The sequence below is a fragment of the Gloeothece verrucosa PCC 7822 genome, assembly GCF_000147335.1.
Classification (GTDB): Bacteria; Cyanobacteriota; Cyanobacteriia; order Cyanobacteriales; family Microcystaceae; genus Gloeothece; species Gloeothece verrucosa.
The window spans coordinates 1,498,922-1,556,592 of the sequence record NC_014501.1 but is presented as its reverse complement, the minus strand read 5'-3'; the positions used below and the strand labels follow the sequence as shown (position 1 = coordinate 1,556,592).

At 41.0% G+C, this 57,671-nt stretch carries 39 protein-coding genes and 1 pseudogene (2 of these 40 running past the window's edge); 16 read left to right on the top strand and 24 right to left on the bottom strand.

What is annotated here, in order from left to right:
• The 3 genes from CYAN7822_RS06935 to CYAN7822_RS06925 all read left to right on the top strand — a co-directional run.
• Positions 1–426: the 3' portion of a carbonic anhydrase gene (locus CYAN7822_RS06935; protein WP_013321527.1), read on the top strand. The gene continues 294 nt to the left of window position 1, outside the view; the window shows 426 of its 720 coding nt (coding positions 295–720); its start codon lies beyond the left edge, outside the window; the stop codon is at positions 424–426.
• Between the two features lie 91 nt (positions 427–517).
• Positions 518–2,011: an NADH-quinone oxidoreductase subunit M gene (locus CYAN7822_RS06930; protein ID WP_013321526.1), complete on the top strand. Its 1,494-nt coding sequence runs from the start codon at positions 518–520 to the stop codon at positions 2,009–2,011.
• 66 nt (positions 2,012–2,077) lie between these two features.
• Positions 2,078–3,391: a CO2 hydration protein gene (locus CYAN7822_RS06925; protein WP_013321525.1), complete on the top strand. Its 1,314-nt coding sequence runs from the start codon at positions 2,078–2,080 to the stop codon at positions 3,389–3,391.
• Between the two features lie 69 nt (positions 3,392–3,460).
• On the opposite strand, the gene CYAN7822_RS06920 is transcribed toward CYAN7822_RS06925, so the two are convergent.
• Positions 3,461–3,871, bottom strand: coding sequence for a fasciclin domain-containing protein (locus CYAN7822_RS06920; RefSeq protein WP_013321524.1), 411 nt, complete (start codon positions 3,869–3,871; stop codon positions 3,461–3,463).
• 358 nt (positions 3,872–4,229) lie between these two features.
• Here CYAN7822_RS06920 and CYAN7822_RS40145 point away from each other — a divergent pair, with 358 nt between their 5' ends.
• Both CYAN7822_RS40145 and CYAN7822_RS06910 read left to right on the top strand, forming a co-directional pair.
• Entirely contained in the window at positions 4,230–6,674 is a 2,445-nt protein-coding gene (locus CYAN7822_RS40145; protein ID WP_013321523.1) for a calcium-binding protein, read from the top strand.
• Between the two features lie 76 nt (positions 6,675–6,750).
• Complete coding sequence (locus CYAN7822_RS06910; RefSeq protein ID WP_013321522.1) at positions 6,751–7,455, top strand: Uma2 family endonuclease; 705 nt, start codon at positions 6,751–6,753, stop codon at positions 7,453–7,455.
• Between the two features lie 18 nt (positions 7,456–7,473).
• Here CYAN7822_RS06910 and CYAN7822_RS06905 read toward each other — a convergent pair whose 3' ends face one another.
• From CYAN7822_RS06905 to CYAN7822_RS06860, 10 genes are all read right to left on the bottom strand, one after another.
• On the bottom strand, positions 7,474–8,658 hold the full coding sequence (locus tag CYAN7822_RS06905) for an acyl-CoA dehydrogenase family protein (protein WP_013321521.1): 1,185 nt from the start codon (positions 8,656–8,658) through the stop codon (positions 7,474–7,476).
• 60 nt (positions 8,659–8,718) lie between these two features.
• The gene (locus CYAN7822_RS06900) at positions 8,719–9,480 is read right to left on the bottom strand and encodes an ABC transporter ATP-binding protein (protein ID WP_013321520.1); all 762 of its coding nucleotides are present in this window, start codon (positions 9,478–9,480) and stop codon (positions 8,719–8,721) included.
• Positions 9,481–9,491: 11 nt separating this feature from the next.
• Positions 9,492–10,289 carry an ABC transporter permease gene (locus CYAN7822_RS06895; RefSeq protein WP_013321519.1) on the bottom strand — a complete coding sequence of 266 codons (798 nt, stop codon included), beginning with the start codon at positions 10,287–10,289 and terminating at the stop codon, positions 9,492–9,494.
• 20 nt (positions 10,290–10,309) lie between these two features.
• Positions 10,310–11,350: an aliphatic sulfonate ABC transporter substrate-binding protein gene (locus CYAN7822_RS06890; RefSeq protein WP_013321518.1), complete on the bottom strand. Its 1,041-nt coding sequence runs from the start codon at positions 11,348–11,350 to the stop codon at positions 10,310–10,312.
• Between the two features lie 12 nt (positions 11,351–11,362).
• Positions 11,363–11,698, bottom strand: a complete 336-nt coding sequence (gene cutA, locus CYAN7822_RS06885) for a divalent-cation tolerance protein CutA (protein WP_013321517.1) — start codon at positions 11,696–11,698, stop codon at positions 11,363–11,365.
• 6 nt (positions 11,699–11,704) lie between these two features.
• The gene (locus CYAN7822_RS06880) at positions 11,705–11,926 is read right to left on the bottom strand and encodes a hypothetical protein (RefSeq protein ID WP_013321516.1); all 222 of its coding nucleotides are present in this window, start codon (positions 11,924–11,926) and stop codon (positions 11,705–11,707) included.
• 26 nt (positions 11,927–11,952) lie between these two features.
• Complete coding sequence (locus CYAN7822_RS06875; protein WP_013321515.1) at positions 11,953–12,723, bottom strand: DUF2182 domain-containing protein; 771 nt, start codon at positions 12,721–12,723, stop codon at positions 11,953–11,955.
• Positions 12,724–12,726: 3 nt separating this feature from the next.
• Positions 12,727–13,344 (bottom strand): DUF1326 domain-containing protein, encoded by a 618-nt coding sequence (locus CYAN7822_RS06870; protein ID WP_013321514.1) that lies wholly within the window; start codon positions 13,342–13,344, stop codon positions 12,727–12,729.
• Between the two features lie 373 nt (positions 13,345–13,717).
• A complete protein-coding gene (gene isiD, locus CYAN7822_RS06865; RefSeq protein WP_013321513.1) occupies positions 13,718–13,930 on the bottom strand; it encodes a protein IsiD in 213 nt (70 codons plus the stop codon).
• Between the two features lie 115 nt (positions 13,931–14,045).
• Complete coding sequence (locus tag CYAN7822_RS06860) at positions 14,046–14,657, bottom strand: alpha/beta hydrolase (protein WP_245602749.1); 612 nt, start codon at positions 14,655–14,657, stop codon at positions 14,046–14,048.
• Positions 14,658–14,854: 197 nt separating this feature from the next.
• Between CYAN7822_RS06860 and CYAN7822_RS06855 the strand changes: the two genes are divergently transcribed.
• Positions 14,855–15,520, top strand: coding sequence for a hypothetical protein (locus CYAN7822_RS06855; RefSeq protein ID WP_013321511.1), 666 nt, complete (start codon positions 14,855–14,857; stop codon positions 15,518–15,520).
• A gap of 9 nt (positions 15,521–15,529) precedes the next feature.
• Here CYAN7822_RS06855 and CYAN7822_RS06850 read toward each other — a convergent pair whose 3' ends face one another.
• From CYAN7822_RS06850 to CYAN7822_RS06835, 4 genes are all read right to left on the bottom strand, one after another.
• Entirely contained in the window at positions 15,530–15,778 is a 249-nt protein-coding gene (locus tag CYAN7822_RS06850; RefSeq protein ID WP_013321510.1) for a hypothetical protein, read from the bottom strand.
• 143 nt (positions 15,779–15,921) lie between these two features.
• A complete protein-coding gene (mutY, locus tag CYAN7822_RS06845; protein WP_013321509.1) occupies positions 15,922–17,028 on the bottom strand; it encodes an A/G-specific adenine glycosylase in 1,107 nt (368 codons plus the stop codon).
• A 1-nt stretch (position 17,029) separates the two neighbouring features.
• A complete protein-coding gene (locus CYAN7822_RS06840; protein ID WP_013321508.1) occupies positions 17,030–17,374 on the bottom strand; it encodes a DUF760 domain-containing protein in 345 nt (114 codons plus the stop codon).
• Between the two features lie 166 nt (positions 17,375–17,540).
• Entirely contained in the window at positions 17,541–18,497 is a 957-nt protein-coding gene (locus CYAN7822_RS06835) for an RNA polymerase sigma factor, RpoD/SigA family (RefSeq protein WP_013321507.1), read from the bottom strand.
• 759 nt (positions 18,498–19,256) lie between these two features.
• On the opposite strand from CYAN7822_RS06835, the gene CYAN7822_RS06830 reads away from it, so the two are divergent.
• Positions 19,257–20,594, top strand: coding sequence for a serine/threonine protein kinase (locus tag CYAN7822_RS06830; protein ID WP_013321506.1), 1,338 nt, complete (start codon positions 19,257–19,259; stop codon positions 20,592–20,594).
• Positions 20,595–20,645: 51 nt separating this feature from the next.
• Here the strand turns inward: CYAN7822_RS06830 and CYAN7822_RS06825 are convergent, their stop codons facing one another.
• The gene (locus CYAN7822_RS06825; protein ID WP_013321505.1) at positions 20,646–22,073 is read right to left on the bottom strand and encodes an NADP-dependent isocitrate dehydrogenase; all 1,428 of its coding nucleotides are present in this window, start codon (positions 22,071–22,073) and stop codon (positions 20,646–20,648) included.
• Between the two features lie 308 nt (positions 22,074–22,381).
• On the opposite strand from CYAN7822_RS06825, the gene CYAN7822_RS06820 reads away from it, so the two are divergent.
• From CYAN7822_RS06820 to CYAN7822_RS06800, 5 genes are all read left to right on the top strand, one after another.
• Positions 22,382–22,642, top strand: coding sequence for a pentapeptide repeat-containing protein (locus tag CYAN7822_RS06820; protein ID WP_013321504.1), 261 nt, complete (start codon positions 22,382–22,384; stop codon positions 22,640–22,642).
• Positions 22,643–22,881: 239 nt separating this feature from the next.
• The gene (gene nadA / locus CYAN7822_RS06815) at positions 22,882–23,853 is read left to right on the top strand and encodes a quinolinate synthase NadA (RefSeq protein ID WP_013321503.1); all 972 of its coding nucleotides are present in this window, start codon (positions 22,882–22,884) and stop codon (positions 23,851–23,853) included.
• A gap of 581 nt (positions 23,854–24,434) precedes the next feature.
• A complete protein-coding gene (locus CYAN7822_RS06810) occupies positions 24,435–25,364 on the top strand; it encodes a glycosyltransferase family 2 protein (RefSeq protein ID WP_013321502.1) in 930 nt (309 codons plus the stop codon).
• A gap of 112 nt (positions 25,365–25,476) precedes the next feature.
• Positions 25,477–26,439 (top strand): GDP-mannose 4,6-dehydratase, encoded by a 963-nt coding sequence (locus tag CYAN7822_RS06805; RefSeq protein ID WP_013321501.1) that lies wholly within the window; start codon positions 25,477–25,479, stop codon positions 26,437–26,439.
• Between the two features lie 51 nt (positions 26,440–26,490).
• Positions 26,491–27,702: a glycosyltransferase family 4 protein gene (locus tag CYAN7822_RS06800; protein WP_013321500.1), complete on the top strand. Its 1,212-nt coding sequence runs from the start codon at positions 26,491–26,493 to the stop codon at positions 27,700–27,702.
• A gap of 17 nt (positions 27,703–27,719) precedes the next feature.
• On the opposite strand, the pseudogene CYAN7822_RS06795 reads toward CYAN7822_RS06800, so the two are convergent.
• The 4 genes and pseudogenes from CYAN7822_RS06795 to CYAN7822_RS06780 all read right to left on the bottom strand — a co-directional run bounded on the left by CYAN7822_RS06795 (position 27,720) and on the right by CYAN7822_RS06780 (position 31,990).
• Positions 27,720–28,608: pseudogene (locus CYAN7822_RS06795) on the bottom strand (AEC family transporter).
• Positions 28,609–28,626: 18 nt separating this feature from the next.
• Positions 28,627–29,505 carry a formylglycine-generating enzyme family protein gene (locus CYAN7822_RS06790; protein WP_013321499.1) on the bottom strand — a complete coding sequence of 293 codons (879 nt, stop codon included), beginning with the start codon at positions 29,503–29,505 and terminating at the stop codon, positions 28,627–28,629.
• 157 nt (positions 29,506–29,662) lie between these two features.
• On the bottom strand, positions 29,663–31,138 hold the full coding sequence (locus CYAN7822_RS06785; RefSeq protein WP_013321498.1) for a M23 family metallopeptidase: 1,476 nt from the start codon (positions 31,136–31,138) through the stop codon (positions 29,663–29,665).
• Between the two features lie 105 nt (positions 31,139–31,243).
• Positions 31,244–31,990, bottom strand: coding sequence for a biotin--[acetyl-CoA-carboxylase] ligase (locus tag CYAN7822_RS06780; RefSeq protein ID WP_013321497.1), 747 nt, complete (start codon positions 31,988–31,990; stop codon positions 31,244–31,246).
• 161 nt (positions 31,991–32,151) lie between these two features.
• Between CYAN7822_RS06780 and CYAN7822_RS06775 the strand changes: the two genes are divergently transcribed.
• Complete coding sequence (locus tag CYAN7822_RS06775; protein WP_013321496.1) at positions 32,152–35,184, top strand: plasmid replication protein, CyRepA1 family; 3,033 nt, start codon at positions 32,152–32,154, stop codon at positions 35,182–35,184.
• Here the strand turns inward: CYAN7822_RS06775 and CYAN7822_RS06770 are convergent.
• The 4 genes from CYAN7822_RS06770 to CYAN7822_RS06755 all read right to left on the bottom strand — a co-directional run bounded on the left by CYAN7822_RS06770 (position 35,181) and on the right by CYAN7822_RS06755 (position 44,192).
• A complete protein-coding gene (locus tag CYAN7822_RS06770) occupies positions 35,181–35,882 on the bottom strand; it encodes a Uma2 family endonuclease (protein ID WP_013321495.1) in 702 nt (233 codons plus the stop codon). The two genes, CYAN7822_RS06775 and CYAN7822_RS06770, sit on opposite strands and share 4 nt — an antisense overlap.
• A 290-nt stretch (positions 35,883–36,172) precedes the next feature.
• The gene (locus tag CYAN7822_RS06765) at positions 36,173–36,562 is read right to left on the bottom strand and encodes a response regulator (RefSeq protein ID WP_013321494.1); all 390 of its coding nucleotides are present in this window, start codon (positions 36,560–36,562) and stop codon (positions 36,173–36,175) included.
• A 13-nt stretch (positions 36,563–36,575) separates the two neighbouring features.
• Positions 36,576–41,735 carry a PAS domain S-box protein gene (locus tag CYAN7822_RS06760; protein WP_013321493.1) on the bottom strand — a complete coding sequence of 1,720 codons (5,160 nt, stop codon included), beginning with the start codon at positions 41,733–41,735 and terminating at the stop codon, positions 36,576–36,578.
• A gap of 51 nt (positions 41,736–41,786) precedes the next feature.
• On the bottom strand, positions 41,787–44,192 hold the full coding sequence (locus CYAN7822_RS06755; protein WP_013321492.1) for a response regulator: 2,406 nt from the start codon (positions 44,190–44,192) through the stop codon (positions 41,787–41,789).
• A 540-nt stretch (positions 44,193–44,732) separates the two neighbouring features.
• Between CYAN7822_RS06755 and CYAN7822_RS35265 the strand changes: the two genes are divergently transcribed.
• The 3 genes from CYAN7822_RS35265 to CYAN7822_RS06735 all read left to right on the top strand — a co-directional run.
• Complete coding sequence (locus CYAN7822_RS35265) at positions 44,733–50,168, top strand: PAS domain-containing protein (protein WP_013321490.1); 5,436 nt, start codon at positions 44,733–44,735, stop codon at positions 50,166–50,168.
• Between the two features lie 152 nt (positions 50,169–50,320).
• Complete coding sequence (locus CYAN7822_RS06740; RefSeq protein WP_013321489.1) at positions 50,321–56,572, top strand: AAA family ATPase; 6,252 nt, start codon at positions 50,321–50,323, stop codon at positions 56,570–56,572.
• Positions 56,573–56,764: 192 nt separating this feature from the next.
• Positions 56,765–57,671: the 5' portion of a sulfate ABC transporter substrate-binding protein gene (locus CYAN7822_RS06735; RefSeq protein WP_013321488.1), read on the top strand. 209 nt of this gene lie beyond the right edge of the window; only the first 907 of its 1,116 coding nucleotides appear in the window; the start codon lies at positions 56,765–56,767; its stop codon lies beyond the right edge, outside the window.

The window sequence follows — 57,671 nt, the reverse complement described above, 5'->3', positions numbered from 1 at the left end:
AGAGTGCCGGTTGAGATCATTTTTGATCAAGGATTTGGCGATATATTTGTGGTCAGAGATGCCGGAAATATTGCTACTGATGAAGAAATCGGCAGTCTTGAATTTGGCACTTTAGTTTTAGGAGCAAAAGTCTTACTGGTCATTGGCCATGAAGCTTGTGGGGCAGTTGTTTCTACTTTAAAAGGCGCTGAAGTGCCCGGGAGTATTAGCAGTATTATAGAAGCAATTGAACCAGCAGTCGCCACTTATAAAGGTCAACAAGATAACAAACAAGCCGTCAGACAAGCGGTGGAAGCTAATGTCAGATATCAAGTCAAAACTCTAGAAAAATCTCCTGTATTATCCAAATTAATTCAGGAAGGAAAATTAAAAATAGTTGGGGCTTATTACAGTCTCAGTACCAGAGAAATAACGCTTGTCAGTTAATTCAATTTTTTCCCTAAAGGCGTTCTGTCTTGCGCCTCTAGTCATAAGTTTAACAAAAATCCTTTCTTTATCCCAAATTTAAGCTAAACAGATGCTAAGTACATTACTTTGGTTACCGCTTGTCGGGGCGGCAATAGTTGGATTTATCCCAGGTAACTTAGAGGGCGCAAAACTTCGTCAAATCACCTCAATTTTCGCCCTAATAATTTTCGGTTGGTCAATCTGGTTATTAACTCAATTCGATCTGAGTGTAACGGGATTACAATTTCAAGAATACTTACCTTGGCTGCCTAAAATTGGTTTAAGTTACAGTTTAGGAATTGATGGGATATCTCTGCCCCTAATCGTTTTAAATACACTCTTAACCGGAATTGCCATTTACAGCATCGGAGAAAAGCTAGAACGTTCCCGCTTATATTACGCGCTCATTCTCATCATTAATGCGGGCATTAGTGGCGCGTTAATGGCCCAAAATCTCCTGCTGTTTATAATTTTTTATGAATTAGAATTGATTCCCTTTTACCTCATGATTGCCATCTGGGGAGGGGAAAAACGCGGCTACGCTTCGATTAAATTCCTCCTCTACACAGCTATTTCAGGGCTATTAGTTTTAGCCGCCTTTTTAGGGATCACTTTTTTAAGTGGCGGAACCAGCTTTGATTATGTTGCCGTTCATCCAGAAAATTTTGGTTTAAATACGCAATTAATCCTCTTAACCCTGATTCTTGTCGGTTTTGGCATTAAAATCCCCCTGGTACCTCTCCATACTTGGTTACCCGACGCTTATACAGAAGCCTCTCCCGCTACAGCGATCTTACTCGGAGGAATTCTGGCGAAATTAGGAACTTATGGATTAATTCGCTTTGGTTTGCAACTATTCCCAGAAACTTGGGCCATCATTAGCCCAGGTTTAGCCATCATCGGAACCATTAGCGTGATTTATGGGGCATTGAGTGCAATTGCCCAAAAAGATATTAAACGAATGGTTGCTTATAGTTCTATCGGGCACATGGGCTATATCCTCGTTGCGGCGGCGGCGGGAACAGATTTAAGCATCCTCGGAAGCGTCGCCCAAATGATTTCTCACGGGTTAATTCTCGCCCTTCTCTTCCATCTCGTCGGTATTGTAGAACGTAAAGTCGGCACCAGAGATTTAGATATTCTCAACGGGTTAATGAACCCTATCCGAGGCTTACCCCTCACCAGCGCCTTATTAATTACCGCCGGCATGGCAAGTGCAGGAATTCCGGGGTTAGTCGGGTTTGCGGCTGAATTCATGGTTTTTCAAGGCAGTTTTTCCTCCTTTCCCATTCCTACGCTACTTTGTATCATTGCCTCGGGTTTAACCGCCGTTTATTTTGTCATCCTACTGAACCGCACTTGTTTCGGAAAATTGGATAACAAACACGCTTACTACCCCAAAGCTTTACCCACAGAAACCATCCCGGCTTTAGTGCTAACCGCTATCATCCTCTTCTTAGGCATTCAACCTAACTGGTTAGTGCGTTGGATAGAACCCACTACAGACCTATTAGCGAGGAGTAATATTACCTCTCCCAAAATAGAACAAATCGCCATAAAATAACAACAACTCACTCCTATTTATCTGCGAACAAAATCATCAAAACCCTCACTATCCCCCGAAAAAAAAATGGTAGAAACACCTATCAAGCTGACTAACACAACCACTCCCATCATTCCCCCATCAAACCACGAATTCGCCGATATCATTCATCGTTTAGAAGCCGGCGGTTCAATGCTACCTGATACCCCAGAAAATTTAATGCAAATTATCGGCATATACAAAGCTTACGCCGTGCCGATGGATTTTTACTGGCGGGACTTATTATATATAGCTGAACGAGTCTTTTTAGAACCCCTGCCCTTTTTTAAATATTTTCTTCCTCAAGAATATTTAGACTTACATAATCATTATGCCGGGGATGATGCAGACTTAAGAATCTGGCGAGGAGTAGCCACTGCCCATCCTGAATTATTAGAATTCATGGAAAAGGGTAAAACCTTCAAAGCGCCCAAATTATTCCATCATCTTTGGCATGATAGAATTAACATGGAATTTGCTGAAGCTTGTATGCGGGCGATGCTTTGGCATGGTCGAGATATGGGATGGGGAAAATTTGATGCTTATCTCGACAGCGATGAATATAAAGCTAATGCAGACCGGGCTATTAAAGCCTATTTTAAAAACAATCCTTTGATGTTGGGATTATATAAACTCTTCCCGGATATGTTTTTAGAACAGGTCAGACAATTATCTTATTATTCTAACCTGGGTCTATTCTGGGAAGTGATGGCCCCTGTGTTTTTTGAGATGTCAGATATTTATGATGAAGGGGGTTTTAAAGGGGTTCCGGATGCGATGAATTTCATTGTTAATGGAATTTTCGCGATTGCTGGACGGCCGATTTATCATCATGTTTATATTGGGGATGAATGTTATGAGATTATCCCCAAATCTAAAGGCTTTACTTGGTTATATGAGGCGGCGTTGCCCTATGTAGAAGCAGTCTTTTATCGCACTGCACCTTTCCGAGGTACGAAGTCTTATAATGCCCAAGCTAAACAAGTGCCGGAAGATCAAAAAGACTTTCATTATGGCATTTTATACGCCGATGTTTTCCCAGTAGGAACGGCTGGTATTCCTCCTACATTATTAATGGATGATATGTATCATTTCCTGCCTGATTATTTGAAGGAATATTATGCTAAACACTGCCGGGGTGAGGATGATGTGTTAATTCAATTAGGGATTACTTTCCAACGCTCGATGTATAATGTAACTTCGGCAGTTATTCAGGCTTTACGGCAGGCTTTGCTGTATCCCTTAGATGATACAAACCCTAAACATTTAATGAAAAATCGCCAGTTTTTTGAGGCACAAATGGACCGCTTTAAGCGCCCTGAAGCCCGTTTAAGGGATGTTCAAAACCCAGATTATCGTTAAGCATTTGTAGGGGCAGTGCGGGATGTGCCTGCCCTTTATTCATATTCGGGCAACAGTAGGGGGTTTTCTCTACTTTTTACCCATTAAGATGACATTATCGATGACATGAATAACGCCATTATCGGCTTCAATATCTGCGAGAACCACTGAAGCATTTTTGACTTCAAAATCACCATTAGAACAATCTACAGAAATGAGTGAACCTTCAACAGAAGTCACTTCCGAAACTTTTTCTAAATCGGCTTTAAAGAGTTTTCCGGGCACAACATGATAACAAAGAATGCGGGTTAACTGAGGGATATTTTGTAAAAGAGTGGTAATGGTTCCTGGGGGGAGTTTAGCAAAAGCCGCATCAGTAGGAGCAAAAACCGTAAAAGGCCCTGGACTTTTTAAAGTATCAACTAAGTTAGCGGCACTGACGGCGGCTACTAGGGTTTGGAAATTTTCATTACTAACAGCAATATCAACAATATCCGGCATGGTTTTTAAAATTTGAATTTAGAAGTCACCTTTATATTTTATCGAATTGTTACCCTTTTTTCTAGAGTTAATAAATACTATATATAACAAAAATAACTGTTATTGTTTTATGGGTTTTTGATTTTATGGATAAAATAAATTTTACATAAATAGGTGGGCTTTCAGTAAAGTTTTTTCTATCCTCCCGATATCCTTACCTTTGTTTGCTAACCTGGTTTTGCTGAACTAAAAAGCCTGTCTCAGGAGGGAAAAAGGAGATTTTTTCTCAGCAAATGAGACTAAACTCGCCATAGCTATTTCTGCTTCCCTCCCGAAAAGGCTAATAAACATCATGCCCTAAGCAAGAGGAGAACCGCTTATGTCCACTATTATGGGAACCCCTTTCAATGACATCCTTATCGGCACTGGAGACCCTGACTTCCTCTATGGTCTTGCCGGAGATGACTCTATAGATGGGGATAGCGGCAACGACACCCTCAATGGCGGAGGGGGTAATGACTTCTTAGAAGGGGGGGCAGGCATTAACAGCGCAGACTATTCTGATGCGGCGGCGGCGGTGACAGTGGATTTAGATGCAGGTTCAGCCGCAGGTGGGGCAGGCCATGACACGCTCTCGAACATTCAAATCGTTATCGGTTCAGCCTTTAATGATAGCCTTTACGCTGACTTATCGGTGAATAACAACACCTTGGTAGGGGGTGCAGGGGATGACCGTTTAGATTTGGGCTATTACAATTCATCGAATAACCAGCTACAGGGTGGGGTAGGAAATGACACCCTCATTGCTGATTGCACTTACGGTAATAATGACCTCGATGGTGGTGAGGGAAACGACCTACTAACAGCCGACCAAGTTTTAAATAGCAATACTTTGAGGGGAGGTTCTGGAGATGATACCCTGATAGCCAATGCGGGGGCAATCAACCGGCCACCTCGCCCCGGTTATGGTAATAACTATCTCGATGGCGGGGATGGCAATGACCGGCTGATGGTGGGCGAAAGCTTTGGAGGGCGGGGAATTGCTACCTTAATTGGCGGTGCCGGCGACGACACCCTGATCACTGCATCCGGCAACGACATCCTCGATGGGGGGACAGGTTTTGATATTGTTGATTATTCTCAAGGTGCTTATATAACCCTCAACATGGCCGTTACTGTTACAAATGTCGAGAAAGTGATCGGTTCACACTACGATGACATCATCCTAGGCAGTGCAGATAATGACACCATCCTAGGCAGTAGTTCTAGCTATGTCCCCAAGGGGGGAATCTGGAATCCGCCACCCTCGGATGATGATAGTATCGATGGAGGGTCCGGCGACGACTCTCTCGATGGTCGTTATGGAAATGACACTCTTATAGGCGGTATCGGTAATGATGTGCTGCTTGGGAATGCCGGAGATGACATTCTCAAGGGTGGCGTGGGTGATGATACCCTCAATGGCGGCGCGGGCAATGATACGGTTGACTACTCTGATGCAACGGATGTAGTAGCTGTTAATTTAAAAACTGGTTTGGCTACAGGGGGGGCAGGTAATGATAGTCTCTCCAGTATTGAGGCAGTGATCGGTTCTAAGTTTGATGATAGCCTTTATGGTGGGAATGGCGATAATACCTTAAATGGGGGTGCAGGTAATGACACTCTAAGAGGCGGCTTGGGAAATGACTATCTCGATGGGGAGAGAGGGCATAATACGGCTGACTACTCGGATGCAACGGCAGGGGTATATGTTGACTTAAGTTTCGGTTGGGTTTCCGGAGGTGCAGGAGATGATTTTCTCTACAATATTCAGGCTGTTATCGGTTCTAAATTTAATGACACTATTTATAATGACGGACTGTTGGATAACACTCTGATAGGCGGCGCGGGTAACGATATCTTGGATGCCAGCTATAACTGGGCTTTAGTTCCTCCTAATAACCTTCTTCAAGGTGAGGCGGGTAACGACACCCTCATCGGTGGGGCGGGCAATGATACTCTTGATGGTGGAGTCGGTACTGATACGGTGAGTTATGCTTATGTGGCGGCGGCGGTGAATGTTAATCTGAGTACGGGAACTGCTACAGGGGGAGACGGTACTGATAGCCTTTGGGCCATTGAAGGGGTCATCGGTTCTAGTTTTAATGATAGCCTCACGGGTAGCATGGGTAACGATACTCTAAACGGCGGCTTGGGGGATGACAGCTTAGATGGTGGCGCGGGAACTGACATAGCTAGTTATGTGGACGCGACGGCGGCGGTGAATGTTAACCTGAGTACGGGAACCGCTACAGGGGGAGACGGTACTGATAGCCTTTGGGCCATTGAAGGGGTTATCGGTTCTAGTTTTAATGATACTCTTACGGGCAGCACGGGAAATGATCTTCTATTGGGTGGGTTAGGTAATGACAGTCTCAATGGAGGCGCGGGAAAGGATACGCTGACGGGTGGCGAAGGGGATGATCTTTTAATAGGTGGCCTCGGCAATGATAAGCTGACGGGTGGCACGGGTGCAGACCAATTTATATTTAATAGTGCTAGTGAGGGCATCGATACCCTTAGCGATTTTACTGTTAGTCAGGGTGATAAAATTGTGGTTTCTGCGGCTGGTTTTGGGGGCAGTTTGATAGCTGGTGTACCCATTAGCGCGACGCAATGGGTTCTAGGAACAACCGCGACTATTAACGGCAGTCAATTTTTTTATGATAGTAGCACTGGGCGTTTATTGTTTGACCTAGATGGGACAGGGATAAAAGCCGCTACACAGATTGCTATATTAAGTACCAAGCCGCTTATTGATTCCAACAGTATTGTTGTTGTTTAAACATCGGAGTTGCTCTGCTCTGAGCCAGGGGAGTTAGACTAAAATTAAATTAAAAATTTTGAGGGTAGTTAATATTATGACTGCTGCAATTACCCCTGTTATTTCAGAATCTTCTCTTAATAGTTTACCTCTATGGAAACCCGCTACTTGGGAAGATTATTTAACTTATCGGGATGATCCGTCACCGGAACGGATTAGACTTTATTTTTATAATAATCATTTGCTAGTCGACATGGGCAAAGAAGGGATTGAGCATTCTAGCATCAATAGCTTGTTCAGTATGTTATTAGGTTTTTGGTTTGCTCAACATCCAGAGCAAGTATTTAGTTTATTTAATGGCTGTCTTCTTGAAAAACCGAACACCCAAGCCGGCGCACCTGATCTAGTTTTATATATCGGTGAAGATTATCCCCGTTGGCAAGCTGGAGATAGACGCTACATTAATTTAGAAGAGAATAGAGTGCCTAATTTAGTAGGAGAAATTGCTGATACAACCCTCGCTACAGATTTAGATGAAAAAAAACATCTCTATGCCGCTTTAGGCATTCCTGAATATTGGGTAATTGATGTCAGAGGAAAAAGAGTGTTTGCTTTTATTTTAGAAGAAGGTATTTATAAAGAAACCGATCAATCAGTTGCTCTTGCTGGACTCCCGATTCATTTATTAGAGCAAACCCTAGAACGTCTTGCCCAAGAAAGTAATGGCAGTGCTGCTACTTGGTTTCTTCAACAAATTGTTAATTTAAATCCCCAACTAAAACAGCAAGCTAATCAGGATTAGTATTTAATTATTAAAGTTTTAGGAATAAAAATTAGGTTTCGGTAACTGATCATTAAGTGCCCAATTTCCCAAGTCTCGCAACTTATAATCTAAGGGATCATGAAGGGTAAAGGTGCGAAGATTACGCCAATAACGATCAAATCCATATTTTTTAGCAGTTGCTCTTGCTCCCATCACTTCAAAGATACGATTAGTAACTTCTAATCCTACTCTAGTTGCCGCTACTTTAGCCGTAGCAATGGCTACTGCACATTCTCCTCTTTGAGAGGCGGTTAATAACCATTCTTGCTCCCATGTTGCTTGTAAAGACTCTCCGGCTTGATCCACTAAAGCGGCTGCGGCTTGAAGATCTACCCATAAATTCCCATAATGTTGCAGAATATAAGGGTCTTCGCTGGCACTTTCTACTCCTGATGTTAACCAGGGTTTTGTCGTGGTTTTGGTGTATTGTTTGGCGGCTTCAAATGCTCCTAATGCTATCCCCAGATAAATGTTAGCTAAATTTAATTGAGTTAAACAAGAACGAATAGTATTGAAAGGTTTGCCGGAATGCTCTTTATTTTTGAAAATTTCATCAGGATACACTAGCACATTATTAAAAGAAATGCTGCCGCTATCGGTTTGTCGTTGTCCTATATTATCCCAGTCATCATTAATTTGAATGCCTTCTCGTGAGGTGGGAATGGCTAATACCGTTAGTTCTCCGGTTTCTTGATGGATGGCAGTTAGGGGAAGAATATCAGAATCTTTTGCTCCTGAACAAAAGCTTTTATTTCCCTTGAGGCGAAAAGCGTTTTTTTCTGGGGTTAAGGTTGTGCGTCTATCTAAAGGATTTAAGGCATTACACCAAAACCAGTTGTTTTTAATTGTATTTAAATAAGACTGTTTTTTTTGGTGTTCTGTTCCAAAAATATGAGGGATAATTACCCCTAAATGATGATAGGAAAAAATATGGGCTATTGAGCTATCGACTTTGGCAAATTCACGGGTTATTTTAAATAAGGTTAGCCAAGTTTCGGCCAGTCCTCCATATTCTTTGGGAATAATCAGTTTTAATAGTCCGCTTTCACGGAGGCGATCTCGTTCAGGTTTTGGGGTTCCTCCTCTTTCGTCTCTTTCAATAGCGGTAGCCGCAAATTCTTGGGAAAGTGAGGCGGCTAGGTTAAGGTGATCGTTGGTGGTTTTTGGGTTGAGTAATTGCATTTTTTTGGGATATTTTTCCGCCGATAAACACAGATGAATAGGGATATTTTTTTAGGGGTTTTAATTGAGTATTTGAGTATATTCTAGTTTTTTTTGATTAGATAAGTCAAGGGCTTTTAATATTTGTTCTTTGCTTTGGGTTATGGCTAATTCGGTGCTATGGCGAGGACGGGGTATATTGATGCTAATTTCTTGATGGATATGTCCAGGGTTGCCGCGAAAAATCATGATGCGATCACTTAATAATAAGGCTTCTTCGATATCATGGGTAACTAGAATCATCGTGGGTTTATCGTATTGCCAAATTTCTAACAGATGGTCTTGAAGGGATTTTCGAATAAAGGCATCTAAGGCGCTAAAAGGTTCATCTAAAAGTAATATAGAAGGTTGTGTGATGAGGGCGCGAGCAATGGCAACTCGTTGGGCCATACCGCCCGATAATTGACGAGGTAAAGCCTTGGAAAATTCCCTTAAACCTACTCTAGCCAGAATAAGAGCCGTGAGACTTTTTTGTTGAGATTTGGGTAAAGTTTCTAGTCCAAATTGTACATTTTTTTCCACCGTTAGCCAAGGCATTAAGCGCGGTTCTTGAAAAATAATACCGATTTTCGGATGAGGTTTTTTAATGGGTTCATCGTCAATAAAAACATGACCTAGGGTAGGATATTCTAAACCGGCAATAATTCTCAGTAAGGTGCTTTTTCCACAGCCGCTTGTTCCTACTAAGCTGATTATTTCTCCTTTGTTAACTTCTAAGTTAATGTTATCCAGCGCTAAAAATCCATTTGAAAATCTTTTGCTAACCTTCTCGAGTCTGAGCATGAATTCTCCTTTTATTGATAAGAGTCTTGCCAATAGAGTAAGTGTTTTCCAAGGGTTGCTAGGGCAGCATCGGTCAACTTTCCTAAAAGCGCAAACAGCAAGATACTCGCTAAAATAATTGTTGGACGGCCTGTAGTTTGACCATCCACTAATAAAAATCCTAAACCTTGACTCGATCCCATAATTTCTGCCGCTACAACAAACATCCAACCTAATCCTAAACCACTGCGTAAACCGACAAAATAGGCGGGTAAAGTAGCCGGGAAAAAAATCCGACGAATCAGTTGAAAGTTACTGAGTCGATATACTTTACCCACTTCTACTAGCTTACGTTCTACACTTTTTACGCCGCTCATCAGATTAAGATAAACTGGAAAAAAAACTCCCACAGCAATTAAAGCGACTTTTGAAGTTTCATAAATTCCCATCCATAAAATAAATAAAGGAACCCAAGCTAAAGAAGGAATATTTCTTAAAGATTGTAATAACGGATCAAGAAAATCATGAATTTGTTCAGAATAACCCGTTAGTGCCCCTAATATTGTACCCATTACACTACCAATGATAAAACCCAGAATAACCCGATACAAAGTAATACCAATGTGATGAAAAAGTTCTCCACTAGAAGCTAAAGTCCAAATTGTCTCTATGACTTTTGAAGGTGCAGGAAGTAAATTAGGTGGAAAATACCCAATTAGAGATAATATTTCCCACCCAAACAGGAGAAACAAAGGTAACCAAAAACCTTTTAAACAACGGACTGATAAGAGAGGATATTTGGGCTTGTGCAGTGAGGGAAAGCTACTCATAAAAAATCACTCTCTTGCTCCTATTTACTAGCGATTTTTTCAACAAATTGAGGATCGATTAATTCATTAACGGTGGCAACAACATCAACCGATGGAGCGATCACACCACTTTTTTTTAATACATCTCCTGCGGCGATAATGACCTCTTTCTGTGCCGGACCAATATTAGGGTTAGAAAGGTCTGTTCTTTCTAATTGTTTGGCGGCTACGGCATCGCTTAAGTTGGATTCTTTAATTAATATTTGTTTGAGTTCTTGTGGGTTTTCTCTGGCCCATTGTCGTGCTTTTTCATAAGATTTTAATACCTGTTCTACCGAGTCAGGATATTGTTTAGCAAATTCTTCGCGCACGTTTAATACTCCATAACTGTTATATTCTGGTTTGCGGAAAAATAGATGGGAACCGTTTTCTAGTTCGGTTTTTGCCATTTGGGGGTCTAACCCGGCCCAGGCATCTACATCTCCTTTTTCTAAAGCCGCTCGTCCATCTGCGTGTTGCAATTGTATTAGTTCGATGTCTTTTTCACTCAGTCCAAATTCATTTAAAGCTCTTAGTAAAAAAATATAAGGATCTGTGCCTCTGGTGGCGGCTACTCGTTTTCCTTTAAGGTCGGTAACTGAGCGAATTTTAGAATTTGATTGGGTGACTAAGGCTGTCCATTCGGGTTTAGAATAGACATAGATAGATTTAATGGGATTGCCGTTAGCTTTGCCAATTAAAGCCGCCGCTCCGGCAGTCGAACCAAAGTCTACACTACGACTATTAAGAAATTCCAAGGCTTTGTTACTTCCTTGACTTAATACCCATTCGATTTTGACCTGAGATTTTTGTAAATCTTCTTCTAGCCAACCTTTATTTTTTAAGACTAAACTCACTGGATTATAGTAGGCATAATCCAGACGGATAATCTTAGGATGATTAGAAGTTTGTCCTATTTCTGGATGAGTACAACTGCCCAAAATCGATAAACAAAAGATCAGCGTTATTTCTAGCAACCAGTTGGGTAAATGGGGAAATTTTAACCGCTTGTATTTCTGGTATCTCTGTTTATTTTTTTTCATATTTCTTAAAATTTACGCATCAATTTTGACTTCTTGATGGGGAAAAAGAGGCACTTCTAAATTTAACCAATCTAAGAAGCTCTGATTAACATAACTCGGAGAAATTTCTGCGATAAAATTGGTGTAAGATATGTTTTTTTGAATAATTTTTTCAATGAGAGAACGATAGCCTGAGCGGGTTTTAATAATTAACACGACTTCTGGCTCTTCGATAATTTCTCCTTGCCAACGATAGGAGCAACTAATAGGAAACCAGTTGACACAGACAGCGAGTTTTTTCTCTATTAGTATACGACCGATTTGACGGGCTTCTTCGGTGGTATTTAGAGTCACGTAGTAAAGCTTCATAGCCATTTATGTTTTAATTTTTTCTAAAATTTTATTGAATAAAAAACGACAATAAAACGATTGACGGTGTTTAAATTTTACATCATTGTTTAAATTTTTTTGCCCAAATATTATATGTTTTTGTGAATTAATTTCCCAACAATCCCGAATTTCTGGTCTGAGCTTAAATCGATGGAGGAGTCCACTATCATCATCTATTAATTCTCTTTCTATTGGTTCAAATAACATTTTTTTTAACCTCATCAATCTAAATTTTAAACAGAATAATAAATAATTATTCCTATGGCCCAAAGAATGAACCCAACACCAACGATAGGGACAAATTTTTGACCCCAATGTGATGTTTTCTCAATCACCATCACTGCTCCTAGCAGGAGCATCACAGCTAGATGTCCGACTCCTGTGGCAAACATCACTAACATCAGTGCCCAACAACACCCCAAACAATACAAACCGTGATTAAGTCCTAAATGCCATGCGGCTTTCAGTCCTTGCTGGTAATGATGGTGTAAAAAGCTGACCGGATGACGACAAACTTTTAGACAACGCTCTTTAAGCTTGCTAAATTGAAAAATTCCCGCTAAAAATAAACTTGCTGAAGAAATTATCTCAGGATATTCCTCCAGCAATGGAAAATCAAGGAATAAAAAATTTAATCCCAAGGCAGACCAAAAAGCGGCTAGGGCAAAACCTGTCCAAACGGTCAAATAACCTAATAACAAAACTAGGAGTGCCACAGAAAAAGTCTTTTCGCTTTGTTTTTGGCTCATTAAAGCGAACAGTTGCACTAGAGGCAAGCTTGAAGGCAACATCATCCCTACTATCATTACTTGCCAAGATAATAAAAAAAGAAATAGTTTTAACCCGAGCGAATAATGATTAGACTCAATTAAACTGTTGTAGTCTAGCCAGTGGATATGAGCAAAAATATTGGTGAGCAAAGCGATAGCCCAGGCAATGAATACCACTCCCCAAATTAAGGAAACTGCTAGGTTAAATTTTAGGGATAAAGACGGTGTTCTCATCGCTTAGGCCTCAAAATGAAACTGCCCTTGTATCGCGTTGCGTCCGTTATAATTCCAAACCAGATTAAACTCCGGCAAGTTAACTTGATGATAGGAAGCTTTGGCAACATAAGCGGGAGAACCTGGAATTGTGCTAAAAATACTGTCGACTAATTTTGTCGGTTTGCCTTGGGCGCTACGATAAGGAGCCATTTCGGCTTTTAAGATTTCTCCAATGCGAATGGTGCCTTGAGCTTCTTTAATATGATATTCAATAGGCGCGACACGAACATCTAACGTTTCACTGACTAAATAGGCTAAATCGGCTAATGCTCCGCCTAATTCACCGGTAAAAACTTTAATCAAAGCGTCTTGCTGCTGGGCAGTTCCCTTGGCATCTACATAAATAACCGCTCGCCAGTTGCCAGCTAATACATTACCGGGAATATAGACAATTTTGACCAAGGTTAAACCAGAAACATCAATTCCGAGAATGGTTCCTTGCTCCACATGATAAGCCACAAAACTATCACAATAACCCCCGTCTGGATCTTCTCCTATCCAACAGGGACAAGGAGTATTACAAGAACAGGCTTCTAAAATTTGTCCGTCAATTTGGTAAGTAAAGGTTGTTGTCGTCATTAGTCATTAGCCATTAGTCAGTAGATAGCTCTTGAAAAGCGCCCATTAGTCATTAATATTTGTTTTTACCCTTGCCCTTTTAGTTATTTAGTCCTGTTTGAAAAATTAGGCTAAGTGGACTTTCTAGCATCGCTACTTAGCCTAATCATTAGTCCTGGTGAAATTGGCGGGTATTCAAAGTACAATAATCCTGTCGGAATAGTAGCCTTTTCTGAAAGCAGCATAGCACAACAATTTTGAAAAAAGTAGTCGTGTGGACTACATTTTTAGGCTTTTGGCCCCATAATAATACCTAAAGATTTATTGGAAGACACAGCAATAGAGGCGGCACTCTGGTCGCCTCCTTTTCTTAATTTTCTTGAATCAAGATTGATTAAGCTTCGTCGTAGGTTTCAAGATCAAGTAAGTACAGATAGGGTTCAACTAACTCTTGACGCTGAAACGCGATCGCCCTAAGCAGATGCCAATCCTTCAAAGCTTCAAAGGGATTAGTATAATCATCTTGTTCTAAACGAACTGCCAAGTTAGCCACATCGTCTGGCGTAAGAGTGCCAATGTCTTGTTGAGTCATGCTTAGCGTTGTCATCCCTACATCTCCCTCGGACTGTATGAGATTCCTACAGTTCCTCTCTTATCTTATTTTAACCTGATTAGAGAGATCCAATGATTGCTTTATCTTTAATCTTGAATTGCTATCAGAATCAAGAATGGTCTTGGATGAATTTTTCTAATACATCCAGAACAACATCAGGTATTTCGTGCCCCATATTAAATTCTTGATAATCTACTTTAATGCCTAAAGCTTTTAATTCTTCTTTGGCTTGTTGGGCAATTTGTATAGGGATGACCATATCCTGTCGCCCATGTACCATTAAGACTGGTGGCGAAGAAGAAGTGATTTCTGGCCGACTATGCAGATAGCCGCTTAAGCTACACAAAGCCGCCACCGGTAGACTGAGTCCCACATCCAGCACCATCGCTCCGCCTTGGGAAAAGCCGCATAAAATGGTTTTTTCTAGTGGTATTTTGGTAGCCTCTTCCAGAGATAACAGCCAATCCGATAAGATTTGACGACTTTCTGATAATCCTTGATAGTTAGATGTTTCTAGAGCATACCATGCCCTCCCCCCTGGCACTTGTGGATGGGAAAAAGGCGCATTAGGAAAAATGCACTGGTACTCAGGAAGATTTAACATTGATGCTATGGGGACTAAATCATTAGCATCTGCTCCCCACCCGTGTAGAACTACTAATAAACGGGTTGGTGGATTGGGGTGCGGAACGAGTTCCGCACTGCCGCTAGAAGGGGAAATTGAGATGGCTTCTAAAGACAGAGGTTCCTCCTATTTATGTTTAAGTGATTTTACTTTCCAATCATAAACCAAAAGCCGAAGCATAAAGCTTATGTGCGCTATATTTCTTAGGGTAAGACCGTGCCCCTGTTGCGGACTTTTGCTCTGAGGGTGGGGTTTAAATCCTGTTAAATTTCCTGTAGGCACAGTTTAAGAAGATGTTAAAAAAAGTTGGCTTTGGCTTATTGTGGTTAGGGTTTGTGATTTATGCTTTTTTCTTGGCTCCTCCTAATCAACCCGATACTTTAGAACTAATTAAGCAACTCTCTCTAGGAGAGTGGAGCAATATTAATCCTCTGATTATTGCTATATTTAATTTACTGGGCATTTTGCCTCTGATTTATGCCTGTGTGGTTTTGATTGACGGACGAGGACAAAAGCTAAAGGCTTGGCCGTTTGTGGTGGGTTCGTTTGGCGTGGGAGCGTTTGCTCTGTTACCTTATTTGACTTTTCGTCAACCCTCTCCTCAGTTTACAGGTCAAAAAGATTTGGTCATTAAAATACTAGACTCCCGTTGGCTAGGAGTTCTTTTAACTTTGCCCACCATCGCTTTATTGTTATTTGGTTTACTTAAAGGAGATTGGTCAGATTTTATTGGACAATGGCAAACGAACCGATTTATTAATGTTATGAGTCTGGATTTTTGTTTAGTATCTCTATTATTTCCCAGTTTGCTAGGGGATGATTTGGCTAGGCGAGAAATCAAAAATCCCTCGGTTTTTTGGGCAGTGGCTTTAGTTCCTCTGCTCGGACCTTTGCTATATTTATGTTTACGTCCTCCTTTAGCGGCATCTTCTCTTGATTCGGTTGCTATTAGCAATTAAGCTCAATTTTTAGGCGGCTAATACTATCTCGCTGCCTTCTTGTACTAGGCCAGTTATCTCTTTTTTGAGTTTGCTGTTGTCTTTAAAAAAGAAGTCTGGATGCTCACATAAATCTTCTAACCATAATTCAATATGTCTCGACATTAAACGGGCCAGTTGCTCAGAATCTAGATTTTCGGGTAAGTCCCAGGCTATCTTTAGGTTTTCTGCGGCTTGCTTTAGCTCGTCAAGTTCTAGGGTAATAGCAGTTAAGCTCATCGGACCTCGACTTTAGTACAATTATACTAACATGATAGCGAGAGGAATGCCTGATTGTCAATGTTGATTTAACAAAAGACTAGACCGTCTAGTTTGAACAAAGAGAATATTTTCTGTAGTGTTAGTCTAAAGTCCAGTAAAGGTTAAGTTTTTTTATGCCGCTCTTTTAACGCTTCAATAATCTTAATATTCGCCTTGGGAAAAGGAAACTGATCTAACTCATCCAACTTCACCCAACGAATCTCTTCACATCCAATGGGTTGAGGTTCCCCACCCAAATAGCGGCAAGCATGAACGAATAAACTGACGCGAAAATGGGTATAAGCATGATCCACCGTAATAATATGCTCACCCACTTCGATCTCAATGGCCAACTCTTCTAAAATTTCCCGTTTAATACAATCGGATACCGTCTCATCGGCTTCTATCTTACCGCCCGGAAACTCCCATAGACCTCCTAACAATTTATCTGTGGGACGGCGATCAATTAAAATCTCTTCTTGGTGATTATAGATAACCGCAACACCAATTCGTTTATGAGGGATAGGGGTTGATTCTTCGCGCATAGGTAATCGTGATTGTATGCCTTTATTGTAAGCCTGACAGTAGCCTTGCCAAGGACATTGATCACATTTTGGGTTGGCTCTAGTACAAACCGTCGCCCCCAAATCCATTAACGCCTGATTAAAATCTCGCGGGTTGTCTGGATCAAGTATGTGATCAGATAATGCCCATAATTGGGGTAACGCTTGACTCGGCGGCACTGATAAAGCGATCAAACGCGATAAAACCCGCTTAACATTGCCATCTAAAATCGATACCGGTTGATTAAACGCGGCGCTGAGGATGCCGCCTGCTGTGGTTCTGCCGATTCCGGGTAAACTTAAAACTTCTGCCAGCGAGTTAGGAAAAAACCCGTTATAATTTTTAATGATGAGTTTTGCCGCCTTGTGGAGATTGCGGGCACGGGCATAATAACCTAATCCTTCCCAGGCTTTAAGCACTGGTTGTAGTTCTGCTTGAGCTAAGTCATCAATAGTAGGAAAGCGTTCTAGCCAACGATGAAAATAAGGAATCACGGTTGCTACCTGAGTTTGTTGAAGCATGACTTCTGAAACCCAGATGTAATAGGGGTTGCGTTGGTTTCGCCAGGGTAAATCTCGATGGTGTTTTTGATACCAGGACAATAATAATTGTCTTAATTCAACAATGTCTAACCCTGGCCAGCCAGTTGTTTCGCTGCAAGCCAAGTTACTCCTCAGAAGTGCTTTGCATACCTTGGATAGACTTTTCAAAGCTCATCCGTTGTTCAGCATTGCGAAGAAAATAGCCGCTCATCATTGCTGAAGCCAGTAACCGTCCGAGATGTTCTCGACTGGTACTAATGCTAATGCCAAAGTGTTCTGAGGGAAGATTCCCCAATAAACCGATAATGTTACGTTCCATTACCTGAAACACTTCATTTGACTCGGGTTTTGACAGTTGAGCAATGGTGTCAGGGGTTAAAGACTGAACATATTGCCAGAGACTATCTCCGTTTTCTTGATCGTGACTAAATAAATTTTGATTTTGGGGACGATTAATTTCGTTGTTCACTTTTGTGCCTCCTGTGGACTTTTTTTTTTGATCAATTTTTTGATCCGAACGGAGTTATATATCAATGTGAGCAATCTTTCCCTCCACTCTAACAAGTTTTGGCTCTCTTGGCAGTCGGTAGAACCGAACTTGTGACTCGCATTCTCCGACTGCTCAAACAGATGCCTTAACTAGCGAGATATTCTTTAATATTAGCCTTGCGTTTTCGCAATTTAGAAAGTGCTTCTCGCTCAATTTGTCTAACCCGTTCTCGACTAATGTTCAAACGAACACCAATTTTAGCTAAGGTTAGGGGTTGCCCATCAACTAAACCAAATCGTAAAGCCAGCACTTCCCGTTGTTGGGGAGTCAGATCTGACATGAGTTTTTCTAGGTCCAGTTGCAAAGAAGAATGGGTTGCATAATCCTCTGGAGAGGTGCCGGTATCTTCTAAGAGTTCTCCGAGTTCGGTGTCTTGGTTATCTCCTACCCTTAGATCTAGGGAAAGAGGTTGACGTGCCCGTTCTAAGTATTCCCGAACTTGTCTAGGAGTTAACTCTAGTTCTTGTGCTAGTTCTGATATCGTTGCAGCCCGTCCCTGTTTCTGAGCCAGTTGGCGTTGTGCTTTCTTAATTTTATTTAATTTTTCGGTAATGTGGATCGGCAGACGAATTGTACGGCTTTTTTCCGCGATGGCGCGAGTAATGGCTTGACGAATCCACCAATAAGCATAAGTAGAAAATCGATACCCTTTGGTGGGATCAAATTTTTCCACTCCTCGCTGCATACCGATGGTTCCTTCTTGAATCAAGTCTAATAAATCTAAATTGCGTTTGAGGTATTTTTTAGCTACAGATACCACTAAGCGTAAATTAGCCTCTACCATTTTTTCTTTGGCGGCTTTGCCGGCAGCCATCGTACGACGCAATTCTTCTTCGCTGATTTTGGCCGCTTCGGCCCATTCATGCTCAAGAGGTTCGCGCGATAGGTTTTTTGTTAAAGTGTCTTTAATTTCCTGTAAGGCCATGGAGCGCTGTACCCGTTTAGCTAAAACGATTTCCTCTTCATGAGTTAGTAGGGGAACACGACCAATTTCTCTAAGATAAGCACGTACAGGATCGGTAGGATTTTTAGCAGTTTTCATGACTAAAGAGTCGAATGGGGATTCAAGGATAACGATCGAGACGAAATAATTTTGTAATGGTTAAGGGGCAAATATTATGATAACTGTTTATACTTTTTTACAGAGTTTCCTCAATTTAATCAAAACTTCAGTAGCCAGGAAAGTGAAAAAGTTCTGGTGGCTCTACTATTGATTATAGATAGAACTTATCATTGATGGGAGTCTATCAATGTTGTGACTTCTTTCACCTCCTTAACAATTCTACAGGAAATCATTACGAATTGTAAAGTTTATGAGGAAATGAGCGGCTTGTTGCTGAATCTTACAAAATGAGTATCATTAGAGTACCCAGATCATCAGACAACAGATGCAATCTAGACAACAAATCGATAAATATTTTCCAGAGTTCTGCATATAATAAAATGTCGAGCCGAGGGAACTTGTTCTCGACCTTAGCCAAATAAATGTTAAAATATACCATTACCCAGCAAAGTGCATCATCTTTGATCACCAACCCAGACAACTTAAAAAATTAAAGTCTTAAAACTCAGATGAGGCACACTGAAACCGTAGGTAACGAGCCTACTCAGTTGCTGATGAAAATCAAGCCCTCTGGAGTTGTCTAAGTTAGGCTTGCTAACTGGTTCACTAGAACGGCTAGAAGGTTTAACAATTGCCCGTAAGGGATAGGCAATTGTCAAATGTGTCGATCAACTGAGAATCCTCCGTCGAGGCGGGGGAGCCTGAAAGTAGAGCAAGATTAACTTTTGATCATGACGGATGAGCCAGTGTAAAAATCTCTGTATTAACCCAAACTGTCCTAACCCTCATAATGAGGATACACAGCTATTCTGTCAAGCTTGTAACTCGGAATTGCTTTTAGATGGGCGCTACCGCGTCAATAAACAGCTAGGGGGAGGCGGCTTTGGTAAAACTTATGAAATTAGAGACTGTAGTCCTCAGAATTTGCAGGAGATTCAAATCCAGAAAAAAGTTCTCAAAGTTCTCAATCATAATCATCCTAAATACGTTGAGCTTTTCCAACGCGAAGCCCATTTTCTCATGCGGTTTAAATCGCCCGGCATCCCCAAAGTTGAGCCGGATGGTTATTTCACTTATTTTCCTTACAATAGCTCTGAACCCTTACACTGTCTGGTGATGGAGAAAATAGAGGGGTTAGACCTAAAACAGTATCTCCAACAGAGAGGCTCTAGTATCAGCCAAAAACAGGCAATTAAATGGCTGATTCAATTAATAAAAATTTTAAGAGAAATTCATAACCAAAGGTTTTTTCACCGAGATATTAAACCCTCTAATATTATGCTCCGCTCAGATGGGCAGTTAGTCTTAATTGATTTTGGCACAGCCCGGGAAGTCACAGAAACTTATATGTCTAAACAATCAGCCGGTCAAGTGACAGGGTTATTTTCAGCCGGTTACAGTCCCATAGAACAATTAAACGGTCAAGCAATGCCTCAATCCGATTTTTTTGCTCTGGGACGAACGATGGTCTATCTATTGACCGGAAAGCATCCTAGTGAATTGTATGATTTTGAGAAGGATGAACTCTGTTGGCGGGAGTACGTCCCGAATCTTTCTCCTGAATTTGCCAATTTTTTGGAGCGGATGATGGCGCGTTTACCCTCTCAACGCCCCCCCTCAGCCGACGCGATTTTCGAACAATTAATGAAACTCTATCATTTGCTCAATTTGGGAGATAGTTCCGCTTCCCAAACTCGGCAAGATTTCAGTCAAACTTCCCCAGCATTTGGATCTCAACAGTCAAAAACTTCTGTTAGTGCGGAACGAGTTCCGCACCCCAGTCAATCCTTTGCTCCACAGCCGCCAGTTCCCATTTCCCAACCTGAACAACAACTCACCTATGTTGAAACTAATCAGACTAATCATTCTGTTACTCAACTTCCCATAGAAACTCATTTTGTTTCTCGTTGTCAACAGGAATTGGCTGAGTATATTGGGCCTGTAGCTTCTATTGTCTGTCAACGTCTGGTCAATAAAAATCCGACAATTTCTAATGTTGACTTCGTTCAAACTTTAGCGAAAAAAATTCCTAATCCTAAAGAGGCTGAAGAGTTTAAAAAGCGTTTATTGAGTTAATAAGCTGCTTAATACAAGGGCGCACTTTTGTACGCCCCTAGCTCATAATACTTAATCTTTGAAATGATTAATAATTGCCTGAGCAAACTCAGAACATTTGAGCGGAGGATGCACCGGTGGGTCCATTAAACGAGCTAAATCATAAGTCACTTCTCGATTAGAAATTGCACCGCCGATGCCTTTTTTAATTAAATCTGCGGCTTCTTGCCAGCCCATATATTCTAACATCATGACTCCAGAAAGAATCACTGAACCTGGATTAATTCGATCTAATCCCGCGTGTTTGGGAGCCGTACCATGAGTGGCTTCAAAAATCGCGCAGGTATCCCCAATATTAGCGCCTGGTCCCATGCCTAAACCCCCGACAATAGCGGCAGCCGCATCTGATAAATAATCCCCATTAAGGTTCATGGTGGCTAAAATAGAATATTCATCCGGACGGGTTTGAATCTGTTGAAAAATACTATCTGCAATACGGTCATCCACCATAATTTTATCTTTCCATTTTCCCTGACCATGAGTTTCCCAAATTGCATCGAGAACCCCTTGGACTTCTGCACAGATTTCGGCTTTCTTTTCGGCAGTCAGGGCATTATATCCGGGTTCAACTTGTTGGGCATTTTCTTCAATGGTTAAATCCGGATTCTTTTCTTTATTACTGAGAATCCAAGATTCTCTTTCGGTGACACAAACATCTCTAAATTCACTGGTGGCTAATTCATAACCCCAATCCCGAAACGCGCCTTCGGTATATTTCATAATATTGCCTTTATGAACTAAGGTCACTTTTTGCTTGTTTTTTGGCAAGCGCAAAGCCTGTTCAATGGCGCGGCGAACCAGACGCTGTGAACCGGTTTTACTAATGGGTTTAATTCCAATTCCCGAATCTAGACGGATTTGTTTTTTCCCATGTTCTTTTGTGGCCGGAATTAAAGTTTCATTGAGATAATGAATCAGTTTATCGGCAAGTTCTGTTCCTTCTCGCCATTCAATTCCTAAATAAATATCTTCTGTATTTTCCCGATAAACAATCACATCGAGTTTATCCGGGTTTTTGTGAGGAGAAGGGGTTCCTTGATAATAACGACAGGGGCGAACACAAGCATATAAATCAAAGATTTGCCGTAAAGCGACATTAAGGGAACGAATACCACCACCGATAGGCGTTGTCAAAGGGCCTTTGATGGCAATACCATATTCTTTAATGGCGGTGAGGGTATCATCGGGTAAATATTGATAAGTCCCATAGAGATCACAGGCCTCATCACCGGCATAGACCTTAAACCAATTAATTTTTCTTTTTCCACCATAGGCACTTTCTACCGCAGCATCGATAACTTTTTCTGTAGCGGGCCAAATGTCTACCCCTGTTCCATCACCACGAATGAAGGGAATAATCGGATCGTCAGGAACGATAGGCTTACCGTCAGAAAAGGTAATTTTAGAGCCTGTGGTGGGGGGTGTAATTTTTTCGTACATAGCTTGATCTTTGACGATTACAGTCGCTATTTATTGATAGCAGGTTTTGCAGGACAAATACCGCTATAGTTGTTACTTTATTGTTAAGATTAACTTAAAACCTGATATGAGTATTATATTTTAGCTATATCAACGGTTTTTAGGTTAAAAGATGTTTAATGTAGCAATACAAACCTTAAAATTCCTAGCTGCTTTCTGTATCGCTGTTTTATTATCTTTTACCCTCTTAGGGTCTTCAAAGAGCGAATGCTTACTCCCAGTCAGATTTGAAGACTTTGCTAAGTTTTGGAAACTGTCCCAATTGCGACTTGACCTATGCTGACCTGGAGTATGCTGACCTAAGAGGTGTTAACCTGGCAGGTGCTAACCTGTACAGTGCTGTGCTGCGGGAAAGTGATCTCGATGATGCTAAGCTCGAGGGTGCTAACCTGGAAGAGGCTGACCTGACCTTTGCTGACCTGACAGGTGCTAACCTCAAGAATGTTAACGTGGCTTTTGCTTACCTGATCAATGCTGTACTAGAGGGCGCTAACCTGGAGGGTGTTAACCTGGAAGAGGCTTACCGGTAAGTTAAGGCGTTCTCTAGTATTAAATCCATAAAGATTTTAAAAACCCTGATTTTATAACTGTTTTGGGGTGACTTGTTATCCCAAAACTTAGTTTATTCTGTGTAAAGCACGTTGTTCATTTTAATTTAAGATTCTTCATTTGGCGCGTGACTGGAATATGGTACTATAATAAAATTATCAATTTTATTATGGTAATTTTAACCATAACTAGCCCAACTGCGAGAGAGTAAAGCACGACTGTGTTTACAATTGTAAGACCTGAACAAAAATCCTCAAGCCCTTTCCTGCCTTATGACCTGTTTGCAGCAATAAATGACCTAAAACGCTCATTAAATGCTGTAATTTTGGCTCATTACTATCAAGATCCAGAAATTCAAGATATAGCTGACTATATCGGTGATTCTTTAGGACTTTCACAGCAAGCAGCCGGCACGAAAGCGGATGTGATCGTATTTGCCGGGGTTCACTTTATGGCAGAAACCGCTAAAATCCTTAACCCTGACAAACTGGTGCTATTACCGGACCTTGAGGCGGGTTGCTCTTTAGCCGATAGTTGTCCTCCTGAAGAATTTGCGAAATTTAAAGCCGCTCATCCGGATCATTTGGTGGTGTCTTACATTAACTGTAGTGCCGAGATCAAAGCCATGAGCGATATTATCTGTACAAGTTCTAATGCGGTAAAAATCGTCAGCCAAATCCCGCGAGATCAACCGATTATCTTTGCTCCTGATCGAAATTTAGGGCGTTATGTCATGGAGCAAACCGGGCGGGAATTAGTCCTATGGCAAGGGAGTTGCATCGTTCATGAAACTTTCTCAGAAAAGAAAATCGCTCAACTGCTGATCGAACATCCAGAAGCCGAATTTATTGCTCATCCTGAATGTGAACCATCCGTCTTGCGCCATGCTAATTATATTGGCTCAACAACAGCACTCTTGAGTTACTCTCAGAAAAGTTCTAGTCAAGCCTTTATTGTGGCCACAGAACCCGGTATTATTCATCAAATGCGAAAAGAAGCACCATCAAAACACTTTATTCCTGCACCCGGCAACAATAGTTGCGCTTGTAACGAATGTCCTCACATGAGACTTAATACCTTAGAGAAGCTTTATTTAGCCATGAAAAATCAAACCCCCTCGCTGACTTTACCCGAAGATATCCGAGTGGCGGCTTTACGTCCGATTTCTAGAATGTTAGAAATGTCGGGTTAGCATTGTATCTGTTGCTACGCAAGTAAACCTAACTATATGCTTAAATATTGGCATAAAGAAAAATTCTTCCTCAGATAGCTCAACAGCTATTACTCAGAGGTAAGGGTTGGGGAGTTAAGGTGTGGTGTGGAGAGTGTTGCTCAAAAAAGGTTCGATCACAGGACTTTCTAACTTTAGCTAGAGTCACTCACAAGACAAATCGTTTAGTCTTAGAACAATAATCTTTTTAGGACAACGCTTTTCAGTAACTAGCCGCTCTGATTTGTGATCAGGGCGGTATTGTCATTTCTAGGATCAATAAAATAGGGCAACCAGAAAAGCGAGGAACAAACCCGCCGAGTGAAGAAGTTGCAATAAATGAACGAGTTAGGTCGTTAATCGAATATACTGGGGAACAAAGGGTTCTAGCTAGAGAGCAGTTTAGGAGTTACGCACTCAGAAACGCGCACTAACGAGTTTATGTCATTCTTCGCTATAGCTCGGAATCTCAAACCCATAAAATTGGGTTATGGTGCGTAAGTCCTACAGTTGTTGCTCAATGCCAAAACATCCAAACCCTAAAAAATTTGTCTGGTAGACTTATGGTCAAGCCTCAGATTGCCGCTATTATCTGTACCCATAATCGAGCTAACTATCTAGGTGCTGCTATTGATAGTTTATTAACTCAAGAGTGTGACAACTTCGAAGTGCTAGTGGTAGATAATGGCTCAACCGATCACACAAAACAAGTCATAGAAACTCGATTATTCCATCCAAGTCTGAATTATCTGTATGAACCGATCTTAGGATTATCAGTAGCCCGTAATACAGGAGCTAAAGCCACAACCGCTCCGATTTTAGCTTATCTAGATGATGATGCTGTGGCTAGTCCCCAATGGCTGAGAGTGATTATCGAAGCTTATGCTAAAAATGACTCTTTAGCGATCGCAGGGGGCAAAGTAACCTTGATTTGGCCAGAAGGAGTCACACCTCCCCAATGGCTATCCGATGATTTAGCCGTCGGGTTAGGCGCTTATAATTTAGGAGATAAAATTCTTTATATTGACCAACCTGGATTAACCCCAAGAGGGCTAAATTACTCGATTCGGCGAATTTTTTTAGAACAGATTGGCGGCTTTGATCCGAATTTAGGACGAGTGGGCACAAAATTGTTATCCAATGAAGAATTATTTATGACCGAATTAGCGCTTAAAGGGGGTTGGCAAGTGGCTTATCTTCCTGAAGCCCTAGTCGCTCATCATGTTGCTCCAGAACGACTCAACAGACAGTGGTTTTTGCAACGTAGCTGGTGGCAAGGGGTAAGCGAATGTTATCGAGAAGAAATAGTTAACCGAGCAGAAATTAGCCGATTAGGAAGAGGTGGAGAACGCTTACTTAGGGGACTCTATAAATCTTTAATAAATATTACAAATCCGGCTATATGTTTTAGCAATTTAGTCTATGCTTATGGACAAATCGGTTACTTAGAAGCTGTCCTAAAAACATTGATTACTCCCAAATCTGAGGTCTGATATCACAACTAATGGACACAAGCAAGAGCTACCTAATGACTAATGACTAATGACTAATGACTAATGACTAATGACTAATAACTAATAACTAATGACTAATGACTAATAACTAATGACTAAAAAAGCTTTAATTTGCGGGGTATCAGGACAAGATGGGGCTTATTTAGCTCAATTGCTGCTCAATAAAGGTTATGAAGTTTGCGGCACATCACGGGATGCTCAAATGTCCTCTTTCAGCAATTTAATTCGTCTAGGAATTAAAGAGAAAATTAAATTAGTATCGATGGCTTCTAATGATTTTCGGAGTGTTTTACAGGTCTTGTTAAAAGTCCAACCTGATGAAGTCTATAATCTAGCTGGACAAAGTTCGGTAGGACTTTCTTTTGAGCAACCCGTAGAAACTCTAGAAAGTATTGCTACAGGAACATTAAATCTTTTAGAAGCCATTCGTTTTACTGGTGCCCCGATCAAGTTTTATAACGCCGGCTCGAGTGAATGTTTTGGAGATATTGGAGATACAGCCGCTACTGAAAGCACGCCTTTTCGTCCGAGAAGTCCCTATGCAGTAGCTAAAGCAACGGCTTTTTGGGAAGTCGCCAACTACCGAGAAGCTTATGGAATCTTTGCTTGTTCTGGTATTCTTTTTAATCATGAGTCACCTTTAAGGCCTGAAAGATTTGTGACACAGAAAATCATTGCGGCGGCTTGTGATATCGCTCAAGGAATTAGAGAAACTCTGCATTTAGGGAATATTAGTATTGAAAGAGATTGGGGATGGGCCCCTGAATATGTAGAAGCCATGTATTTGATGTTACAAAAAGAGCAACCCAATGATTATGTAATTGCTACAGGGCAAAGTTATTCTTTAAAACAATTTGTTGCTGAAGCGTTTGCTTGTGTCGGGTTAAACTGGCAAGATCATCTGATCACTGATCAAAGTTTATTAAGACCCACTGATTTAGCGATTAGTCGAGGAAATCCAGCTAAAGCAAGAGAACAATTAGGATGGAAAGCGCAATATAAAATGCCTGATATTGTTAAAATGATGGTGGAAGATAGAAAAGTTAATTTTTAATTATATCAGATATTTAGGTTTTTAAAAAAAAGGGTATAAGGAAGAAAAATTATGAAAATTTTAATGTTATCTTCGACTTTTCCTTATCCTCCAAGCCTAGGAGGAACACCAGTAAGAACTTTTAATTTATTAAAATATTTAACTCAAAACCATGAGATTACTTTAATAACTCAAAAAGGACTCGATGTCAGTGCGAGCCAAATTGAAGAATTACAGCAATGGGTAAAAGAATTAAAAATATTCCCGCGTCGGGACTCCGTTGAAAAAAATCTCAATAGCAAAATTAAACGATTAATACAATTTTGGCGGGAGGGAACACCCCCTAATGTTTTATTTATCTATAATCCCGAAATTCAGCAGTGGCTCGACCTGGCCGTTGCCCAAAAAAGTTATGATGTAATCACCTGCGAACATAGTGTTAATCAAATTTATGTTCGTCCTGAATGGAAACAGGCGTTAAAAACCGTCGTTAATATTCATAGTTCTGTCTATAAAACTTGCTTAAATCAACTAGAAACTAATACCGCAGAAAATCCCTTGCGTGATCGCTTTTATCTTCCTTTACTCAAACGCTATGAGCAAAAATTTTGTCAAAAGTTCTCAAATCTTGTTGTAACGACCGAAGAAGACCGAACTCAGATACAATTATTTAATCCTCCAGGAGAGATTACCATTATTCCTAATGGCGTTGATCTTGAGCTTTTCCCCTATCGTCAAGTCGATCCAGGGGGACATCAATTAATTATTGCTGGCCTGATGGACTATGTAGTAAATATTGATATGGCAAGATTTTTTAGTTTAGAAATTTTGCCGATTTTACAAGAAAAATATCCTGATACTACCCTAGTGATCCTCGGTTCCAAACCCTCACCGGCTGTACTAGAATTAGCTCAACGTCCTGGAATTACGGTAACCGGTCGAGTGCCTTCTATGGCAGAATATTTACATCAGGCGACTGTTTGTGTTGTGCCTATGCGGTCGGGTTTTGGTATTAAAAATAAAACCCTAGAAGCGATGGCGGCGGGTGTACCAGTTGTGGCTAGTGATCGCGGGTTAGAAGGATTAAAGGTAGATAGTTCTGATGTTCCTATTAGGGCCTTACGGGCTAATCGTATTGAGGAATATGTAACGCAGATTAGCCGCTTATTTGAAGATGCACAATTGAGAGCCGAATTATCCCGTAACGGACGAGATTTAATTGAGCAAGAATATACTTGGGAACAATCCGGAAAGCGCTATGAAGAGGTATTGTCTAAACGATAATTTTTTTGATTTTGACTTTATTTAGATAACCAGAGAGCCATAGGAAGCGTCAAAAAACTAACGATCGTTGTCACAACAATAGTCCGCGCTACTTTATGAGCATCGCCGCCAAATTCAGTTACTAAAACCACACTATTAACGGCGGCTGGCATAGCAGTTTGTAAGATTAAGACCTGTAAATCTAACCCCTTTAACCCTAAAAAATAACCAACTCCATAGGCAATTAAAGGAGCAATGAATAAACGAATTCCGGTGGCTAAAATTTCATATTTTTTTAATTTAAACTGAGTATTAGATAACTGCATTCCTAAAATAATTAAAGCTAAAGGGATAGCAGAAGCACCCAATTGCTCAATCGCTGTATCTAGCCCAAAAGGAAGCTGAATAGAGAATACCCGTAAACTTAAACCGCCCACCATAGCCCAAATTAAAGGGAGTTTTAGAGTCATGCGAAGACCATAACTAAACCCTTCCCCTTTTAACAAAGCCGGCGCAATACCAAACAGCAAAATACTAGAGCCAATCATATAAATAATAGCCCGTTCTAATCCTTCCTGTCCTAAAGCGAAAGCAATCACCGGTAACCCCATATTTCCATTATTGGGGAAGTAAGCTAGTGGCTAGCAAACTTTTTTCGGTTTCGGAAGACAATTTAAACAGTTTACTAACAATATAAACTAAGCTGTAAACCAGAAGAGAAATTAAGGTAAAGCCCACTAATAAACTGCTGGCACTTTGAACCGATAGAGTCGTTCTATATAAACCATCAGCGACTAAAGCCGGGGCAAGAATATAAACTGTGAGTTGATTTAGGGTTTGTAATTCTAATGGTAAAAATTTGCTAGCAATAACCCCAATCAAAATAATAAAACCCACTGGAATAACAGCCGGCAAAAGAGCAGTCAAAGCGGTCATAATTAACTATCAATAAACGACACGAAACCCAAGATCATATAAAGAAGCATCCGGGGAAAATTTCACTCGATAAGCCGAACGACATTTTTTTGGTCCAGTATTCCAAGACCCCCCTCTTAGCACACGTTTAGTTTCATCGCCATTGAGTATCCATACTGAACCATCTGTTGCACTTCCAGTATAATTATCATGCCAATAATCAGCACACCATTCTCTGACATTACCATGCAGATCATATAACCCAAATTGATTAGCGGCTTTGAAATAGTCTACGGGGGTGGTTTCTCTGCGATCTTCTCCTAAAGGTCCGTTGCCATAATAACCTTTACTGCAAATCTTGCCATTATACTCCCAATTTACGCCTGAATAGTTGGCTAATTGAGTTGTCATAGTTTCTCCAAAATGGAAAGGCGTAAGAGTGCCCGCGCGACAAGCATATTCCCACTCCGCTTCGCTGGGTAAGCGGTAATGATAACCCGTATATTGAGATAACCTAGCACAAAATTCCTGGGCCTCGTACCAAGACACCTGTTCTACAGGACGGTTATGGCCTTGAAAGTTCGAGGGGTTGGGGTTAAGCGGTTGATTCACTTTTGGGAATTTAGCGACGGTTTGCCATTGCGCTTGGGTAATGGGATATTTACCCATTAAAAAGGGCTTGACAGTCACTAAATGTTGTGGACCCTGAGACGGATGGGAACCTTCTTCTGTATCTGGTGAACCCATCAGAAAAGTTCCACCAGGAATGACAACCATTTCTAAGGTGACATCATTATCTAGATTGAAAAGTGTAGATTGGGTGACACTATGATAACGGTTTATCTCCTGACCTACTGCATTAAGGGTGATAACCTCGAATTCAAAAACCGAGGGAGATGGCTGTGGCATTGAATTTAAGCTGCTAATAACAGCTTTAGTTAAAACAAAGGGATATAAACTTATTATTTAATAATTAAACCCAAGAAACAACCCGACTTTTCGGTAAAATCGGGCGGCTAAAATGGCTTAGTGATGTTTATTGACTCTATCTCAAAAAAGATTTTCCTTAGCCTTGTTTGTTAGGGGTAGTTTTGTTGGCTACTGACATAGACTCAATCAAGTTTTCTAAAGCATACTCTAGATGAGTTCCAGCATCCACAGCTACCCAACCGTCTTGTGTTAGATATCGCCATTCAAAATGGAGGTGAGGCCCGGTTGAAAATCCGGTACTTCCAACCCGTCCAATGACAGCGCCTTGTTCTACCTGTTGACCCGGTTGTACATAAATTTCCGAGAGGTGACCATAACGAGACTCTTGCTTACCGTCTAAATGGCGTAAAATAACCAGTAATCCATAACCCCCTACAGGACCAGCTACCGCGACTTCACCCGGATAAGCCGCTAACACAGGGGTACCCAGAGGAGCGCCAATATCTGTTCCTTCGTGCATTCTGCCTCCTCCTGTGATGGGATGAACCCGCCAGCCAAAGGCTGAGGTAATTCTCGCGGGAATGGGTAAAGGAAAGATTAGGTCAGTTTTATGAGTTGTGGGAGCCGCTTGTGTCTCTATCCCCATTTCGGCTGAACGGTTGTAGCGGGGAACAGGAGCAAGCGCAATTTTTAGCCCATTCATTTCAATGGGTTGCAAGCTCACCACTTGAGAGTCATTGATTCTTTGAGGTGTTGTATTAACCGGTTGGGTGACTAGGGTTGAATAAATTGGCTGTGCCACTCGGATACTCTTAATATCACTCGAAGCAATCAAATTTCGGCTCGGCGCAGTGGGCTGATTATATTGTCTGGCAACGGTTAAAGAACGAGCGATGGTCAAATTTCGGGGAGGCATCGCTTTTTGTGTTGTGGCCGCTATTCTACTCATTCTCGTCTGTTCAGGCGACTGTCGTCGAGAAACCGCGCCGCATCCACCGCTTAAACCGCCATTTTGGGAAATGGTTTGACAGCCGGTAGAGCGCTCTGTTAATACCACTGCTGCCGGAGCCGAATAGGTGTTAGGAGCATTGCCCCCATATTGAGCCGTGTCAATGTAGGTATTTTTGCCCGTCTCTATCCCATTAGCGAAATTCTGATTGTTGCCCGTTTGAACTTGGGGCATGATTGGGCTAGATACCTGTTTAACCTGGGGAACTGAAATTCTCGGGGCCGATAATTGTACTTGATTGTTGGCGCTATTAGGCGCTTTTACCGGTGCCGGTTTAGGTTCGACTTTAAAAATTACCGGTTTTAAAGGAGCCGCAGGTTTAACAATGGTGGTTCGTTCAGGTGCTATTTGGGGTCTAGCTTTAGGAATAATGACCGGTGTTTGAGTGGCAGGCGGTGCTGCAACTGGTTCTGCTGCTGCTGTAGGGGCAGAAGTTTCTGGAATCACTACCACATCATCGGTTGCTCCTACTCGCTGTGGCGTGAAAATTAAGCCGCTACTCAAGAGACTGATGGCACCGAGAAACGCTGTACTGCCTTTGAGCATTAGGGAACTCGAGAAACTATTGAAGGGATTAAATCCCTGGGAAGATTTTCGTAACATTTTCTCCTCACTTCTCACACTAAACTTTAAACGTGATCGGATTAGGGTTGGAATTTAACCCACAGGGGGGTCAGGAACATCTTTGATTTTTTTCTATCTATAGTCTTAATCATAGCCAAGAGTTATTGTACCAGGTGGTAGAGACAGTTGTGTCATTGCACCAGGGGAGTACAGGCGAACTTGTAATTCTCCTTGGCTGCTTACGCCCACTACAGTTCCTAAGCTCCCATTTACCATAACTTTCTTACCTAGACTTTGCAAGCATTTTAAATAGTCATCCAAGATGATTTCTATTCCTTTTTGAATATAACGTTCATATCCTGCTAAAATCCCGCCAATGGTGAGAGCCGCTAACTCTTCTAAAGAGTTTATCGAGGCTGTTGGCTGCTCTTGAAGATAAGATTGTAAATTAATGCCTACTTCTGGGACGGGATTTGTCCAATTGATGCCCACCCCGATGACGGCAGAAGTAATCAGGCCTTGATTTATCCGAGTTTCGCTTTTAATGCCGCCTAGTTTGCGTCCCTTTAAGATTAAATCATTGGGCCATTTCAGCCCAACCGGAATATGGTAACGCCGCAGCGTCTCGGCAATTCCGGCTGCGGTAAATAAGGTGAGATGAGGGGCATCCTGTGCAGCAATTTCAACCCTTAAAGCCATCGATAAATATAGTCCCCCCGGCAGAGATTGCCATTTTCTGCCCCATTGCCCCCTACCAGCAGTTTGTTCAGTGGCTATGGCTACCATTGGCGGCTGAGTTCCTTGTTCTATCAGTTGAGCGAGGATTTCATTGGTAGAATCAATCCTATCAAACAGATAACATGAGAGTTGCTGCCTTTGTTGAGCCGTCATTACCTTCCCTAAAGCCTTGTCTAGTTTCTGTTGATTTAATATCACTAATTTCCCAACTCTGCTATAATAAACATCCCTATGTATAGTATAAATGTGAAAAATTTTTTTTAAAAACGCTATATATAGGGTTATCAGGTTGAATTGATCCCCGGAGTTAAGCGATGAACTATCTATTAGAGTGGCAAAAAAGTGGTGTCGATGAACAATTAACCCGACTCAATGTCAATGCTTTAGAGGGTTCTATCGCTCAAGAATATCTCCTTTACTCTGATGAACTCCCCAGGCGCAACGATGGACGAGTCAGTAGCTACATTCTTAAACGCTATCAACATACTCAAGAGGGGGGATGGTGGTGTTCGGGTGTTGACTTACTCACCGGCGAAGATGACTTGTGGGGCTGCTTTAAACCCAAATTTCCGCGCTCGAGTTTCAACAAACTGATTAAATATGAACATCCGCCGGCAACCCCTAGCGGGCTGTTTGCTTTGCGCGTCCCGCCACATCTTTGGCAACAAATCGCTCATCGTTCAGGGATAGATAATATACCACAGAATACGCATAAAAGTCAAGATAATAGGCAATTTTGGCAGTGGTTAATGGAGAATCCTACTATTCCGTTATGTATTACAGAAGGAGCCAAAAAAGCAGGAGCATTACTCAGTGCCGGTTATGCGGCTATTGCCCTTCCTGGGGTTCATAATGGTTATCGTACCCCGAAAAATGAACAAGGGGAACGCATCGGCAAATCTCGCCTCATTCCCCAATTAGAAAAATTAGCCACCCCAGGGCGACAAATTTACATTACTTTTGATCAAGATACTAAACCTTCTACCATCAAAGCGGTGAATAGTGCCATCCGCAAATTAGGTTATTTATTAACTCAAGCCGCTTGTACGGTTAAAGTCATTACTTGGAACCCTCAACAAGGAAAAGGCGTAGATGATTTAATGGCTAATGAAGGACAAAAAGCTTTTGATTTAGCCTATAAAAAAGCGGTGTCCTTAGATACCTGGAAAGCCCAACAATTATCTCAACTAACTTATCATCCTAGCTTAGAACTTAACTGTCGATATCTTGACAATATTTCTATTCCTGAAAACGAAAAACTGATCGCCATTAAATCCCCAAAAGGAACCGGCAAAACACAATTTCTTGAAAAGATTGTCAAGCAAGCTTTATCACGTCAGCAATGGGTTTTAGTCATCGGACATCGGGTCAAATTGGTGGAAGAATTATGTCATCGCTTCGGAATTAAATATATTACTGAAGTTCGGGATAAGACTGACCACCAATGCTTAGGCTATGGATTATGTCTTGATTCGCTTCATCCCCATTCTCAAGCTCAATTTCAAGCCGCTAATTGGTCAAATGGAGTGGTCATTATTGATGAAGTGGAGCAAGTGCTTTGGCATGGGTTAAACTCAGATACTTGTAAAGGAAATCGAGTGGCTATTTTGAAATCTTTAAAAACCCTCATGCAAAATGTTTTAGGGGGAGAAGGAAAAGTTTTTATTGCCGATGCCGACTTGAGTGATATTTCCCTTAACTATCTCATGAATTTAGCGGGGGTGTCGTTTCTTCCTTATATTATTGATAACCAATGGAAACCCGAAGAAAATAATACCTGGAAAGTCTATAATTATCAAGATACGACTCCCAAAAAATTGGTAAAAGATTTAGTCAAACATATTCAGCAAGGCGGCAAACCCTTTATTTGTTTATCAGCACAAAAATTAACCAGTCAATGGGGAACTTTAAGCTTAGAAGCTTATTTAAAAAAACAATTCCCAACACTGAAAATACTGCGTCTAGATTCAGAATCTTTAGCCGATCCGACTCAAGCGGCTTATAACTGCATTACCCATCTCGATGAAATTTTAGTCAACTATGACGTAGTTTTATGTAGTCCTTCCATTGAAACCGGAGTCAGTATTGATTTAAAAGGGCATTTTACCTCGGTGTGGTGCATTGCCCAAGGCATACAAACTTCTTCCTCTGTCTGTCAGGGATTGAGCCGAATTAGAGATAATATTCCTCGCTATATATGGGTAGCTAATTATGGGTTTAATCAGATCGGAAATGGTTCCACATCTATTCCTAATTTACTCACTTCTGGACATCGTTTAACTCAACTGAATATGCGGCTGCTACAACAAGCCGATTTTGACTCTATAGACGATTTTGATACGGGATTTCAAGCGGAATCATTACTCTGTTGGGCGAAAATGGCAGTTAGGGTTAACGCCTCAATGATCAATTATCGAGAGGCAGTATTAGCGATCCTGCAAGCAGAAAATCATCCAATAATCAAAGTTACTCGCTCACCTCAAGAATTATCTTTAAAGCAAGAAAGTCAGAAAGCTTCTCCGTCTCAAAATCAATTAACAGAAGCCATTAATGAAGTTAGAAAACAAAATTATCAGGCTGAATGTGAAGCAATTGCCCAAGCGAAAAATCTCAATGAACAAGAATATTTTAGCTTAAACAAAAGTCTCGTTAAAACAGCTACCCAAAGACGAGAATTAAGAAAATTTGATTTAAAAAAACGTTATGGAATTCCCGTGACGGCTCAATTAGTTATTCAAGATGACCAAGGATGGTATCAACAACTCCGATTACATTATTTTCTGACAATAGGTCGTTCTTTTTTGGCAGATAGAGATACAATAGTGGCAAAAAAATTACTTCAAATAGGTCATGGTAGTCTCTTTCTTCCCGATTTTAATGGCTCTCAGATGGGGGCGGCTATTGGCACAATGGAAGTCTTAGGTATTCCTGTGCTTTTAGCTGATCCACAACGAGAGTTACGCAATATTGATGAAGATTTAAAGGCTATGGCGGCTCTCGCTCTTTCTAATCGTTTAGAAATTAAAACTATTCTAGGCATTGGCATTGCTAAAAATGCAAGTCCAGTGACTATTATTCGGCAGCTTTTAGATAAAATCGGTTATAGTTTAACCTGTATTCGCTGTGAAAGTTTGCAGAAAAAAAGAGTTAGAGTTTATCAATTAGTTCAGCCTAATGATGGCAGAGAAGAAGTGTTTCAACAATGGTTAATGGCTGATCATAAATATGCCGGCAGTTCAGAACTTTGGTTTGAAGACCATGAATCTTTAATCCGTTTGAATCCACAAGTTGAAGAGAACCCGTCTAATAAATATATTCAATTAAGTTTGTTTGAAATCCCTACTTAAATTTCTTCATTGGGGTCAATTCCTAAGCTTCGCAAGCGTTCTTCTAAGCGTTTGGCTTTTTCTTGTGCGGCTTGGGCTTGTTGTTGTGCTTCTAAAATGCTTTCTTCAGGGGTTAAATAACGCTTTTCCTGTTGATCATACCAATATAACCATTCTCGGTTAATGCCTTGATATATTCCTTGTTCTCTGCCGATTCCTAAAGTTAATTCAGGCAACCAAACCGGCTCACCTCGTTGTAATTGATATTCACCCTTTTCCAATTTATACACTTCTAAACGAGGTTTCTTTTTACGTAATGGATTATAAACAACATAATATAAAACCTCTATTTTTTGGTATAATTTTTTCTTGTTAGTGTATTCTCCTCGTCGTTTTTGAGAAACTACCTCTAACACTAAAATGGGAACTTTTTGTTCTTCCCAAAGGACATAAGATAAGCGTAAATCTTCATCAATAATGCGGGAAACCCCTAAACTTAAAAACCCATCAGGAACGATGGCCGGTTCATCGGGGTCATAATAAATGCCCGTATTTACCCCAAAAAACCAATCCATCCTCTCTGACCAAATTAAGGCTAGAGTAATTTCTAATAAAGTAGGGATCAGATGTTGTAATTGATTATCCACCGGGGTATCGTCGGAGTCAGGGAGGTCTTCAGCAGAGGGTAAACAAGCTAGAGGATTATATTTCAGTAGCATAGCCTTGGTGAGACTGGATGGTATTTCTATTGTAATCTCCCCATTAGGGACCCCCGACTTTTCAAACAATCAGACAATTAATTATAAGAGCGATGCTAGAGGTTAAAAAGCGTTACTTAAAAGGTAACGCTCTCTGAAATCATTACGCTTGATATGATACAAATAGCAAAAAATTATAAGAATTTTATAAGAACAGGAAAAAAAATGGCTCTCTTGACCTGAGTTTCATCTAGCAGCCGCTCCTGCGGTTAGGACAGCCTTAAAAGCTAAAACACAGGCCACAGCAAGGATTAACTTTTGTGGTCATCATCCCATCCTAAAAGAACGGCGACTTCAGTCCAAACTGTCAGAGGGTTAAAGGGTTTGGTGATCACGCCGGCTACCCCCATTTGGGCAAAACGTTGGCGATCACTGGCTAAGACTTTAGCCGTCAATAACACCACCGGAATCCGTTCAGTGAGGGGATCTGCTTGCAGTTTTTCAAACACAGAAAAACCGTCCATATCCGGCATCGATACATCCAAAACAATCGCATCAAGTGCGTTCATTTTCGCTTTTTCTAAGCCTTCGGCCCCTGATGCTGCCGTGATGGTTTCCCAGCGAGCAAACTTTTCAAAAGCCACTTGAGCAACATCTCGAATATCTTGGTCATCATCCACAATTAAAATGCGTTTAGTCATTATTTTCAGTTCCTTACATATCGTGCGGCGGTTCTTGTTCCCATAAAGGCAACGTAAAATAAAAAATACTTCCTTGGCCTACTACACTTTCTACCCAAATTTTTCCGTTATGCTGCTCAATAATACTTTTACAAATAGCCAATCCTAAACCGGTTCCTCCTTTTTGACGAGAATCTGAGACATCAACTTGTTGGAATCTGCCAAAAATACTCTCAAGTTTGTCAGACGGAATACCTCGTCCTTGGTCTTCGATGGAAAAGAGCAGATAACTTGAGCCAAGATGGGGGAAATTTTCGCTTTTTTGTAATCCCCATTCCCCATTGCTCCTTTGTGCTTTTAACCAAATCATGCTCCCTGGATCAGAAAATTTGATCCCATTACCGAGAAGATTGATCAGAGTTTGCACAATTGCGTCAAAATCTGCCCAAACTTGAGCCTCCACAGCAGTAAAATTGATCCTAATAGAGGCTAGATTGGCGATCGCCTCAACCGATTCTACAGCTTGTTCCATTAAGTCACTCACCTGGCAAGGTTTCATAACAAGCTCAGTTTTTCCGGATTCTAAACGTTCAAGATCGAGAATATCATTAACCAGACGAGCTAAACGCTCACTATTGTTTAAGGCCACTTTGAGCATACGGTTAGCGGTTAGCGGCTCATCATTTAGCACGCCGCTTTCTAAAATTCCCAGAGAACCCCGAATAGCTGTCAGAGGGGTGCGGAGTTCATGACTGACAATCGAGATAAATTCATCCTTCATACGATCAAGTTTATGACGCTCACTAATATCCTGGATCTGAACCACATAATAAAGGGGAAGATGGTCTTGGTCCTTGATGAGAGAGACGCTCGAGATTGCCCAAATTAGACGGCCTTCTTGATGAAGATAACGTTTTTCCACTTGGTAAGTGCTATATTCACCCTTTAACATCTGCTCAAGGGCGGCTAAGTTTGTCTCGAGGTCATCAGGGTGGGTAATATCCTCAAAAGTTAGCCTTAACAGTTCTGCTTCACTATATCCGATCATTTCACATAGAGAACGATTGACTTTTAGAAATCTCCTATGAAGATTGACTAAGGCCATACCAATGGCGGCATCTTCAAAAGCACGACGAAAGCGTTCTTCACTCTCTCTTAAAGCTTCTTGTGCCCGTTTGCGAGTGTTAATATCTGTCACTCGTATTAGATTAACCCTCATATCAGCAATAACAAAAGGTTTGGCGGCTATGTTTCCCCAAAATAAATTGCCTTTGCCGGTGATATATTCAAGTTCCAGACTCCAGAAACCTTTTTCATCCATTTCTTGAGTAATCTGCTCGATTTCTTCTGTCGTGAAGGGATAACGCTGAAGACTGCGGCCTTCTGTACCAATGAGGTCATCTTTACTCGGCACTTCAAATAACTCTACGGCTCGACGATTACAATCAGTGATCAGTAATGTGTGGGGATCGACCAAAAAAATTGCATCGGTAGACTCATTAAAAATCGTTTCCCGCAGTTCTTTTTGTTTTTGGAGTTCTAATTCAGCCTGTTTGCGTTCAGTAATATCTTGAACAAAAGAAAGAACAGAAACCAAATTCCCCATTTCATCAAACACAGCAGAACTATCCCACTGACAAATCATTACCCGACCCTCTTTAGTCACGTTACGATTGATAATAGTCTGGTTAGTAATTAAGCCATTCATAAAGGCAGTAGTGACTGCATTAACAAGATCTTGATCTTCTCGATGAACAAAATTCCAGTCTTGCCAAAAATGACTTTTTACCTCTTCTGCACTCCAACCAAACATCTGTTCTGCTTGTTTTGACCAACGAAGAACATGAAAGCTTTTATCCCATTGAACGATTCCTAGAGGAGAGTTTTCAAAATGAGCGTCGATTTGCTGGAGAGCCTGTTTTAGGGCGCGTTCTGTGCGTTTGAGTTCGGTTATCTCCAATGCCGTCCCAATAATGCGGAAAATTCGACCCTCTAGATTACAAAGCGGTGTTAAAGTGGTGTACCAAGAGGTTTCTCTGCCATGAAGAAAAACATTTTCTTGATAGCTAATGGTGGTTCTAGCGGCCAGACAATCTCGATAGTGTTGAGTAATAGCCTCCCAGGCAGGAACTTGAGCTTCTTGTGGCGTTTTGCCGTAAATTTCTGAAAGCGAGAAACCCACAGCGCGTTGATGGGCGGGATTTAAGGACACAAAGCGAAAATCTTCATTTTCATCGACATCGATCACAAAAATCGGTTCTTCCACTCCTTCATAAATACTACGCAGGAAAATTTCTTGTTCTTGTAAACGGGCTTCAATCTGTTTGCGCTCGGTAATATCGATGACAACACCGTACCAAGCAATTGCGCCATTACTACGCCGCTCGGGTTGGGATTTTCCCTGTAACCATTTTACTTTTCCAGAGGGAGTTATAATGCGCCATTGATGATCAAAAAGTTCTAAACTCTCGGCACTTTTAGCCACCGCCTCCCCATAAGTGGCGCGATCATCTGGATGAATTAACTCAAGCAAGACATGAGCATTTTCTAAAACTTGTTCGGCGGTGAGTTCGTTAATGGCTTCACAAGCTGAACTAATGTACTCAAACCTGATCAAACCATCTGCCTCTTGAACAATCGTATAAATGACTGAGGGAGCATGATAGTTAAATTGACACAGCCATTGCTCGGTTTTTCGCAGTTGGGCTTCTACTTGCTTTTTTTCAGTAATATCTAAGACCACACCGTGCCAAGCAATTTCCCCATTTTCTCGCCGTTCGGGTCGGGAATGGGCTTGAATCCATTTTACTTGGCCAGAAGGTGTAATAATGCGCCATTCGTGTCTAAATGGTTGCATCTCCTTAAGACTTTCTACAACGGCTTGCTGATAGCCGCTCAAATCATCTGGGTGCATCTGGTTTATGGTTATAGAAGCATCCTTAAGAATTTCTGTCAGAGGAACTTCATGAATTTCTTCAAAGGCAGGACTCACATACTCATAGCGTACCGGTCCATCAGGATATTCCACCACTGTATAAATTACTCCGGGGGAAGCGCTTGCCAACTGTTGAAAGCGAAATTCACTTTTTTGTAAGGCTTCTTCGGTTTGTTTGCGCTCGCTAATATCTGAGGTTACGGCGGTGACTATCCAGCAGTTTTGCTTTTCATCCCACCGAGAACTATTCGTTTGAGAGAACCAGCGCAGGGTTCCATTTTTGTGATAGAAGCGATACTCATAAGTTCCTACTTGTTGGGCGAAAATGTTGGCAAATAATTCTGCTTCAATGGCCTGCCAGTCTTCTGGGGCAATACGAGCAACCCAGAGGTCTTTGTCTGCCTTCAGTTCTTGGGCGCTATAACCGGAAATGGCTTGGCAACCGGCAGAGAGATAGTTAATACTCCAGTTTTTATCCGCTAACACTCGAAAACTGGTAATGGCGGCTACGCAATAGTTGAGAATGTCATCAAGTTGGGTTTGGGAAGCTTGCAGCGCAATTTCTAGTTGTTTGCGATCAGTAATATCTTTGGAGATTGTTAAAACTCGCAGTTCTCCATCGAGTTCTACCAATTCAATTGATAGTAAAGCCGTTCCCAATTTCCCGGTTTTGGTGCGGTAGTCAAATTCAAACCCCTTAACCACCCCATATTTTTGTAACTTCTCTCCCAGCGCGGCATCTTGTTGAGCATCAGCAATAAAATTTAATTGGGCCGCCGTTTTACCAATTATTTCCTCGCGTGTATATTCACTAAATTCTAAAAAACTTTCATTAACGTCCAGATAATATCCCCCCATAAGGCTGTTAATAGAAATTGGATCGGGACAAGAGCGAAACACTTTGGTAAACTTTTCTTCTGACTGTTGTAGGGCGGTTTTGATCTGTTCAAAAGACTGTTGAAGTTGTGCGGCAGTAAGGTTAAAGGACTGAGTAAGAAGCGAAATTTCTCGGATCACGCTCTCTTGTTTCAAAGAATGCTGCCAATTTCCCTCGGCTAAAACTTGACTTGCTTGACTTAATCGTCGGATGGGCCGAGCAATCCAGTTAGCGGTTAAAATTCCGATAATAATTACTCCCAATAAGATGAAGCTAGATATAATAATTGTGTGCCAGACATTATCATTAATTTCTGTCATTAAGTCTGACCGGGGAACAACCACCACAATCAGCCAATCTAACCCATATTTATCTTGATAGGGAGTTACCTGAACAAAATGATGTTCGTTTTGGACAGATAAATCGAGTTGTGTTGTCTTTTGTAGATTCTTGAAACTGCCGAATTTTTTAAGTAGCTGTTGGGCAATTTCTCGGGTACTCGGATTTGTGCTGTTGAGAATTGGTAATCTTGTGGTTTGTTTTCCTTGCTTGATATGGGGAGTTTCTAAGGTAGATGTGGCCACTAAATCTCCCGAACGCTCAATGATAAAAAGTTGTGCGGATGGGGAAATATTTAAGTCATTTAAAAAGGTACTAATATCGCTTAAAGAAAAAATACTCGTAAACATTCCTTGAAATTGTCCAGCCGCATTATAAATGGGAGCGACTGCTGCTGTTTGTAACTTACCTGTAATTTGAGAAACAGCGATGGGTACCCAACCTTGTTTGCCGGACTTTTTTCCGTATAAATACCAATCTATCTGGCGGTAATCTTTAACGACTTTATAAACAAGTTTTCTGGCTTTTCCTTCCCCATCAACGAGATAGAATAGGTGTTCATCGGGTTGGGTTTTTTTAACTTGTTGTAAGAAGATAGTCCCGAGGGAAATGTTTTCTCCGGTAACCTGACGAGCAAAGTCACAATCGTCTGTAGATTGGATACGTCCGTACCCGATAGCTTCACCCTGCTCATTCCAAAAGTTACTGGTTCCTAATAAGGGATACAGCCTGATCTGCTGCCAAAATTGTTGTTGCAGTTGATTCAAATCCTTGATATTTAGGAGTCCTTGCTGTGCCGCTAAATGATTAGTTGCGACAATATCGTGGGGAGCCTCTAAGAATTTATCGAGGTGATCGCTGACCCGCTCTGACACCTTTTCTAACAATTGATCGGCTAATTTTTCCACAGCCTGTTGTCCACTGCGATAAGAAAAATAGCCAACCAATCCCACTGCTCCGACAATTTGTAGAACAAAAGGCACAATCAGCACCCATCGCAGCGAAATTTTAGGAAGAGGTCGATTTAGCGGCAAGAAAAACATAAAACTTAAAAGAAGCAATCAGCCTTTTATAGCTTATTTTGACAGATAATATCATTTTAGGCAGGGGTAGAGGCAGTAAGTATTACGTCCAGCTTTTTTAGCGGCATAGAGAGCCTGATCAGCCGTGTTAACCAGGTTTTGGAGCCTGTGCCCCTCAGTGGGGACAGTACCGGTAATTCCTATACTCAGGGTGACAAACTGGCTCACACAAGAGGCTGAGTGAGGAATTTGTACTTGTGCGAGGGTGTGCTGAATCCGTTCGGCAACCTGTAAAGCGCCTTTTAAGTCTGTATTGGGTAAAATCAGGGCGAATTCTTCACCCCCATAACGAGCGGGCAGGTCCCGGTTCGGTTGAACAGATTCTTTGAGGATACGGGCAATTTGTCTGAGGCACATATCGCCGGCTAAATGCCCATAGCAATCATTGTAAGCTTTGAAAAAATCCACATCACAAAAAATTAAAGATAGGTGTTGATGTTCCTGAGCATGGTATTGCCACTGTTGCTGCAAAAATTCGTCAAAGGTAAGGCGGTTAGCAATTTTAGTCAAGGGATCGATTTTAGCTTTCTCCTGCCAATCTTGTGATTGCTGTCGTCGTAAGTCGTCTAATTGTTGCCTCAGACGAGATCTTTCCAGCCGCCCTAGCACCCGAGCCACTAATTCCGGAGGCACTATGGGTTTACGAATCAAATCATCGGCTCCTGCTTCAAACGCTTGTTGGATGTACTCTATCTCAGTGTGACCGGTTACCACTAGAATCGGCAAATCGCTATAGTTGGCATCTTGACGCACTACTCGACAAAGTTCAATGCCGTTAAAGGTAGGCATTTCTATATCCAGCAACAGTAAGTCAGGATGGGTTTGGGTGACGACTTCCCAAAAGTGACTCGGTTCTGTTAAGCCAGTGATTTTTAATCCCCAGGGGTGTAACAAATTTTTCAAAGCGGTGAGCATGGTGGGGTCGTCATCGACGATGATCACATTAGCTTCGATGCTGTTTGATGGTGGCAAGAGTTGGGTTATGGTTTCCAGCACTTGAGTAGCCGTGACCGGTTGTACCATATAGCGTTCACTGCCAAAGTTCCCGGCTTCAATACGATGGCTCAAGCTGTCCTGTTCGGCTAGAGTCAATAGGGGAATATGGGGAAACTGTTCTTTTAAGGTCCGTAATAAAGCCAACCCCTTTTGATCTTGAGTCCCTCCTTTTACCTTAAGCAAAATAACTGAGGGAATTTGTTTGTTGAGCAAATCTTGTGCGGTTGTGCAATCCTGGACAACTTCCACTTGTATCTCCCATTGGGATGCTTCTTGCTGTAATGCTGTTGCTAAGGCAGGACTTAAATTAATCGCCCATAGGCGCGGTATGGTTTCAACGGTTTCAAGGTTTGTGATGGGAAAATTTACAGGGGTGTTAGTTTCCTGTCTGAGTTGGGTCAGTAATTCTTTTAATTGAGTAATTTGCGTTTTATTAAGGCTTAAACCTCTGGCTAATAACTGTTCAATCGAACGTGCTAACTCTGAGCCTTTAATATATCCATAGGTTCCTAAACTTCCTGCCAGACGGTGCGCTTCTTCTTTGGCTTGCTCGGGTTTGGCTGTCAATGTTGTCACCTCAGATGGCGCGGCTAACTCTTGAACGGCTTCTTCTAGCAGTGATATCCTCTCACTTAACGAAAGCCGAAATCGTTGCGCCATTTCGTTAATTAAAGCTAACCCTTCACAAGTTTCTAAGTTTTTCTCGCACTTATTGTCTCGTGCCGCTTGATTCTTGCTCAATAACTTATCAGGTCTAGCTTTGAGCCGATAACCTAATCCATAAAGGGTTTCTATGCAATCTTCTGTCATCCCTGAATCTTTCAGTTTGTTTCGTAGGTCTTTAATCAAGTTGGTGACGGCATTTTCAGAGGGAAAATCTTCTGCACTCCAAAGAAGGTCTAGAATATTGCTGCGGCTAAATACCCGATGGGGATTTCTTAAAAATAATTTCAGGAGTTTGTATTCTTGACGACGTAAGACAAGCGGTTGCTGCTGATAGGTGACTTGTGTAGACACAGGATCTAAACATAAATCTCCCCAACTCAATAGGGAATCATAACCGCTACTACGACGTACTAAGGAGCGAATTTTGGCGATGAGATATTTGGGGTCACAGGGTTTGATCAGATAATCATCTGCTCCAGCATCTAATCCTTGAATGATTTTATTGTTCTCACTCTCAACAGTCAAGATTAAAATAGGCGTAGTGTTTTTGAGAGCGCGAAGTTGCCGACAAATCTTGATTCCATCAACTTTAGGAAGCTGTAGGTCTAGCAAGATTAAATCATAGTTCCACAAGGTGGCTAGTTCTAAGCCGCTTTCACCATCACTGGCTAAGTCCACTGTATATCCCGATACTGTCAGCGTTGTTTGCAGAAATTCAATTGTAAATTTATCATCTTCTACTACTAAAATTTTCATAAATATAAAAACATTTTTCCTCCAAATTATTATCACACCTTGGGGATTTTTTCATTAGTTAACCGATTTATTTTTGAGTAAAAATGTATTTTTTAATAGGAGAATTTATCACAAAAAACAGATTTAATTAGACAAAAAAGCAGGTTTTGATTGAAACTAATGAACTTAAAACCCTTGATTTTATCTTAACATAACTATTTTAAGAATAAACATGAAACTGCCCTAGCTTTATCAAGGGGGGCACCATTGGCTCTAAATTCAGTCTCAGGAGGGATCAGCAAATGGGACGATCGAGAGATAATGAACTATTCCCCTATAATACTGATGAACCATGCAAATTCCGGCAAAATTTCTCAGTTTCTTAAGTGCTGATCCGGTTAAAGTGCCAGAAATCCTTAATATACCGTATATTACCATAAATAATCGAGAAAATAGTCAAATAAACTTTTTATCACCGGACTTAAAACAAACTTCGCCGTACCTTAGAGCATTTATAGAGATACTTGATCAAACTTATGTTGGCTAGAAGGAGAAAAAACGGTGACTGAACAAGGCAAAGGGATAAGCACACAACCACAAGACTTAGCCAAGATTATAGACCAGATTAGGGAGGGGTTTTGGGTGTTGTCTTGGGAAGGAGACTGTACTTACAGTAATCAACCGCAAGCTGAGTTAATGGGGAAATCAAAACAAGAGATCATCGGTAACAATATTAGGGAACTGTTTCCGCAATGGATAGGGACTGAAATTGAGCAAAAATTTCATCAAATAATCACTGAAAAAACTGCCAGCAATTTTGAATATTTAGACACAGCAAGACAGCGTTGGTATGAATACAGAGTCAACCCAACCGCTCAAGGACTCGCTATTCTCACCATTGACATTACAGAACGCAAAAGAACGGAAAAAACATTTCAAGAAAGTATAGAGCAATTTAGGGCATTCATGAATCACAGTCCGGCTTCAGCCTGGATTGCCACTGCTGAAGGTCGTATTCTCTATTTGAACCCTACCTATTTCCGAATGTTCCAATTTCCGCAAACAGATGTAATCGGAAAAACGATCGCCGAAATTTATAGCGAAGAATTTGCTCAAAAATTTTTAGAAAATAATCGGCAAGTGTTTGAAACCCAACAGCCTGTTGAAACCATTGAAGTGGCTCCTCTTCACAATGGGAAAACCGGACAATTTTTAGTGTATAAGTTTCCGATTTTTGGTCAAGGCGAAGAAATGTTAATCGGTGGGGTAGCTATTGATATCACCGAACGCCAGGAATTTGAGGCATCTCTCAAAGCCGCCAATCAACAAATCTCTAATATTCTTGAAAGTATTACCGATGGATTTATCGCTTTTGATCGTCAGTGGCGTTACACTTATCTTAATCAAGAAGCCTGTCGACTTTTAGAAAAATCTCCTCAAGAATTACTGGGCAAAACTTGGCAGGAATGTTTTCCCCAAGTGCCTCAAGAAGATCCAGAGGTCTTGAACCAGTTGCAAAGAGCAATTGACGAGCAAATAACTGTTAAATTTGAAAATTTTTGCCAAGTGATTAATCGCTGGCTGGAAGTTTCAGCTTTTCCTTTTTCCGAAGGTTTAGCCCTTTATTTTCGAGACATTACTGAGCGAAAACAAGAAGAACAACGTAAAGCCGCCCAGTATGCTGTAACTTACGCCTTAGCTTCTACAAGCAATTTAGTCGACACGGTTTCTACGATTTTGCAGTCTCTTTGTGAAACGCTACATTGGCAATTGGGGATTTTTTGGAGGGTTGATCGTCATCAGCAAGTATTACGTTACCTCAATAGCTGGCACAATTCCTCTATAGACCTAGAAAAATTTATAGAAGAGAATCAACAAAAAACCTTTGAACTCGGACGGGGAATTCCTGGCGGTATTTGGGCAACTCGCCAAGGCAGTTTTTTAAGCGATCAACAGACAGCCAAATCGGGCCTTCAAGCTGTATTGGCTTTTCCCATTGGCATCGGTGCAGAAATCTTGGGAGTCATCGAGTTTTTTAGTGATCAACCTCAAAAAAACGATGCAAATCTCCTCGAACTGATGAAAGTGATCGGTTCTCAAATCGGTCAATTCATGGAACGTAAACGTACAGAAGAAGCCCTAAAAGAAAGTCAAAACCTGTTTCAAAGCTTTATGGATCACAGTCCCATCGCTGCGTTTATTAAAGATGAAACCGGACAACATATTTATGTTAACGCCTGGTTTGAGCAACTATTTGCAGGCAAAGAAATTATCGGGTTAAGAGATTTTGAGATTTATCCTCAAGTGGCGGCTCAACAGTTTCGGGCCAATGATTTGAAAGTCCTCGATAGCAATGAGGTGATGCAGTTTTTAGAAACCTTGCCCCAGGAGGACGGGGAACATTATTATGTGTCTTTTAAGTTTCCTTTTCAAGATAGCTCGGGAAGAAAATTAGTGGCCGGAGTATCGATGGATGTGAGTGATCGCATCCGTGCAGAAGAAGCCCTACGCTTGAGCGATGAGCGTTTTCGTCTAGCCGCCCGTGCCGTTAAGGGCATTGTTTATGATTGGGATGTTCTAAGCGGTACCGTCTACCGCTCTGAGGGATTATATCCCCTGATGGGAATTCATCCGGATGATGTGCCTCAAACCCGAGATTGGTGGTCAGAACGCCTTCATCCCGATGATTTAGCTCGGATTATGCCAGAAATGGGCTTTTTGATCGAAGGACGCGGCGAACTATACGAATTTGAATATCGAGTCCGTCATGAGGATGGTCGCTGGATCGAGGTTTGGGACCAAGGTTATTTGCTGCGGGACCAAAACGGGGGACTGCTGAGGGTGGTAGGTTTTACCTCGGATATTACTGAGCGTAAGCAAGCCGAAGCCGAAAAACAGCAACTCCTAGAACAAATTAAAACAGAGCGAGAATTTTTAGAAGCGGTATTACAGCAAATGCCTGCCGGGGTGATGGTCGCTAACGCCGCCACTGGGGATATTATGCTTACTAATGAGCAAATCAAGTATATTTGGCGCATTTCCTCTTTATTACCCTTCGAGAATATTCATCAATCTGAAAGACTATATCACGGTTTTCATCTCTCAGGTCGTCCCTATCAACTTCACGAATGGCCCCTTTTCCGGTCTGTTAAAACCGGTGAGGTGGTGAGGGAAGAAGAAATCATCTTTTTGCGAGGAGATGGAACCTGGGGAATTATGTTAGTCAATTCAGCCCCGATACGCGATACTCAGGGGAATATCAAAGCCGGTGTGGTGACCTTTTATGATATCAGTGACCGCAAACAGGCAGAAGAAGCCCTGCAAGAGAGCGCACAACGATTAAGTTTAGCCCTGAGTGCCGCTAAAATGGGAGATTGGAGTTGGAACGCTAAAACCGATATGGTTACCTTTTCCGAGCGAGGGGCACAAATTTTCGACATTCCCTCCGGGCCTTACCTAACTTGGACGCAAATTCAAAGCTACCTTCACCCTGAAGACCAAGAACTCGCTCGTCTAGCGGTAGAAAACTCGATCCGCGAACACAGTGATTATGATATAGAATACCGACTGATGCTTTCAGATGGGACATACCGATGGGTAGCGGCCAAAGGACGCGCTCAATATAACGCTTCAGGAAACGTTCTCGGTATGTTTGGCGTAGTACAGGATATCAGTGAGCGCAAACAAGCAGAAGAAACTTTACGGCAAACAGAAGCTCGATTATATGTGGCACTCAAAAACTCACCCATTACGGTTTTTAATCAAGACCGAGAGCTACGCTATACCTGGATTTATAACCCTGCTTTTAACTACCCACTAGATTACATTATTGGGAAACGAGAAAATGAACTGTTCGCTCACAGTGATGTGACCCAGTTAATTGAAATTAAACAGGGTGTTTTAGATACGGGAATAGCCGCGCGTGAAGAGGTTAAAATTGGGATGCCCGATGGTGATTATTATTATGACTTGACAGTAGAACCATTATATGATAAAGGTAGCAAGATTATGGGTATCACTTGCGCGGCGATTGATATCTCAGAGCGAAAACAAATGGAATTAGCCATTCGCAAGAGTGAAACCGTTCTCAATGCTTTTTTGACTAGCTCTCCTGTGGCTGTAGCATTTTTAGACCAGGACTTGCGCTATATATATGCGAATGAAGCCCTAGCGGCTATTAATGGAGTGCCGCTCAAGGAACATATCGGGCGTACCGTTTGGGAAGTTTTGCCAGCATGGGCCTCTGATATTCAAGTGGTAGTGGAACAGGTTTTAGCGACCAAACAACCTTTATTAAACCAAGAAGTGAGCGGTGAAACCAATCCGCCGGGGCTGTATCGTTATGGTTTGGTCAACTATTACCCGGTTTATTTGCCGGATGGGGAAGTGCTGGGTGTCGGGATTACCTCTATGGATATTAGCGAACTCAAGCGCACAGAACAAGCGCTGCGGGAAAGCGAAGAACGCTATCGCTCATTAGTGACCGCAAGTTCTCAAATTGTCTGGCGGGCAAATCATCAAGGGCAATTTGTGGACGTGCAAGGATGGGAAGAATTTACCGGCCAACCTGTAGAAGAATTATTGGCTGGTTCAACAGCAGCGATTCACCCACAGGACTTAGAAAGAGTTCGACAAATCTGGTACAAGGCAGTAAAAAGCAAAACCACTTATGAGGTTGAACACCGCATTCGTAAGTATGACGGAACTTATGAATATTTTGCCATTCGTGGAATACCGGTATTGGATGCTGGCGGAGAAGTTTATACTTGGGTGGGGATGACGACGAATATTCATCAACGCAAACAAGCGGAAATGGAGCGAGAACAACTCTTAGAAGCCGAACGCAGAGCTAGAGAAGAGGCAGAAAGAGCTAACCGCATTAAAGATGAATTTTTAGCTGTGTTGTCCCATGAGTTGCGCTCGCCTCTCAATCCGATTCTGGGGTGGACGCAAATGTTGCAAACTTATAAATTAGATGAAAAGGCCACTCAGCAAGCTTTGGCAACCATTGAGCGTAATGCTAAGTTACAGACCCAATTAATTGAAGACTTGCTGGATATTTCTCGCATTTTGCGCGGTAAAATGGTCTTGAATATCGCGCCGGTTAATCTGGTTAGTGTGATTCAATCTGCTCTAGAAACCGTGCGGCTGGCAGCCGAAGCGAAAAATATTAAGATTCAAACTCGGTTTGCTGCCGGTGTGGGGGAAGTATTGGGCGATAGTGCAAGACTTCAGCAAGTGGTGTGGAATCTTTTATCAAATGCAGTCAAGTTTACACCGGCAGGAGGGCAAATAGAAATCGATTTAGAATTAAAAGATATCAATGCTCAAATTAGCGTTAAAGATACGGGTAAGGGGATTAATCCCAACTTTTTGCCCCATGTTTTTGAATATTTCCGTCAAGAAGATAGTAAAACTACGCGAAAATATGGCGGCTTAGGGTTAGGATTAGCGATTGTGCGGCATTTGACCGAATTGCATGGGGGTACGGTAGCGGTGGATAGTCCGGGGGAAGGTTTAGGAGCCACATTCACGGTGAGCTTACCTTTAACCGCCACACCGTCACCCACTTTTGAAGAATCCATTTTACCCAGTGAAAGGGTTGATTTGAGTCACTTACAAATTTTCGTGGTGGATGATGAGGCTGATATGCGAGACTTATTAATGATGATTCTTGAGCAGTATGGTGCAAGCGTAAAGGTTGCCGCATCGGCCGCCGAGGCCTTAAGTCTTCTAGAACAATATACCCCTGATGTGCTAATTAGTGATATTGGTATGCCGGAGATGGATGGTTATATGTTGATGCAACAGATTAAACAGTTACCGCCAGAACGTCGAGGTCTAATTCGAACTATTGCCCTTACAGCTTATGCTGGAGAGTTGAATAAAAAGAAGGCGTTTGAAGCCGGTTTTCAAAAACATTTGAGTAAACCGGTTGAACCCTCCCAGTTGGCCAGGACAATTGCCTCTTTGGTGGGTCGCAGTATTAATAAGTAGTCGCGCTTTCATCAATTTGATAGTTGAGATAGGGAACACCCGAACACCCGAATAGCACGCTTATGTGCAATCTGTTGCTTGGTGACTTATCCCATCCGCTTAAATCAACTGAGAACTGCTATAAATTAAGTAGGAGGACTAAAATTTTATCTATGAAAAAACTCGGGAATTATCAAATTGTAGAACTGATACAAGAAGGAATTGTCACTGTGGTTTATCGCGGCATCAGTGAACAAAATCATCAACCCGTGATTATAAAAATTTTAAAATCTGACTATCCGGAATTAAAAATTATTGCTAAACTAAAGCATGAATACAAAATTCTTAAAAAGTTAAATATTGCCGGTGTTGTCAAAGCCTTTAAACTAGAAAAATATAATAATAAATGGGCGTTAATTTTAGAAGATTTTGGCGGAATATCTCTTAAAAGTAGCATCAATAAACACAAACTAAATCTGGTTGATTGCTTAAGGATTGCGATTAAAATTTCTACGAATTTAGGAGAAATTCATCAAAATAAAATCATCCATAAAGACATTAAACCTTCAAATATTATTTTTAATCCAAAAACTGAAGAAGTAAAAATCACTGATTTTGGCATTGCTTCACTGCTGTCTCTTGAACATCAGTCAATTATTAGTCCGAATCTATTAGAAGGAACCTTAGCTTATATTTCTCCCGAACAAACCGGTCGAGTCAATCGCCCAATTGATTACCGCACAGATTTTTATTCTTTAGGTATTACCTTATATGAAATGCTGACGGGTGTGCTACCCTTTTCCGCTACTGATCCGATGGAATTAATTCATTATCATATTGCCAAAATTCCCATTCCTCCTCATGAATATAATCCCAAAATTCCTAAACCGCTTTCTGATATTGTGGTAAAATTATTAGCTAAAACGGCAGAGGATAGATATCAAACGACACTAGGGATAACACTAGATTTAGAACGTTGTCTTCATCAATTAGAGACTGAGGGAAAAATTTCATCATTCATCATTGCTCAACAAGATTTATCAAGCCGCTTTAAAATTTCTCAAAAACTTTATGGAAGAGAGGCAGAAGTAGCCGCTTTAATGGCTGCATTTGAACGAGTGAATCAAGGTCAAACAGAAATGGTTCTTGTGACCGGTTATTCAGGAATTGGCAAATCTTCTTTAGTTTATGAAATTGATAAACCCATTGTGGAAAGGAAAGGTTTTTTTGTCAGTGGAAAATTTGATCAGCTTCAGCGTAATGTTCCTTATGCTTCTTTAATTCAAGCTTTTCAAGAGTTACTGCGGCAAATTTTAACCGAAAGTCAAGAAAAGGTGGAAATGTGGCGGAAAAAACTGCTAGAAGCTCTAGGAAACAATGGTCAAGTCATTATTGATGTCATTCCTGAAGTAGAACTTATTATTGGTAAACAACCTTCTGTACCACAATTAAACCCGGCTGAATCTCAAAATAGATTTAATTTAGTTTTTCAAAAATTTATTGGTGTTTTTACTAAAGCCGAACATCCCCTTGTTCTCTTTTTAGATGATTTACAATGGGCTGATTTAGCCTCTCTGAAATTTATTTTTATGTTGATGACGGCTTCAGATACTCAATATTTACTATTAATTGGAGCTTACCGAGATAATGAAGTTAACCCCTCTCATCCTTTAATGCTTACTGTAGATGAAATTAAACAGGGGGGTGCGGCATTACAAACCATTGTGGTCAAACCGTTGGCCTTAGACAACATCAATCAATTAATTGCTGATTCTCTTTACTGTGAGCTAGAAACAGCCAAACCTTTAGCCGAATTATGTTTTCAAAAAACCTTTGGGAATCCTTTCTTTTTAAATCAGTTTTTGAAATCTCTTTATACAGAAGGTTTATTAAAATTTAATCCCTCCTCGGGAAGTTGGCAGTGGGATTTACAAGAGATTCAAGACACCGAGTTCGCTGATAATGTTGTAGATTTAATGATCAGTAAACTGCAAAAACTCGATAACAAAACTCAAAATTTATTAAAATTAGCCGCTTGTATTGGTAATCGATTTAATTTAGAAGTGCTTTCTGTCGTCTATAAAAAATCCTACTCCCTGACGGCTAGTCACCTATGGGAAGCTCTAACAGAAGGATTAATTTTACCTTTAAATAACACCTATAAAATTCCCCTGGTTTTTGAGTCTGTCTCTCAGGTTCTTAACGAAAATAATTTAACAGTAGAATATAAATTTTTGCATGACAGAGTGCAGCAAGCCGCCTACAGTCTGATTCGAGAAAGCGATAAACAGAAAACTCATCTCAAAATCGGAAAACTGCTCTTAAAAAATACACCCGAACAAGAATTAGAGGAAAAAGTTTTTGATTTGGTTAAGCATCTCAATGTAGGAGCAGAATTAATTGATGATCCCGAATTATCTTATACTCTAAGCAATTTAAATTTGATGGCGGGTAAAAAAGCCAAAGATTCTACTGCGTATGAAGCGGCTTTAAAATACTTTAGTAAAGGCATAGAGGTTTTGCCCGGCAATATTTGGCAGGATTACTATGAAATAGTGTTTATTTTGTATCGAGAATGGTCTGAATGTGAATATCTTTGTGGTAACTTTGAAAAAGCTGAGGAACTTTTTGATCTTATTTTAAATCATGCTAGAACCAATTTAGAAAAAGCAGAAATACAAAAAATACGCTTAGTTTTGTATGACAATACCGGTAAATATCTAGAAAATCTTAAAATTGGTTCGCAAGCTTTAGCCTCTTTTGGCTTAACTATCCCCACCGAACAACAGGCAATTTTAGCCGCCTTAGAATTGGAGCTAGAAACCTACAGAAATAATTTAAGAAAAATCCCCGTAGCCGAATTAATTAACGCTCCCGAAATGACGAATCCAGAGATCAAAGCTTGTATGAATCTCTTGATGTATATGAGCGGCCCAGCCTATTTTACCAATCAAGATTTATTGAGTTTAATTTCTCTAAAAGAAGTGAATCTATCCATTGAGTATGGAAATGGAGAAGTTTCGGCTCATGGATATGCTTGGGTAGGAATTATAGCCGGTTCAAGGTTAAATGACTATGAGACGGGTTATGAATTAGGGAAATTAGCCTTAAAACTGAATGAAAAATTTAATAAATCGAACTTAACTTGCAAAGTTTATAATTTATTTGGTGCTAATATTAGTCCTTGGCGGAGTGCCATTAGTAATAGCATTCCTATTTTAAGAGAAGGCTATCTAGCCGGTGTAGAAATCGGCGATGTTTATACTAGCTATAATTCCTATAATCTAATTATGCAAAGAATCCTAGTCGGGGATAATTTCGCTAGTATTATAGAAGAATCTAACAAACATCTAAATGTTCTCGAAAAAATGAAAAATACGGTGTTTGTTAAAATTCAAGAATTGGATCAGCATTTTTTGTTGAATCTGCAAGGCTTAACCCCAAATAAATTCTCGTTTAGCGATGATAGCTTTAATGAAAACGAGTGCATAAAAATGTGGAAGAAAAATTATTTTATGCCCGGTATAGCTACTTTTAATATTTTTAAATCTCAGATTTTATTTTTATATGGTGACTATAAAACTGCTTTAAAAATAGCTAGAGCCAGCGAAAAAACTGTAGATTTCCTTTTAGGCATCGCTAACCAAGCCGAACATTATTTTTACTATTCTTTGATTTTAACGGCTCTTTATCCAAAGGCGGCTGAGGCTGAAAAAAGCCTGTATGATAAGATTCTCAAGAATCATCTAGAAAAATTTAAACTCTGGGCTAATAACTGTCCTGATAATTTTTTACATAAATATTTGCTCATTCAGGCAGAAATGGCCCGGATTGAAGGCAAAGATTTAGAAGCCCTTAATTTTTATGACCAAGCCATTGAGTCAGCTTCTTTGTATGAATTTAAGCAAAATCAAGCTTTAGCCAATGAACTAGCCGCTCTTTTTTGGTTAAAGAAAGGCAAAGAAAAAATGGCCAAAATTTATTTAAGAGAAGCTCATTATGGTTATAAACTTTGGGGAGCGAATCGTAAAGTCGAGGAACTAGAAACTCAATACTCTCACTTGCTGGTAGAAGCAATTTCCACAAAAACTAAATTAGATAAGACGCTAAGTCAAGAATCTTCCAGCACAGGAACGAGTTCAGATGTTTTAGATATGACCACCGTAATCAAAGCCTCACAAGCTTTAGCCGAAGAAATTATTCTCAATCTGTTGATCAAAAAATTGATGGCGATTACTATTGAAAACGCCGGGGCACAAACGGGTTTTCTGATTTTCAATAAAGAAGGTCAACTCTTAATAGAAGCTAAAGGCACTGTAGATAGTCATGAAGTGATAGTAGATCAATCTAATCCCCTGGAAAGTCGGCAGCAATTACCCATGTCCGTCATTAATTATGTGGCTAGAACTCGAGAAGATGTCGTTTTAAATAATGCCACTCGAGAAGGAATATTTACCACAGATCCTTATATCATTAATCATCACTCTAAATCCATTTTGTGTACTCCGATTATCCATCAAGGAGAACTGATTGGTTTATTGTATTTGGAAAATAATCTGACCACCGGTGCTTTTACTCCCACTCGCTTAGAAATCTTAAAAGTTCTCTCATCTCAAGCCGCTATTTCCCTCAAAAATGCTCAACTTTATGAGACCATGATGAATCTTAATGTCAACTTAAAACGAGAAATTAAGGAGCGTCAAAAAGCGGATGAAGCCTTGCGGGAAAGTGAAAGAAAAATGGCTCAATTTTTAGAAGCTGTACCGATTGGAATTTTCGTCATAGACGCGAATGGTCATCCTTACTACGCCAATCAAACGGCGCAACAACTTCTAGGAAAAGAGATTATTTTTTCAGCAAAAGCCACAGAATTACCGAATTTTTATCAAGCTTATCTGGCTGGAACCGATCAATTATATCCCAGTGAGCAACAGCCCATTATCCGAGCGTTAAAGGGAGAGACAATGACCATTGATAATTTGGAAATTCGTCAAAAAGATAAAACTATTCCCCTAGAAGTGTCAGCGACTCCTATTTTTGATGAAAAAGGGGAAATTATCTATGCTATCGCCGCCTTTGCCGATATTACGCAACGCAAACGCGCTGAAGCAGAGCGCATTCAGTTTACCCAAGAGTTAGCCCAAAAAAATATTGCTCTACAACAGGCAAAAGACAATTTAGCCGAATCTAATCGCACTTTAGAATATAAAGTCGAAGAACGTACCCGAGAGCTTTCTCAAACCCTAGAGATTCTCAAAGCGACTCAAGCGGAATTGTTGTTTGAAAACGCTCTACTCAGAAATGAGGCCGATATTGCCACTTACGATTATCAAGTGGGGGGAAGTTTACCTATGGATGCTCCTACCTATGTGGTGCGTTCGGCAGATCGTTATCTTTATAAGGCCTTGAAGCGTGGGGAATTTTGTTATATTCTCAATGCTCGCCAAATGGGAAAATCAAGTCTGATGGTACACATGATGCACTATCTACAAAAAGAGGGGATTTATTGTGCGGCAGTGGATATGACTCGTATCGGTAGCGAAAATGTTACCCCTGATCAATGGTACAAAGGGTTAGCGGTAGAGATGGCGCGAAGTGTTGATTTGTTGACTAAGGTGAATTTAAAAACTTGGTGGAATGAGCGGCTTGATCTTTCGCCTGTTCAACGTTTGAGCCGCTTTATTGAGGAAGTTTTGCTTACGTTTGGGGGTGTAGAAGATGGGGGAGCGAAAAAACCGCTCGTGATTTTTTTCGATGAAATTGATAGTGTTTTAAGTTTAAATTTCTCGGCTAATGACTTTTTTGCTCTGATTCGTTCTTGTTATAATCAACGCTCTCTGAATGCGGCTTATCAGCGTTTAACTTTTGCTTTGTTTGGGGTGGCGACTCCTTCAGATTTAATTACTGATCTACAAAGAACACCTTTTAATATTGGTCGGGCGATTCAATTAGAAGGTTTTAAAGAACATGAGGCTCAACCTTTGCTGCAAGGATTGACTGAAAAAGTTAATAATCCTCAGTTAGTGTTAAAAGAAATTTTGAGTTGGACTAATGGTCAACCGTTTTTAACCCAGAAACTTTGTCAATTGATCCATAATTCTTCTTCTCCTATTACCCCTGACAACGAAATTGAATGGATTGACAATTTAGTGCAAACTCATGTGTTAACTAATTGGGAATCTCAAGATGAACCCGAACATTTGAGAACCATTAAAGACCGTCTCTTAAATAGTCTACAATCTTTTGAGCTACTGAAATTGTATCAACAGGTTTTGCATCAGGGAGAAGTGGCTTTAAATGACAGTCCTCAAGAAAGGGAATTGCTTTTGTCAGGATTGGTGGTTAAGCAACAGGGATTTTTAAGAATTCACAATCGGATTTATGCCTCTATTTTTAATTCCGATTGGGTGGCGCGGCTATGTTAAGTATGACCAAAGGCTCTCTTGCAATAGAGGGAAGGGGGAAAAACTCATGACCAATGGACACAAGCGGAGCTACCTAGTGACTAATATCTCTTGCCATTTCGCTTGATTTATGGAATAATCCAAGGCTGATCACTAAATACTAAATACCTATCTAAATTTAGTATTTTATTTGACAAGGATGTTACCCTAGTGATGAAACATGACCCAAGCCAAGCAATAAAATCCTTTTTGACCAAGCTCTCGGGCTTTTTGACTGGATCATCGAGGCGGCGGTTTACACTAATCGCTCTGGCTAGTGCCATTTTTGCCCTGTCAATAAGCACGGTTTTGCCGGTTAACTCTCAACAAAAGCCGCAACTGATTAGTCAGGGAGCCAAAAAAGTTGAATTGACTTTAGTTTCCTATGCTGTGACTCAAGCCGCTTACTCGAAAATTATCCCTCAATTTGTGGCGAAATGGAAGCGAGAAAAAAATCAAGACGTAGTGATTCAGCAAAGTTATGGGGGTTCAGGTTCTCAAGCTCGGGCTGTGATCGATGGATTAGATGCTGATATCGTAGCGCTTGCCCTAGCACTGGATGTCAACAAAATTCAACAAGCCGGCTTAATTAAACCCGGTTGGGAAAAAGAAGCCCCCAATGGGGCCATCGTCACTCGCTCAGTGGCCTCCTTAATGACTCGAAAAGGCAATCCCAAAAAAATTAACAATTGGTCAGATCTGGCTAAACCTGGCGTTAAAGTGATTACCGCTAATCCTAAAACCTCCGGGGGGGCTAGATGGAATTTTCTAGTTTTGTGGGGAGCGGTCAGCCAGACGGGAGGCAATGAGCAAAAAGCCCGTCAATTTGTGACACAGGTGTATAAAAATGTGCCTGTATTGCCAAAAGATGCTCGGGAAGCGACTGATGTGTTCTTTAAGCAAGGCCAAGGAGATGTTCTCATCAACTATGAAAATGAGATGATCCTAGCCCAGGAAAAAGGCCAGACCAATTTTACCGGCATTGTTCCTACCGTTAATATTTCGATTGATAGTCCTGTGGCTGTTGTAGATGCCAATGTGGATAAACACAAAACTCGGGCTGTGGCAGAGGCTTTTGTCA

Coding starts and splice junctions, on each gene's coding strand:
- CYAN7822_RS06800 (WP_013321500.1), top strand. CDS start 26,491: ATGAAAATTTTAATGTTATCTTCGACTTTTCCTTATCCTCCAAGCCTA.
- CYAN7822_RS06830 (WP_013321506.1), top strand. CDS start 19,257: ATGAGCCAGTGTAAAAATCTCTGTATTAACCCAAACTGTCCTAACCCT.
- CYAN7822_RS06870 (WP_013321514.1), bottom strand. CDS start 13,344: ATGACGACAACAACCTTTACTTACCAAATTGACGGACAAATTTTAGAA.
- CYAN7822_RS06875 (WP_013321515.1), bottom strand. CDS start 12,723: ATGAGAACACCGTCTTTATCCCTAAAATTTAACCTAGCAGTTTCCTTA.
- CYAN7822_RS06890 (WP_013321518.1), bottom strand. CDS start 11,350: ATGAAAAAAAATAAACAGAGATACCAGAAATACAAGCGGTTAAAATTT.
- CYAN7822_RS06740 (WP_013321489.1), top strand. CDS start 50,321: ATGAAAAAACTCGGGAATTATCAAATTGTAGAACTGATACAAGAAGGA.
- CYAN7822_RS06850 (WP_013321510.1), bottom strand. CDS start 15,778: ATGAGCTTAACTGCTATTACCCTAGAACTTGACGAGCTAAAGCAAGCC.
- CYAN7822_RS06765 (WP_013321494.1), bottom strand. CDS start 36,562: ATGACTAAACGCATTTTAATTGTGGATGATGACCAAGATATTCGAGAT.
- CYAN7822_RS06775 (WP_013321496.1), top strand. CDS start 32,152: ATGAACTATCTATTAGAGTGGCAAAAAAGTGGTGTCGATGAACAATTA.
- CYAN7822_RS06910 (WP_013321522.1), top strand. CDS start 6,751: ATGACTGCTGCAATTACCCCTGTTATTTCAGAATCTTCTCTTAATAGT.
- CYAN7822_RS06770 (WP_013321495.1), bottom strand. CDS start 35,882: ATGCTACTGAAATATAATCCTCTAGCTTGTTTACCCTCTGCTGAAGAC.
- CYAN7822_RS06835 (WP_013321507.1), bottom strand. CDS start 18,497: ATGAAAACTGCTAAAAATCCTACCGATCCTGTACGTGCTTATCTTAGA.
- CYAN7822_RS06810 (WP_013321502.1), top strand. CDS start 24,435: ATGGTCAAGCCTCAGATTGCCGCTATTATCTGTACCCATAATCGAGCT.
- CYAN7822_RS06760 (WP_013321493.1), bottom strand. CDS start 41,735: ATGTTTTTCTTGCCGCTAAATCGACCTCTTCCTAAAATTTCGCTGCGA.
- CYAN7822_RS06905 (WP_013321521.1), bottom strand. CDS start 8,658: ATGCAATTACTCAACCCAAAAACCACCAACGATCACCTTAACCTAGCC.
- CYAN7822_RS06790 (WP_013321499.1), bottom strand. CDS start 29,505: ATGCCACAGCCATCTCCCTCGGTTTTTGAATTCGAGGTTATCACCCTT.
- CYAN7822_RS06785 (WP_013321498.1), bottom strand. CDS start 31,138: ATGTTACGAAAATCTTCCCAGGGATTTAATCCCTTCAATAGTTTCTCG.
- CYAN7822_RS06895 (WP_013321519.1), bottom strand. CDS start 10,289: ATGAGTAGCTTTCCCTCACTGCACAAGCCCAAATATCCTCTCTTATCA.
- CYAN7822_RS06880 (WP_013321516.1), bottom strand. CDS start 11,926: ATGTTATTTGAACCAATAGAAAGAGAATTAATAGATGATGATAGTGGA.
- CYAN7822_RS06920 (WP_013321524.1), bottom strand. CDS start 3,871: ATGCCGGATATTGTTGATATTGCTGTTAGTAATGAAAATTTCCAAACC.
- CYAN7822_RS06825 (WP_013321505.1), bottom strand. CDS start 22,073: ATGTACGAAAAAATTACACCCCCCACCACAGGCTCTAAAATTACCTTT.
- CYAN7822_RS06755 (WP_013321492.1), bottom strand. CDS start 44,192: ATGAAAATTTTAGTAGTAGAAGATGATAAATTTACAATTGAATTTCTG.
- CYAN7822_RS06900 (WP_013321520.1), bottom strand. CDS start 9,480: ATGCTCAGACTCGAGAAGGTTAGCAAAAGATTTTCAAATGGATTTTTA.
- CYAN7822_RS06855 (WP_013321511.1), top strand. CDS start 14,855: ATGTTAAAAAAAGTTGGCTTTGGCTTATTGTGGTTAGGGTTTGTGATT.
- CYAN7822_RS06780 (WP_013321497.1), bottom strand. CDS start 31,990: ATGACGGCTCAACAAAGGCAGCAACTCTCATGTTATCTGTTTGATAGG.
- isiD (WP_013321513.1), bottom strand. CDS start 13,930: ATGACAACGCTAAGCATGACTCAACAAGACATTGGCACTCTTACGCCA.
- CYAN7822_RS06925 (WP_013321525.1), top strand. CDS start 2,078: ATGGTAGAAACACCTATCAAGCTGACTAACACAACCACTCCCATCATT.
- CYAN7822_RS06930 (WP_013321526.1), top strand. CDS start 518: ATGCTAAGTACATTACTTTGGTTACCGCTTGTCGGGGCGGCAATAGTT.
- CYAN7822_RS40145 (WP_013321523.1), top strand. CDS start 4,230: ATGTCCACTATTATGGGAACCCCTTTCAATGACATCCTTATCGGCACT.
- cutA (WP_013321517.1), bottom strand. CDS start 11,698: ATGAAGCTTTACTACGTGACTCTAAATACCACCGAAGAAGCCCGTCAA.
- CYAN7822_RS06805 (WP_013321501.1), top strand. CDS start 25,477: ATGACTAAAAAAGCTTTAATTTGCGGGGTATCAGGACAAGATGGGGCT.